Annotated in this window: 57 protein-coding genes and 3 tRNA genes (2 of these 60 running past the window's edge); 23 read left to right on the top strand and 37 right to left on the bottom strand. The window is 66.5% G+C overall.

Annotated elements, in window-relative coordinates; translation table 11 throughout:
- From rpsG to BN2156_RS15070, 5 genes are all read right to left on the bottom strand, one after another.
- On the bottom strand, positions 1-54 hold the 5' portion of the coding sequence (gene rpsG, locus BN2156_RS15050; protein ID WP_003881868.1) for a 30S ribosomal protein S7. 417 nt of this gene lie to the left of the window's left edge; only the first 54 of its 471 coding nucleotides appear in the window; it begins with the start codon at positions 52-54; its stop codon lies beyond the left edge, outside the window.
- Complete coding sequence (rpsL, locus tag BN2156_RS15055) at positions 54-428, bottom strand: 30S ribosomal protein S12 (RefSeq protein ID WP_003881867.1); 375 nt, start codon at positions 426-428, stop codon at positions 54-56. The genes rpsG and rpsL overlap by 1 nt, the downstream gene beginning before the upstream one ends.
- Positions 429-698: 270 nt before the next feature.
- Entirely contained in the window at positions 699-1322 is a 624-nt protein-coding gene (locus BN2156_RS15060; protein WP_090515089.1) for a TetR/AcrR family transcriptional regulator, read from the bottom strand.
- Positions 1323-1402: 80 nt separating this feature from the next.
- Positions 1403-1933 carry a DUF3558 domain-containing protein gene (locus BN2156_RS15065; RefSeq protein ID WP_090515091.1) on the bottom strand — a complete coding sequence of 177 codons (531 nt, stop codon included), beginning with the start codon at positions 1931-1933 and terminating at the stop codon, positions 1403-1405.
- Positions 1934-1935: 2 nt separating this feature from the next.
- Positions 1936-2520 carry a DUF3558 domain-containing protein gene (locus BN2156_RS15070; RefSeq protein ID WP_090515093.1) on the bottom strand — a complete coding sequence of 195 codons (585 nt, stop codon included), beginning with the start codon at positions 2518-2520 and terminating at the stop codon, positions 1936-1938.
- A 131-nt stretch (positions 2521-2651) separates the two neighbouring features.
- On the opposite strand from BN2156_RS15070, the gene BN2156_RS15075 reads away from it, so the two are divergent.
- Together BN2156_RS15075 and BN2156_RS15080 are read left to right on the top strand one after the other, a co-directional pair.
- The gene (locus BN2156_RS15075) at positions 2652-3041 is read left to right on the top strand and encodes a DUF3060 domain-containing protein (RefSeq protein ID WP_090515967.1); all 390 of its coding nucleotides are present in this window, start codon (positions 2652-2654) and stop codon (positions 3039-3041) included.
- Positions 3042-3071: 30 nt separating this feature from the next.
- Complete coding sequence (locus BN2156_RS15080; protein ID WP_407661705.1) at positions 3072-3488, top strand: DUF3060 domain-containing protein; 417 nt, start codon at positions 3072-3074, stop codon at positions 3486-3488.
- Here the strand turns inward: BN2156_RS15080 and BN2156_RS15085 are convergent.
- The 6 genes from BN2156_RS15085 to BN2156_RS15110 form a co-directional block, all read right to left on the bottom strand.
- A complete protein-coding gene (locus tag BN2156_RS15085) occupies positions 3485-4252 on the bottom strand; it encodes a crotonase/enoyl-CoA hydratase family protein (RefSeq protein WP_090515095.1) in 768 nt (255 codons plus the stop codon). The two genes, BN2156_RS15080 and BN2156_RS15085, sit on opposite strands and share 4 nt — an antisense overlap.
- Complete coding sequence (locus tag BN2156_RS15090; RefSeq protein WP_090515098.1) at positions 4249-4980, bottom strand: PaaX family transcriptional regulator C-terminal domain-containing protein; 732 nt, start codon at positions 4978-4980, stop codon at positions 4249-4251. The genes BN2156_RS15085 and BN2156_RS15090 overlap by 4 nt, the downstream gene beginning before the upstream one ends.
- A 1-nt stretch (position 4981) precedes the next feature.
- Positions 4982-5896 (bottom strand): crotonase/enoyl-CoA hydratase family protein, encoded by a 915-nt coding sequence (locus tag BN2156_RS15095; RefSeq protein ID WP_090515100.1) that lies wholly within the window; start codon positions 5894-5896, stop codon positions 4982-4984.
- On the bottom strand, positions 5893-7521 hold the full coding sequence (locus BN2156_RS15100; protein WP_090515102.1) for an acyl-CoA dehydrogenase family protein: 1629 nt from the start codon (positions 7519-7521) through the stop codon (positions 5893-5895). Before BN2156_RS15100 ends, BN2156_RS15095 begins: the two co-directional genes overlap by 4 nt.
- Before the next feature lie 88 nt (positions 7522-7609).
- Positions 7610-8734, bottom strand: a complete 1125-nt coding sequence (locus tag BN2156_RS15105; protein ID WP_090515104.1) for a phosphatase PAP2 family protein — start codon at positions 8732-8734, stop codon at positions 7610-7612.
- A 65-nt stretch (positions 8735-8799) separates the two neighbouring features.
- Positions 8800-9552 (bottom strand): deoxyribonuclease IV, encoded by a 753-nt coding sequence (locus BN2156_RS15110; RefSeq protein ID WP_090515106.1) that lies wholly within the window; start codon positions 9550-9552, stop codon positions 8800-8802.
- A gap of 141 nt (positions 9553-9693) precedes the next feature.
- On the opposite strand from BN2156_RS15110, the gene BN2156_RS15115 reads away from it, so the two are divergent.
- Positions 9694-10671 (top strand): TIR domain-containing protein, encoded by a 978-nt coding sequence (locus BN2156_RS15115; protein ID WP_090515108.1) that lies wholly within the window; start codon positions 9694-9696, stop codon positions 10669-10671.
- 87 nt (positions 10672-10758) lie between these two features.
- Here the strand turns inward: BN2156_RS15115 and BN2156_RS15120 are convergent, their stop codons facing one another.
- The 6 genes from BN2156_RS15120 to BN2156_RS15150 form a co-directional block, all read right to left on the bottom strand.
- Positions 10759-14712, bottom strand: coding sequence for a DNA-directed RNA polymerase subunit beta' (locus BN2156_RS15120; protein ID WP_090515110.1), 3954 nt, complete (start codon positions 14710-14712; stop codon positions 10759-10761).
- 45 nt (positions 14713-14757) lie between these two features.
- On the bottom strand, positions 14758-18270 hold the full coding sequence (gene rpoB, locus BN2156_RS15125; protein ID WP_090515112.1) for a DNA-directed RNA polymerase subunit beta: 3513 nt from the start codon (positions 18268-18270) through the stop codon (positions 14758-14760).
- Between the two features lie 660 nt (positions 18271-18930).
- A complete protein-coding gene (locus BN2156_RS15135) occupies positions 18931-20016 on the bottom strand; it encodes an ABC transporter ATP-binding protein (RefSeq protein WP_090515115.1) in 1086 nt (361 codons plus the stop codon).
- Positions 20017-20218: 202 nt separating this feature from the next.
- Positions 20219-20608: a 50S ribosomal protein L7/L12 gene (rplL, locus tag BN2156_RS15140; protein ID WP_090515116.1), complete on the bottom strand. Its 390-nt coding sequence runs from the start codon at positions 20606-20608 to the stop codon at positions 20219-20221.
- Positions 20609-20675: 67 nt separating this feature from the next.
- The gene (gene rplJ / locus BN2156_RS15145) at positions 20676-21203 is read right to left on the bottom strand and encodes a 50S ribosomal protein L10 (RefSeq protein ID WP_090515118.1); all 528 of its coding nucleotides are present in this window, start codon (positions 21201-21203) and stop codon (positions 20676-20678) included.
- Between the two features lie 252 nt (positions 21204-21455).
- A complete protein-coding gene (locus BN2156_RS15150; protein ID WP_090515120.1) occupies positions 21456-21899 on the bottom strand; it encodes an anthrone oxygenase family protein in 444 nt (147 codons plus the stop codon).
- A gap of 71 nt (positions 21900-21970) precedes the next feature.
- Between BN2156_RS15150 and BN2156_RS15155 the strand changes: the two genes are divergently transcribed.
- Complete coding sequence (locus tag BN2156_RS15155; protein ID WP_090515122.1) at positions 21971-22399, top strand: winged helix-turn-helix transcriptional regulator; 429 nt, start codon at positions 21971-21973, stop codon at positions 22397-22399.
- On the opposite strand, the gene BN2156_RS15160 is transcribed toward BN2156_RS15155, so the two are convergent.
- The 4 genes from BN2156_RS15160 to BN2156_RS15175 are packed head-to-tail and all read right to left on the bottom strand — an operon-like array spanning position 22300 to position 28710.
- Positions 22300-23196, bottom strand: a complete 897-nt coding sequence (locus BN2156_RS15160; RefSeq protein ID WP_090515124.1) for an ROK family protein — start codon at positions 23194-23196, stop codon at positions 22300-22302. The genes BN2156_RS15155 and BN2156_RS15160 overlap by 100 nt on opposite strands.
- 10 nt (positions 23197-23206) lie before the next feature.
- The gene (locus BN2156_RS15165; RefSeq protein WP_090515126.1) at positions 23207-23815 is read right to left on the bottom strand and encodes a DUF7158 domain-containing protein; all 609 of its coding nucleotides are present in this window, start codon (positions 23813-23815) and stop codon (positions 23207-23209) included.
- Positions 23812-27939: a glycoside hydrolase family 38 N-terminal domain-containing protein gene (locus BN2156_RS15170; RefSeq protein WP_090515128.1), complete on the bottom strand. Its 4128-nt coding sequence runs from the start codon at positions 27937-27939 to the stop codon at positions 23812-23814. Before BN2156_RS15170 ends, BN2156_RS15165 begins: the two co-directional genes overlap by 4 nt.
- Positions 27940-27957: 18 nt before the next feature.
- Positions 27958-28710, bottom strand: a complete 753-nt coding sequence (locus tag BN2156_RS15175) for an endonuclease/exonuclease/phosphatase family protein (RefSeq protein WP_162490804.1) — start codon at positions 28708-28710, stop codon at positions 27958-27960.
- A gap of 62 nt (positions 28711-28772) precedes the next feature.
- On the opposite strand from BN2156_RS15175, the gene BN2156_RS15180 reads away from it, so the two are divergent.
- Positions 28773-29321, top strand: coding sequence for a hypothetical protein (locus BN2156_RS15180; protein WP_090515130.1), 549 nt, complete (start codon positions 28773-28775; stop codon positions 29319-29321).
- On the opposite strand, the gene BN2156_RS15185 is transcribed toward BN2156_RS15180, so the two are convergent.
- Complete coding sequence (locus BN2156_RS15185; protein WP_090515132.1) at positions 29314-30279, bottom strand: helix-turn-helix transcriptional regulator; 966 nt, start codon at positions 30277-30279, stop codon at positions 29314-29316. The genes BN2156_RS15180 and BN2156_RS15185 overlap by 8 nt on opposite strands.
- 61 nt (positions 30280-30340) lie before the next feature.
- Here BN2156_RS15185 and BN2156_RS15190 point away from each other — a divergent pair, with 61 nt between their 5' ends.
- Together BN2156_RS15190 and BN2156_RS15195 are read left to right on the top strand one after the other, a co-directional pair.
- Positions 30341-30865 (top strand): DinB family protein, encoded by a 525-nt coding sequence (locus BN2156_RS15190; protein WP_090515133.1) that lies wholly within the window; start codon positions 30341-30343, stop codon positions 30863-30865.
- Between the two features lie 4 nt (positions 30866-30869).
- Positions 30870-31469: a DinB family protein gene (locus BN2156_RS15195; protein WP_090515135.1), complete on the top strand. Its 600-nt coding sequence runs from the start codon at positions 30870-30872 to the stop codon at positions 31467-31469.
- On the opposite strand, the gene BN2156_RS15200 is transcribed toward BN2156_RS15195, so the two are convergent.
- Complete coding sequence (locus tag BN2156_RS15200) at positions 31466-32077, bottom strand: TetR/AcrR family transcriptional regulator (protein ID WP_090515136.1); 612 nt, start codon at positions 32075-32077, stop codon at positions 31466-31468. The genes BN2156_RS15195 and BN2156_RS15200 overlap by 4 nt on opposite strands.
- Before the next feature lie 76 nt (positions 32078-32153).
- Here BN2156_RS15200 and BN2156_RS15205 point away from each other — a divergent pair, with 76 nt between their 5' ends.
- The 7 genes from BN2156_RS15205 to BN2156_RS15235 all read left to right on the top strand — a co-directional run bounded on the left by BN2156_RS15205 (position 32154) and on the right by BN2156_RS15235 (position 39644).
- Positions 32154-33149: an oxygenase MpaB family protein gene (locus BN2156_RS15205; protein ID WP_090515138.1), complete on the top strand. Its 996-nt coding sequence runs from the start codon at positions 32154-32156 to the stop codon at positions 33147-33149.
- Positions 33150-33201: 52 nt separating this feature from the next.
- Positions 33202-34581, top strand: coding sequence for an ABC1 kinase family protein (locus tag BN2156_RS15210; RefSeq protein WP_090515140.1), 1380 nt, complete (start codon positions 33202-33204; stop codon positions 34579-34581).
- Between the two features lie 9 nt (positions 34582-34590).
- Complete coding sequence (locus BN2156_RS15215) at positions 34591-35508, top strand: alpha/beta fold hydrolase (RefSeq protein WP_090515972.1); 918 nt, start codon at positions 34591-34593, stop codon at positions 35506-35508.
- Between the two features lie 172 nt (positions 35509-35680).
- Positions 35681-36559 carry a cyclopropane mycolic acid synthase family methyltransferase gene (locus BN2156_RS15220; protein ID WP_090515143.1) on the top strand — a complete coding sequence of 293 codons (879 nt, stop codon included), beginning with the start codon at positions 35681-35683 and terminating at the stop codon, positions 36557-36559.
- Positions 36560-36743: 184 nt separating this feature from the next.
- Positions 36744-37604 (top strand): cyclopropane mycolic acid synthase family methyltransferase, encoded by an 861-nt coding sequence (locus BN2156_RS15225; protein WP_090515145.1) that lies wholly within the window; start codon positions 36744-36746, stop codon positions 37602-37604.
- Positions 37605-37718: 114 nt separating this feature from the next.
- The gene (locus BN2156_RS15230) at positions 37719-38414 is read left to right on the top strand and encodes a YciI family protein (RefSeq protein WP_090515148.1); all 696 of its coding nucleotides are present in this window, start codon (positions 37719-37721) and stop codon (positions 38412-38414) included.
- Positions 38415-38420: 6 nt separating this feature from the next.
- The gene (locus BN2156_RS15235; RefSeq protein WP_090515150.1) at positions 38421-39644 is read left to right on the top strand and encodes an RNA polymerase sigma factor; all 1224 of its coding nucleotides are present in this window, start codon (positions 38421-38423) and stop codon (positions 39642-39644) included.
- A gap of 99 nt (positions 39645-39743) precedes the next feature.
- On the opposite strand, the gene rplA is transcribed toward BN2156_RS15235, so the two are convergent.
- The 13 genes from rplA to BN2156_RS15300 form a co-directional block, all read right to left on the bottom strand.
- Positions 39744-40451, bottom strand: coding sequence for a 50S ribosomal protein L1 (gene rplA / locus BN2156_RS15240; RefSeq protein ID WP_036389122.1), 708 nt, complete (start codon positions 40449-40451; stop codon positions 39744-39746).
- A 69-nt stretch (positions 40452-40520) separates the two neighbouring features.
- A complete protein-coding gene (gene rplK / locus BN2156_RS15245) occupies positions 40521-40949 on the bottom strand; it encodes a 50S ribosomal protein L11 (protein WP_003881829.1) in 429 nt (142 codons plus the stop codon).
- 70 nt (positions 40950-41019) lie between these two features.
- Positions 41020-41835, bottom strand: a complete 816-nt coding sequence (gene nusG, locus BN2156_RS15250; RefSeq protein WP_090515152.1) for a transcription termination/antitermination protein NusG — start codon at positions 41833-41835, stop codon at positions 41020-41022.
- A 27-nt stretch (positions 41836-41862) separates the two neighbouring features.
- Positions 41863-42327, bottom strand: a complete 465-nt coding sequence (gene secE, locus BN2156_RS15255; RefSeq protein WP_090515973.1) for a preprotein translocase subunit SecE — start codon at positions 42325-42327, stop codon at positions 41863-41865.
- Positions 42328-42397: 70 nt separating this feature from the next.
- Positions 42398-42470: transfer RNA gene (locus BN2156_RS15260), tRNA-Trp, on the bottom strand.
- 174 nt (positions 42471-42644) lie between these two features.
- The gene (gene hadC, locus BN2156_RS15265) at positions 42645-43154 is read right to left on the bottom strand and encodes a (3R)-hydroxyacyl-ACP dehydratase subunit HadC (RefSeq protein WP_090515153.1); all 510 of its coding nucleotides are present in this window, start codon (positions 43152-43154) and stop codon (positions 42645-42647) included.
- 13 nt (positions 43155-43167) lie between these two features.
- Positions 43168-43596, bottom strand: coding sequence for a (3R)-hydroxyacyl-ACP dehydratase subunit HadB (gene hadB / locus BN2156_RS15270; RefSeq protein ID WP_090515155.1), 429 nt, complete (start codon positions 43594-43596; stop codon positions 43168-43170).
- Entirely contained in the window at positions 43596-44060 is a 465-nt protein-coding gene (gene hadA / locus BN2156_RS15275) for a (3R)-hydroxyacyl-ACP dehydratase subunit HadA (protein WP_090515157.1), read from the bottom strand. Before hadA ends, hadB begins: the two co-directional genes overlap by 1 nt.
- 9 nt (positions 44061-44069) lie before the next feature.
- Positions 44070-44237 (bottom strand): 50S ribosomal protein L33, encoded by a 168-nt coding sequence (rpmG, locus tag BN2156_RS15280; RefSeq protein WP_003881823.1) that lies wholly within the window; start codon positions 44235-44237, stop codon positions 44070-44072.
- Positions 44238-44283: 46 nt separating this feature from the next.
- A tRNA-Met gene (locus BN2156_RS15285) sits at positions 44284-44357 on the bottom strand.
- A 39-nt stretch (positions 44358-44396) separates the two neighbouring features.
- Positions 44397-44469, bottom strand: a tRNA-Thr gene (locus tag BN2156_RS15290).
- Between the two features lie 110 nt (positions 44470-44579).
- Positions 44580-45815 (bottom strand): globin domain-containing protein, encoded by a 1236-nt coding sequence (locus BN2156_RS15295; protein WP_090515159.1) that lies wholly within the window; start codon positions 45813-45815, stop codon positions 44580-44582.
- Positions 45812-46261, bottom strand: a complete 450-nt coding sequence (locus BN2156_RS15300; protein ID WP_090515161.1) for an RrF2 family transcriptional regulator — start codon at positions 46259-46261, stop codon at positions 45812-45814. The genes BN2156_RS15295 and BN2156_RS15300 overlap by 4 nt, the downstream gene beginning before the upstream one ends.
- Before the next feature lie 124 nt (positions 46262-46385).
- Between BN2156_RS15300 and BN2156_RS15305 the strand changes: the two genes are divergently transcribed.
- From BN2156_RS15305 to BN2156_RS15320, 4 genes are all read left to right on the top strand, one after another.
- The gene (locus BN2156_RS15305) at positions 46386-47111 is read left to right on the top strand and encodes an MBL fold metallo-hydrolase (RefSeq protein ID WP_090515162.1); all 726 of its coding nucleotides are present in this window, start codon (positions 46386-46388) and stop codon (positions 47109-47111) included.
- 239 nt (positions 47112-47350) lie between these two features.
- Positions 47351-48340, top strand: coding sequence for a phospholipase effector Tle1 domain-containing protein (locus BN2156_RS15310; RefSeq protein ID WP_090515164.1), 990 nt, complete (start codon positions 47351-47353; stop codon positions 48338-48340).
- Positions 48341-48412: 72 nt separating this feature from the next.
- On the top strand, positions 48413-49264 hold the full coding sequence (locus BN2156_RS15315) for a DUF8453 domain-containing protein (RefSeq protein WP_090515166.1): 852 nt from the start codon (positions 48413-48415) through the stop codon (positions 49262-49264).
- A 23-nt stretch (positions 49265-49287) separates the two neighbouring features.
- Positions 49288-49998, top strand: a complete 711-nt coding sequence (locus BN2156_RS15320; RefSeq protein ID WP_090515168.1) for a crotonase/enoyl-CoA hydratase family protein — start codon at positions 49288-49290, stop codon at positions 49996-49998.
- Between the two features lie 66 nt (positions 49999-50064).
- On the opposite strand, the gene BN2156_RS15325 is transcribed toward BN2156_RS15320, so the two are convergent.
- On the bottom strand, positions 50065-50499 hold the full coding sequence (locus BN2156_RS15325) for a protease inhibitor I42 family protein (RefSeq protein WP_159402839.1): 435 nt from the start codon (positions 50497-50499) through the stop codon (positions 50065-50067).
- A 162-nt stretch (positions 50500-50661) separates the two neighbouring features.
- Between BN2156_RS15325 and BN2156_RS15330 the strand changes: the two genes are divergently transcribed.
- The 5 genes from BN2156_RS15330 to recB all read left to right on the top strand — a co-directional run.
- Positions 50662-51138 carry a MarR family winged helix-turn-helix transcriptional regulator gene (locus BN2156_RS15330; RefSeq protein WP_162839223.1) on the top strand — a complete coding sequence of 159 codons (477 nt, stop codon included), beginning with the start codon at positions 50662-50664 and terminating at the stop codon, positions 51136-51138.
- Positions 51135-52385, top strand: a complete 1251-nt coding sequence (locus tag BN2156_RS15335; protein WP_090515174.1) for an MFS transporter — start codon at positions 51135-51137, stop codon at positions 52383-52385. The genes BN2156_RS15330 and BN2156_RS15335 overlap by 4 nt, the downstream gene beginning before the upstream one ends.
- A 365-nt stretch (positions 52386-52750) precedes the next feature.
- On the top strand, positions 52751-53080 hold the full coding sequence (locus tag BN2156_RS15340) for a hypothetical protein (RefSeq protein ID WP_090515176.1): 330 nt from the start codon (positions 52751-52753) through the stop codon (positions 53078-53080).
- 102 nt (positions 53081-53182) lie between these two features.
- Positions 53183-56377: an exodeoxyribonuclease V subunit gamma gene (gene recC / locus BN2156_RS15345; protein ID WP_090515177.1), complete on the top strand. Its 3195-nt coding sequence runs from the start codon at positions 53183-53185 to the stop codon at positions 56375-56377.
- Positions 56374-56837 carry the beginning of an exodeoxyribonuclease V subunit beta gene (gene recB / locus BN2156_RS15350; protein ID WP_090515178.1) on the top strand. Its footprint extends 2776 nt past the window's final position, so 464 of the gene's 3240 nt are visible here — the first part of the coding sequence; its start codon is at positions 56374-56376; the stop codon falls past the right edge of the window. The genes recC and recB overlap by 4 nt, the downstream gene beginning before the upstream one ends.

Raw genomic sequence — 56837 nt, forward strand, 5'->3', positions numbered from 1 at the left:
GTAGACCGGATCGTTGACCAACGGACGCTTCGGCGCGGGACCCTTGCGCGGCATCAGCTCTTCTCCTTCTTGGCGCCGTAGCGGCTACGGGCCTGCTTGCGGTTCTTGACACCCTGGGTGTCGAGCGACCCGCGGATGATCTTGTAACGCACACCGGGGAGGTCCTTCACACGACCGCCACGCACCAGCACCATCGAGTGCTCCTGCAGGTTGTGACCCTCACCGGGGATGTATGCGGTGACCTCAACGCCGCTGGTCAGCTTCACGCGGGCGACCTTGCGAAGCGCCGAGTTCGGCTTCTTCGGGGTGGTGGTGTACACGCGGGTGCACACGCCGCGGCGCTGCGGGCTGCCCTTGAGAGCCGCCGTCTTCACCTTGGCGACCTTGTCGCGGCGACCCTTGCGGACCAGCTGGTTGATGGTTGGCATGTACCGGCTTTCTCTGTGTTGCTTCTTGCTGTTCTAAGTCTCTGTACTGCAGTTATCCCCCGGTCGCGTACCCCGCGCCCGGGCGTGTCGCACGTTCTTACACCGGTGGAATTCCGATGCGTGTTAGACATGCAAATTGGCCCGGCGTGCGGGCACGCTTGCGAAACACTCAGCCGCATGCGCCTTCCGGCCAGGCACGATCTACCACAATACCAGGGCTGGCCGCGCCGAACCAAACCCGCTCACGACGACCTAATCCCAGGTCAGACGCTACGACTCCAGTTGCCCCATACCGGCGGCCAGTCGTCGCAGCATATCGGTGAACACCGCATCGGTGTCGATGTCGTCCATCACACCGGTCATTTCGAGCAGGACGAAGCCGTGAAGAGCGGACCAGAACTGCAGTGCGGCGTAGAAGGCATCCTCGCCCTCAAGCCCGTAGGAAGTCAGCACCTCGATGACCGGTCCGGCCGCTGCCCGGGTGGCCGCCGAGTACTCGGGATCGTCACCGCCGAAGGGCATCCGGGTGAATGCCGAGTAGCGACCGGGATGGTGATGCGCATAGCTGCGGTACGCGCTGGCCATCACGGCCACCGCATCGTCACGGGTGCGGCCGGAACCGACCGTGTTGAGCATCTCGATGATGTCGTCGATCACGCGCATCCGAACCGTGCGGCGCAGGTCGTCGAGGCTGTGCACGTGGTTGTACAGCGACGGGCCCTTGGTGCCCAGCTGATTGGCCAACGCGTTGATGGTCAGCGCATCCCAGCCCTCACGGTCCAGGAACGTCAGCGCCGCATTGACGATGGCATCGCGGCTGAGCTTCGTGGTCCGCGCCGGCCGCGACTGGGAACGCCGAGTTCCAGCCGCCTGTGCTTCCGGCCGAGCTGACATTTACGCACTGCCTTCGAGTCGATGTGATTGACGCCGCCGTTGGGGTCGCCGTGAAACTGTAGCCCGTCAGACAGCGCAGATCAGTTCACCCGGCCCTGACTGAGCCGGGCGAGTTTCTCGGTGACCTGACACAGATCGGGCAGGGTGGCCGGGTTCATCGTCTGAATGGACCACGTGATCACATCCTGCCCCTTGGCCACATAGATACTGCACACGTTCGCGTCCGCGGCGCGGAACCCCTGATTTCCGTCGATTGACAGCTCGGTGAGAGTGCGCCCGGCCCGGGTCTCCAGGGTTCGCTCGGTGTCCATGTCACTGCCCCGGTACCACCAGGTGGAGATGCCCATCCCGGCGCCGAACGTGCCCAGCACCGAGTTCTCCTGCCAGAAACACCCGGTATCGCTGACCACTGCCTTGGTGAACATCGACGAGCCGACGGCCTCGGCGATGTCGGCATCGGTGATGCCGTTGCAGTCGGCGCCGTGAAATCCGCCGCCGGGCGCCGCCGTCTCCGGGGCCGACGGCGTGTCCTGGTGTCCGCACGCGGTCAGCAGCGCCACCGCGGCTGCGACGCCGGCCAGACACCTCACAAAGAGGTAGCGGTGCGCCACGATCAGAGTTCCGATTGCAGAGTGGCCGACAGCAGCTTCTTGGCGTCCACGCACGGATCGCCCTTGCCTGCCGGTCCGGCGCTGCCCGCACCGCGGAACTGCACCCACCAGCTGATCACGCCCGAGCCGGCCGCCGCCGTCGCCGAGCAGGCCGCGCCGGTCACATCACGACGCGCCACGAACGCCTGGTGCCGCTCGACCACGACGTCGGTGATCTCGGCATCCCGGCTGCGCGCCACCTCCCGCTCACGGTCCAGTGAGCCCTTCTCGAACCAGGAGAAGATCACGTCGAGCATCGCGAGCGAACCCGTGTTCGGCTCCGCTGAAGGCTGGGCCTTGCGTGACAGCACGTACTGACACACCGCGCCGCTGTACGGGCGCACTACGTTGTCGGCGACCAGGATCTCCTGGATCGTGCTGTCGACGAGCAGCCCGCACCGGTCGTCGACGTATCCGAAGCTGCGATCAGGGTCGGTGGTGTCGGATGACGCGCGCTCGGCAGCTCCGTCGATGGTGTGCGAACACCCCGCGACGGTCACCACGGCTGTGACTGCCACGGCAGCAGCCTGAACAACACACCGACGCATTGCTGAACACGGTACCCAGCACTGAGACCGCACGCGACCTGTCGGCGAACGGCCGTCAAACTGACCAACACTTGCCGCCGCGAGAAGTGCGCCACGTACTCTTCTCGCAGCGGATCGGAAGGGGATTCACCGTGAATTGGACAGCTGTGGGCCGGAGGATGGTTGTCGGGCTGGCTGCCGGCACGCTCGCGTTGCCGCTGGCGCTCACCGCCGGCGTACCCGGTGCGGCAGCCAAGAACGGTGACACCCACATCACCGGTCAGGGCGTCGAACAAACGCTGGACTGCAACAACGCCACGCTGTTCGTCAACGGAACCGGAATCCGGATCACCGCGTTGGGCACCTGCTGGGCGGTGACGGTGCAGGGATCGTCCAACGTGGTCGTCGCCGACAATGTCATCAACGACGTCACCGTGTACGGCTACGACCAGACCGTGTTCTTCAAGAACGGCGATCCGATACTCGTCGACCGCGGCCGCGAACTTGGGATGACCAACCAGATCAGCCGCGTCCCCGCCTGATCAAGACCGAGGCAGAAAGCAGAGAAGACCGTGCGCACCCGTTTCTCCCCCACCCGTCTGATCTTCGGGATCGGCGCCGCCGCCGCGGCGTTCACCCTGGCGGCCTGCGGTTCCGAAAGCTCGGACACCAACACCCCCAGCGCCACCGCGGGACAGTCCGGGGTCAACGTCGAGGTCGGCAACACCATCAACTACATGTCGGTGGGCACCACGACCGACATCGACTGCGCCGACGGCAAATCGCTCACGGTCGGCGGCACCAACAACACGCTGACCGTCAAGGGCACCTGCGCCAACGTGAACATCGGCGGATCCGACAACAAGATCACCTTCGAGCGGATCGACAAGGGCCTGACCATCATCGGGCTGAACAACACCGTCACCTACGCGGCAGGTGATCCGAAGGTCACCAACACCGGCAGCAACAACAAGGTCAACAAGGGCTAATCGGCGCGGGCCCCGTGCCGACCCGCGCCCCCGGCGAACCGTCCGGCGCCATGGGCGGCCTCCTCCGCGACCCGCTCGATGCTGGCGAACTCGAATTCCATTGCGGCCTGCTCGGACTCGCCCCACTGGTGCAGCGCCGAGAGCCGGTCGGCCCGCAGGCACTGCTGGGGAAGCCGCGACAGTTCGGCGGCCAGTTCCTCGGCCCGTTCGCGGGCCTGGCCTGTGGGCACCACCCGGTTGGCCAGGCCGATCGCATGGGCTTCGGCCGCGTCGACGGCGCGCCCGGTCAGGATCAGGTCCATGGCCCGGCTCTGGCCGATCAGCCGGGGCAACCGCACCGTGCCGCCGTCGATCAGCGGCACCCCCCACCGGCGGCAGAACACCCCCAGCACGGCGTCTTCCTCGACCACCCGCAGGTCACACCACAACGCCAGTTCCAGTCCCCCAGCCACCGCGTGACCGCTGATCGCGGCGATCACCGGCTTGGACAACACCATTCGGCTCGGGCCCATCGGCCCGGGCCCGGTGCGGTGCAATTGGTTCATCTGTGGGGTACCGAAGGCTTTGAGATCGGCACCGGCACAGAATGTTCCGTTCGCTCCGGTCAACACCGCGACCGCGGCGTCCTCATCGGCGTCGAACTGCTCGAACGCGGCGAACAGCGCCGCGGCGGTCGGGCCGTCGACGGCGTTGCGGGCGTGCGGCCGGTCGATGACGACCGTGGTCACCGGCCCGTTGCGTTCGACCCGCACAGCTTCGGTCACGTCGCCTCCATGAGTACATCGCGGTCACGCCGCTCGACGAGTTCGGCGGCGAAGTCGTTGTAAGCCTTACGCAATTCAGCACCCGGCCAGCTGTCCGGCAGCAATTCATCCGGCAGTACCGGATCCGCCAACAGGTGACGGACAATGCCCGCGGCCGCGACGAACCGCCCGGGTACATCGGTCGCGTCGGCCATCTCGTCCACCAGCTGCTCGCCTGCGCGTCGCCAGCCGGGCAGATCCCACAGCCTGGCGGCCAGCTCGGCCGGATCCTCGTCACGGGCACGCAGGATCCGCACCCGGCTGGTGATCTCCTGGGGCAACGCCTGGTCAAGGTTGTCCGGGCGCATCCAAACCCCCTCGCGCAGCTCACCGAATCGATACTGCTGCAATGTGTTCCGCAGTGAAGCACGGGTGCGGGCGTCGGTGCCGACACTGGTGATGACCAGCGTCAGCCACTGGCCGTCGTACTCCCGCAGCTTCGGGTCGATCGCGTCGTCCTGGCGGCGCTGGCGGGTCAGCAACCGGTCCGACAGCCGGTAGCCGTCCTCCGAACGGATCAGATCACCCGCGCTGACCATGCGGGTCAGCGCCACCCGCAGAGTCGGTTCCCTGATGTCGAAATCGGCTGTCAGCCGCACCAGGTCGGCGGCACTGGCCCAGGCCGGATGCGCACCGAGCAGCACGCTCAGTACCACCGACCGGGCCGTCATCCGTGTGAGTGCGGGCATGTCAGACCTCAGACGACCTGCGTCCGTAGTCGCCCATCGGCTCGTCGCGGTGGCGCACCGCTTCGCGGAAACCGTGTTCAACCGCGTCGGCGACGAATGCGTGTCCTTCGGGCGTGTGCCGGGCAATGCCGTCGAACACCGTGCTGACCATCCGACTGGTCGCCACCCCCTGCTGCAGCAGCGTGGCGTTGCAGGCCAGCTTGGCCATGATGAGCTGGTTGACGGGCATCGCGGCGATGCGTGCGACGAGGCGTTCGGTGCGCTCATCGAGGTCTTCCGGTTCAGGCGCCTCGACTGCCAGGCCCCATTCCGCCGCCTGTGCGCCGGTGATGCAATCTCCGGTGAACAGAAGGCGTTTGGCCCGTTGATCCCCCAGCCGGTGCGCCCAAAGCCCGGCGGCCGGAACGCCCCACACCCGCATGGGCGGGTAGCCGATCTTCGCATCGGCCGCGGCGATCACCTGGTCGGCATGCAGCGCGATGTCCGTGCCACCGGCCACACAGTAGCCGTGGATCTTGACCACGGTCGGCTTGTCGGCGTGCATCAGGCTGGAGAAGCCGCGTACGAACCGGCTCATCATCTGGTAGTCGATCATCGGATCCCACGGTTGATCCGGAAGATGGTTGACCGCCTGCGTTTTCCCCGACAGCACGGTCCCGTCGTAGCGGCCTCCCCCGGCCTCGCCGGTTCCTTCTGCGTAGGCGGACAGGTCGAATCCGGCACAGAAGCCCTCACCCCGGCCGGACACCAGGATCACGTGAACGTTGGGGTCCAGGTCCGCACGCTCAACCAGGGCCTGCAGCTCCAGCGGGGTGTCCGCGACGATCGAGTTGCCTTTTTCGGGACGGTTGAAGGTGATTCGGGCGATCCGATCGGTGACCTCGTAGGTCATCGTCTTCAGTTCGGCTGGACTCATCCCTTGACCAGGGCCCGCTCGAGGATCGGCGCCAGGTCCAGACCGGTCGGCAGGGTGCCGAACGCCTGACCCCACTGCCCGCCGAGCCGGCTGGCCAGGAAGGCTTCGGCCACCGCGGGATGGCCGTGGCGCACCAGCAGCGCGCCCTGCAGGGCCAGCGAGATGTCCTCGGCCACCTTGCGGCCGCGGTACTGGATGGTCTCCAGGTCCTGCAGGTCGGTCTGCAGCGTGGTGACGTGGCGATCCAGCCGTGGGTCCTGCCCGGCGGTCTTGGAGAGTTCGTCGAAGAGCACCTCGATGCTCTCGGGCCGGGTTGCCATGGCGCGCAAGGTATCCAGGGCGCTGACGTTGCCCGACCCTTCCCAGATGCCCATCAGCGGGGCCTCGCGGTACAGCCGCGGCATGCCCGAATCCTCGACGTAGCCGTTGCCGCCCAGGCATTCCATCGCCTCGCCGGCGTGCGGCGTGGCCCGCTTGCACACCCAGTACTTGCCTGCGGCCAGGCCGATGCGACGCAGCAGCGCCTCGCGATCGTCACCACGGACCGCCTTGTCGGTGGCGCCGGCCATCCGCATCGCCAACATGGTCGCCGCTTCGGCCTCGACGGCCAGGTCCGCGAGCACGTTACGCATCAACGGCTGATCGATGAGGTAGGCGCCGAACGCCTTCCGGTGCTGGGCGTGGTGCACGGCGCGAGCCAGGCCGCTGCGCATGCTCGTGGCGCTGCCCAGTGTGCAGTCCAGGCGGGTGAGGTTGACCATCTCGATGATGGTCGGCACGCCGCGGCCCTCCTCGCCGACCAGCCATGCGGTGGCGCCGTCGTACTCGACCTCGCTGGACGCGTTGGCGTGGTTGCCGAGCTTGTCCTTGAGCCGCTGCAGGAACATCCGGTTGCGGCTGCCGTCGGGCAGGACGCGCGGCAGGAAGAAACAGCTCAACCCGCCCGGCGCCTGCGCGAGAACCAGGAAGATGTCGCCCATCGGGGCCGACGTGAACCACTTGTGCCCACGCAGCGAATAGGTGCCGTCGCCATTCGGCGTGGCTTCGGTGGTGCCGGCGCGGACGTCGGAGCCGCCCTGCTTCTCGGTCATCGACATGCCCGCGGTGATGCCGGCTTTCGTCGTGGCGAGCTTGAGCTCGGGGTCATAGACCCGGCTGGTCAGCAGCGGCTCGTAGATCCCGGCCAGTTCCGCGTTGAACCGCAGGGCCGGCACGACGGCGTAGGTCATCGAGATCGGGCAGACATGTCCGGGTTCGACCGTCCACACCGACATCTTCGCGGCGCGCACCACGTGCGACCCATCACGCTCATCGGCCCACGGGGCGCCGTGCAGGCCGTGGGTGACGGCCACATTCATCAGCTCGTGGTAGGCCGGGTCGTACTCGACCTCGTCGATGCGGTGGCCGTAGCGATCGTGGGTGTGCAGCACCGGCCGGTTGCGGTCGGCCAGCTCACCCCAGCGCTGGGCCTGGGCGCTGCCGTTGATCGCGCCGAGTTCGTGCACCTCATCGATGCCCCACTCCCCACCTTCTCGGATGAGGGCCTCGGCGAGCACCGGTGAAGTCGCGGGGTTGTAGTCCTCGAGCGTGGGGACCTGATTGGTGACGACGTGTGTATCGACCATGCCCCCAGTGTTACAAATTCTCGACAACCGCACAATAGTTGTAATAGCTGCAACGCCGTCCCTTGCCGCGATGGACTGGCTCCAGGGCTCAAGCGGGGTCGAGTTCTCCGACTACGGTCGGTTGGGTCTCGCCGCCATGGGGCCGTTCGTCGCTGTGCGCCGACCGTGCCGACCTGCGCGCTTCGTAGCGGTTGAGCGCGAACAGCACCACAGCCGCCAGAGCCCAGCCGAGCAGGATGTCGATGACGTAGTGCTCCGCGGTGTACACCAACGTGAAGGCCATGATCAGCGGGTAGGCCACCAGCAGCGGCCGCCATCCGCGGTTCACCCTGCTCCACAGGAACACCGCGACCGCGGCGGTGAGCCCCGCGTGCAGGGACGGTATTGCCGCGACCAGGTTCACGCTGGCCTGTCCCTGATCGATCAACGCCGTCGCGGTATGCAGGTTGAGCTTGCCCCAGCCGCGGGTGACGATCCGCTCGATCCACTCATGCGCGCCGTTCTGACTGTCCTGCATGGCGCCGAGCAGTCCTCCGTCGACGGCTTCGCGCGCCGACCGGAACATGCATCGGGGGCCGGAGGGGCCGCCCTCGACGTCGTCGGCGCTGCACCGCGCCGCGGCCCACGGCGGCGCGGCAGGCAGCAGGGCGTAGATGGCCAGTGCGGCGAAGGACAACCCGACGAACAAGCGCACGAACCGCTTCCACTCCTCACGGTCACGCAGCCAGAGCACACCGGCGACGATGTAGGGAAGGATGAAAAACGACATGTAGACCGTGCTGATCACGACTTCCCACCACGGCGGGTGCAGCATTTTCAACCGTTCCTGCAACCACACCGTCGGCACGGTGCCGAAGAACATCCAGCGGTCCGCGTCGACCTGCCAGTGCCACATCGTTGGCCGGCCCACCAGCGTGGCCGCGCCGCGGCTCAGGTCGTAGGCCGCCAAAACGACGGCGAACGGCAGCCAGTCGCGAATCACGTAGAGCATCCGACGGCCCTGGCCGATGCTCGCGGCCAGCAAGCCGGTGGCGATATAGAGCAGCAAAAGCTCGCGGTTGAACGCGAAACCGTCGGTGACGGTGCGGTAGATGACCACGGCGGCCCACACCAGGATCGCGCCATACCGCAGAAGACGCAGTCGACGGGCACGGTTGTTGGCGCCCCATTTCGCTGGGGCTTCTTCGGTTACCGAGTCATCAACCGCGGTCACAGAGGTGACGTTAGTTCACCTTTGCGTCACCGTGCCGTTGAAAACGGTTCAGGTCATGAATGTGTTCAGCCGGCGTGCTCGCGCAGGAACGCGATGTCGTCCTTGCGCCCTTCCTCCGCGGTCTCACAGATCACCGGCGCATCGGCCGCCTTGACCACCGCCGCCAGCAACTGCGGATCGATCTGCCCGGCACCGAAATTCGCGTGACGGTCCGCACCGGAGCCGGCTGCGTCGCGCGAGTCGTTGCAGTGCACCAGGTCGATGCGCCCGGTGATGGCCTTGATGCGGTCCACCGCGTCGATCAACGCCTCCCCCGCAGCCCAGGCATGGCACGTGTCGAGACAGAAGCCGATTCCCTTGTCCCCGATGCGATCCCACAACCGGGAGATGGTGTCGAAATGCCGCGCCATCGCATGGTCGCCGCCCGCGGTGTTCTCCAGGTACACGGGCACATCGGAGTTCAGATAGTCCAGCGCCTTGGCCCAGCGCTCGAACCCGGCGTCCATGTCGTTGTCATCGGCATGGCCGCCGTGCACGATCACCGCGGTGGCGCCGATCTCGGCGGCCGCGTCGCACGTGTCCTGCAGGATCTTGCGAGACGGAATCCGCACCCGGTTGTTGGCCGAGGCCACGTTGATCAGGTACGGCGCATGCACGTACAGCGGCACCGTCGATGCCTTGAGCACCTCGGCATCCTCACGGGGCTTGGGCTTCTTCCAACTCTGCGGGTTGCCGAGGAAGAACTGCACCACGTCGGCGCCGTCTGCGGCGGCCGCGGCCAATGGATCGGTGTTGTCTACATGCGAGCCGATGAGCACGCCGCCAAGTCTAGGTGGGTCCGGTGACATGTCTGAGTCCCGTTATCCGCCGCGCTACAGCGGCGTGCCATTACGCTGTTGGGACAAACTCGCAGCTATTGGAGTTGACCGACGGCGCATTCATCCAGGGGGCGGTGTTGCATGCCGATAGCGACCACAAATAATGCACCGCAAGCTTTCCTTAGCTATACACGAATCGACGACGAAGCCTTCGGCGGAGCGATCACGTCGTTGAGGCGTCTGTTGGAGTTGCGAGTTCAAAGCGTTGCAGGCAGCCGCGAGTTCACGATTTTCCAGGACGTCGAGGGCATCGAACTGGGCCAGAAATGGCAGAAGCGGCTCGATGAAGCGGTCTCGTCGTCCATGTTTCTCATCCCGATCGTCACGCCTCTGTTCTTTACCAGCGAACCCTGCCGCGATGAGCTCTCGAAGTTCATCGCGCATGAGAAAACACTCGGCCGCGACGACCTCATTTTGCCCATCTATTTCGTTACAGCGCCGAATCTGGAGAAAGAAGAAGAACGAAAAGACGATTCGCTCGCCAAGGAGATCGCCAGCCGGCAACTTTACGATTGGCGTGACGCAGTGGACCTTCCCCTCGACGATCCGCAGATCCGCAAAGCAATCCGCAAACTGGCCGAAGGCGTCGCATCAGCGTTGGGCCGGTCGATCAGTCCCGTGCCGGTCGAGGACGGACGCGAGGAATTGTCGGAACTGGCGAAGACGCTGGAGTTGCAGCGTGCAGCACCGACGCGGCACCGACGTGTGCTTTGGGTTGACGACCGGCCCACAAACAACGTCCTCGAGCGCAAATCCATGGCGGCCTACAACATCGACTTCAGCTTGGCCAAGTCAACGGGCCAGGCTCTAGCCGAGCTCACCAATGGGAGTTTCGACGCGATAATCAGCGATATGGGCCGGCCCCCAGATGGTCGAGCGGGCTACACACTGCTGGAAGCACTCCGCGAAAGCGGCGACCGCACTCCATATTTCATCTACGCCGGATCGAATGCCGCAAAGCACAAAGAGGAAGCTCTGGACCGCGGTGCACAAGGCTCCACCAACAGGAGTGATGAGCTCATCCACATGGTCTTGCAGGCGCTCGAGCGACGACCGTAGCACCACGCGCCACCCTGATCCGGAGCCCCAAGACCTGCCCGGACCCACGAAAAAGCCCCCGCCGAAGCGGGGGCTTTTCCGTACTGGCTAGCGGTAGTCGCTGTATCCGTAATCGTCCAGCGGCACCGCGGCACCGGTGGCCTGGCCGAAGTCCGGGCTGTAGTACTGATCCTCGTAAGACGGGATCGTGTACGCCGCAGCGCGGGCTTCTTCGGTCGGCTGCACCTGGATGTCGCGGTAACGGGCGATGCCGGTACCGGCCGGGATCAACTTACCGATGATCACGTTCTCCTTCAGACCCTGCAGCTTGTCGCTGCGGCAGTTGATCGCCGCATCGGTCAGCACGCGAGTGGTCTCCTGGAACGACGCCGCCGACAGCCACGAATCCGTGGCCAGCGATGCCTTCGTGATACCCATCAGCACCGGGCGGCCGGCCGCGGGCTCGCCGCCCTCGGCCACGACGCGACGGTTCTCGGTCTCGAACTCGGCACGCTCGGTGAGCGAACCGGGCAGGAACTCCGTGGCACCCGAATCGATGATCGTGACGCGACGCAGCATCTGCCGGACGATGACCTCGATGTGCTTGTCGTGGATCGACACACCCTGGGCCCGGTAGACCTCCTGGACCTCCTTGACGAGGTGGATCTGCACCTCGCGGGGACCCTGGACACGCAGCACCTCGTGCGGATCCGCGGAGCCTTCCATCAGCTGGTCGCCGACCTCGACGTGGTCACCGTCGGACAGCACGCCTTCGGAGCCGTCCTCGTGGGTGATCACGCGCAGGCGCTGACGCTTGGAGAGCTTGTCGTAGACAACTTCCTCGCCGCCATCGTCGGGGACGATGGTGATCTTGAAGAACTTGTCGCTCTCCTCCAGCCGGACCCGGCCCGCGACGTCGGCGATGGGCGCCTTGTTCCGCGGGATACGAGCCTCGAACAGCTCCTGGACACGAGGCAGACCACCGACGATGTCGGCGCCACCGGTAACACCACCCTGGTGGAAGGTACGCATCGTCAGCTGGGTACCGGGCTCACCGATGGACTGGGCGGCGACGATGCCGACGGCCTCGCCGATGTCGACCAGCTTGCCGGTGGCCATCGAGCGGCCGTAGCACTTGGCACACACACCGGCGGCCGAGGCACAGGTCAGCACGGAGCGGACCTTCACCTGCGAGACACCGGCAGCCAGCAGCGCGTCGATGGCCGGGTCACCCAGGTCATGACCGCGCTCGATGATGACGTTGCCCTTGTCGTCGACCGCGTCGGTGGCCAGCGTGCGAGCGAACGCCGAGGTCTCGACGTGCGCATCGCGGATCAGCGAACCATCCGGGCCACGCTCGGCCAGCGTGACGATGATGCCGCGCTCGGTCTCACAGTCGGTCTCGCGAACGATGACGTCCTGCGACACGTCCACCAGACGACGGGTCAGGTAACCCGAGTCGGCGGTACGCAGAGCGGTGTCGGCCAGACCCTTACGAGCACCGTGGGTGTTGATGAAGTACTCCAACACCGTCAGGCCCTCGCGGAACGAGGACTTGATCGGGCGCGGGATGAACTCACCCTTCGGGTTGGTCACCAGACCCTTCATGCCTGCCAGGGTGCGGGTCTGGGTGAGGTTACCCGTGGCGCCGGACTTCACGATCGTGATGATCGGGTTGTCGGCCGGGTAGTACTCCTCCAGCGCCTTACCCACCTCTTCGGTGGCGTCCTGCCAGATCTTGACCAGGGACTCGTTGCGCTCGTTGTGGTTCAGCGCGCCGCGCTGGTACTTGCGCTCGATCGCCTCGGCCTCGGCCTCGTGCCGCTCCAGGATCTCCTGCTTCTGCGGCGGCACCAGAACGTCGGCCATCGAGACCGTGACACCCGAACGGGTGGCCCAGTGGAAACCGGCGTCCTTGAGCTTGTCGACGGTCTGCGCCACCACGATCATCGGGAAGCGCTCGGCCAGATCGTTGATGATCCGGGCCTGGACCTTCTTGTGCATCTGCTCGTTGACGAACGGGTAGCCCTTGGGCAGCAGCTCGTTGAAGAGCACCCGGCCCAGCGTGGTCTCCGCGGTCCAGGCGTCGCCCGGCTTCCAGCCGTTCTCGAACAGTTCGGCCTCGATGTTGGCCGGCGGACGGGCATCGGTCAGCCGCACCTTGATCTTGGCGCGCACCGACAGCGCACCGCGGTCGAGCGCCATGATGGCCTCGGCCGGGCTGCTGTACACACCCTGCTCCGGCGAATCCTTGCCGGCCGGCACGTACTCGCCCTTGTCACCCTCGACGAGAGTGGTCAGGAAGTACAGACCGGTCACCATGTCCAGACGCGGCATGGCCAGCGGCTTACCCGACGCGGGCGACAGGATGTTGTTCGAGGACAGCATCAGGATTCTGGCTTCAGCTTGCGCCTCGGCGCTCAATGGCAGGTGCACGGCCATCTGGTCACCGTCGAAGTCGGCGTTGAACGCCTCACACACCAGCGGGTGCAGCTGGATGGCCTTGCCTTCCACCAGCTGCGGCTCGAAGGCCTGGATACCCAGGCGGTGCAGCGTAGGTGCACGGTTCAGCAGCACCGGGTGCTCGGCGATGACCTCTTCGAGGACATCCCACACCTGGGGACGCTGACGCTCCACCATGCGCTTGGCGCTCTTGATGTTCTGCGCGTGGTTCAGGTCGACCAGACGCTTCATCACGAACGGCTTGAACAGCTCCAGAGCCATCAGCTTCGGCAGACCACACTGGTGCAGCTTGAGCTGCGGGCCGACCACGATGACCGAACGGCCCGAGTAGTCGACGCGCTTACCCAGCAGGTTCTGACGGAAGCGGCCCTGCTTGCCCTTGAGCAGATCGGACAGCGACTTGAGCGGACGGTTGCCCGGCCCGGTGACCGGACGACCACGACGGCCGTTGTCGAACAGCGCGTCCACCGACTCCTGAAGCATGCGCTTCTCGTTGTTGACGATGATCTCGGGCGCGCCGAGGTCGATCAGTCGCTTGAGCCGGTTGTTGCGGTTGATGACGCGGCGGTACAGGTCGTTCAGGTCGGACGTGGCGAAACGGCCACCGTCGAGCTGAACCATCGGACGCAGCTCCGGCGGGATCACCGGGACGGCGTCGAGCACCATGCCCAGCGGGGAGTTACCCGACTGCTGGAAGGCCGCGACGACCTTCAGGCGCTTGAGGGCGCGCAGCTTCTTCTGCCCCTTGCCGCTGCGGATGGTCTCACGCAGGTTCTCGGCCTCGGCCTCGATGTCGAAGTTCTCGATGAGCTTCTTGATCGACTCCGCGCCCATGGCACCGGTGAAGTACTCGCCGTAGCGGTCCTGCAGCTCGCGGTACAGCACCTCATCGACGATGAGCTGCTTGGGGGCCAGCTTGGTGAAGGTGGTCCAGATCTCGTCGAGCCGGTCCAGCTCACGCTGGGCCCGGTCGCGGAGCTGACGCATCTCACGCTCGCCGCCGTCACGCACCTTGCGGCGCACGTCGGACTTGGCACCCTCGGCTTCGAGCTCGGCCAGGTCGGCCTCGAGCTTCTGGGCCCGGGCCTCCAGGTCGGAGTCGCGCTGATCCTCGACGGCCTTGCGCTCGACGGCCATCTCGGCCTCGAGCGTGGACAGCTCGTTGTGGCGCATCTCGTCATCGACCGAGGTGATCACGTAGGCCGCGAAGTAGATGATCTTTTCCAGATCCTTCGGGGCCAGGTCGAGCAGGTAGCCCAACCGCGACGGCACACCCTTGAAGTACCAGATGTGCGTGACGGGTGCGGCCAGCTCGATGTGGCCCATCCGCTCACGGCGCACCTTGGCGCGAGTGACCTCGACGCCACAGCGCTCACAGATGATGCCCTTGAACCGGACGCGCTTGTACTTACCGCAGTAGCACTCCCAGTCGCGAGTCGGTCCGAAGATCTTCTCGCAGAACAGGCCGTCCTTCTCAGGCTTGAGCGTGCGGTAGTTGATGGTCTCCGGCTTCTTGACCTCGCCGAAGGACCAGTTACGGATGTCGTCCGCGGTGGCGAGGCCGATGCGGAGTTCATCGAAGAAGTTGACGTCTAGCACGTAACTCCCTTTCCCCTTTCGGGACTAGAAATTTTCGGACGAGATCTACGCAAGATCTTCAACAGAGGCGGACTCGTTGCGCGACAGGTTGATACCGAGGTTGGCAGCGGCACGCTCCAGGTCCTCGTCGTCACCGTCACGCATTTCGATCGCCGCGCCGTCGCTGGAGAGCACCTCGACGTTGAGGCACAGCGACTGCAGCTCCTTGAGAAGCACCTTGAACGACTCGGGGATACCGGGTTCAGGGATGTTCTCGCCCTTGACGATGGCCTCGTAGACCTTCACGCGGCCGACCGTGTCGTCGGACTTGATGGTCAGCAGCTCCTGCAGCGTGTAGGCAGCGCCGTACGCCTGCATGGCCCAACATTCCATCTCACCGAACCGCTGACCACCGAACTGCGCCTTACCACCGAGCGGCTGCTGGGTGATCATCGAGTACGGACCGGTGGAGCGGGCGTGGATCTTGTCGTCCACCAGGTGGTGCAGCTTGAGGATGTACATGTAGCCGACCGTCACCGGGTACGGGAACGGTTCGCCACTGCGGCCGTCGAACAACGTCGCCTTGCCGTCGGCATTCACCATGACGTCGCCGTCACGGTTGGGCAGCGTCGAGCCGAGCAGACCGGCCAGCTCCTCTTCGCGGGCGCCGTCGAACACCGGGGTGCTGACGATGCTGTCGACCGGGGCCGAGTACAGCTGCTCAGGCAGCCTGCTCGCCCATTCCGGCGTTCCAGCGGCGACGTCGATGTTCCAGCCGGCCTTGGCCACCCACCCGAGGTGGGTTTCCAGGATCTGGCCGATGTTCATACGACGCGGCACACCGTGGGTGTTCAGGATGATGTCCACCGGGGTGCCATCGGGCAGGAACGGCATGTCCTCGACCGGCAGGATCTTGCCGATGACGCCCTTGTTGCCGTGGCGTCCGGCGAGCTTGTCGCCGTCGGAGATCTTGCGCTTCTGGGCCACGTACACGCGGACCAGCTCGTTGACACCGGCGGGCAGCTCGTCGTCGTCCTCGCGGCTGAACACGCGGATGCCGATGACCTTGCCGGACTCACCGTGAGGCACCTTCAGCGACGTGTCGCGAACCTCGCGGGCCTTCTCACCGAAGATGGCGCGCAGCAGGCGCTCTTCGGGGGTCAGCTCGGTCTCACCCTTCGGGGTGACCTTGCCGACCAGGATGTCGCCGTCGCGGACCTCGGCGCCGATGCGGACGATGCCGCGCTCGTCGAGATCGGCCAGCACCTCATCGGAGACGTTCGGGATGTCCCGGGTGATCTCCTCGGCGCCCAGCTTGGTGTCGCGGGCATCGATCTCGTGCTCTTCGATGTGAATCGAGGTGAGCACGTCCTCTTCAACCAGGCGGTTGGACAGGATGATCGCGTCCTCGTAGTTGTGACCTTCCCACGGCATGATCGCCACGAGCAGGTTCTTGCCCAGGGCCATCTCACCGTTCTCGGTGCAGGGACCGTCGGCGACAACCTGGCCGGCCTCGACACGCTGCCCGGCGTCCACGATCGGACGCTGGTTGGCACAGGTGCCGTGGTTCGAACGCGCGAACTTGCGCATCCGGTAGGTGTGCCGGCTGCCGTCGTCGGCCATCACGGTGATGTAGTCGGCCGAGACCTCCTCGACGACACCCGCCTTCTCCGAGACGATGACATCGCCCGCGTCGATCGCGGCACGCAGCTCCATACCGGTGCCGACCAGCGGGGCCTCGCTGCGCACCAGCGGAACCGCCTGGCGCTGCATGTTGGCACCCATCAGGGCACGGTTGGCGTCGTCGTGCTCGAGGAACGGGATCATCGCGGTCGCGACAGAAACCATCTGGCGCGGCGAGACGTCCATGTAGTCGACGTCCGACGGGGCCACGTTCTCGACCTCGCCACCCTTACGACGCACCATGACGCGGTCTTCGGTGAAGCGACCGTCGGCGTCGATCGGCGAGTTGGCCTGCGCCACGACGTGGCGGTCCTCCTCGTCGGCGGTCAGGTAGTCGATCTGGTCGGAGACCACACCGTCGACGACCTTGCGGTACGGCGTCTCGATGAAGCCGAACGGGTTGACCCGGGCGTACACCGACAACGAGCCGATCAGACCGATGTTCGGACCCTCAGGGGTCTCGATCGGGCACATGCGGCCGTAGTGCGACGAGTGCACGTCGCGGACCTCAAGGCCGGCGCGCTCACGGGACAGACCGCCGGGGCCCAGCGCCGACAGACGACGCTTGTGGGTCAGACCCGACAGCGGGTTGTTCTGGTCCATGAACTGCGACAGCTGGCTGGTGCCGAAGAACTCCTTGATCGCCGCCACGACGGGACGGATGTTGATCAGGGTCTGCGGCGTGATCGCCTCGACGTCCTGGGTGGTCATGCGCTCACGCACGACGCGCTCCATGCGGGACAGGCCGACCCGGATCTGGTTCTGGATCAGCTCACCCACGGTGCGCAGACGACGGTTGCCGAAGTGGTCGATGTCGTCCACCTCGACCGGGACCTCGACGCCGCCGGGGACGGTCATCGTGGTCTGGCCCTCGTGCAGGCGCACCAGGTACTCGATGGTGGCGACGACGTCTTCCTCGGTCAGAGTCGACGACGTGATCGGCTGGCCGGCGTTCAGCCCCAGCTTCTTGTTGACCTTGTAGCGGCCGACGCGGGCCAGGTCGTAGCGCTTCTCCTTGAAGAACAGGTTCTCCAGCAGGGTCTGCGCGGACTCCTTGGTCGGCGGCTCGCCCGGACGCAGCTTCCGGTAGATGTCCAGCAGCGCCTCGTCGGGACCAGCGGTGCTGTCCTTCTCGAGGGTGCCCATCATGATCTCGGAGAAGCCGAAGCGCTCGGTGATCTGCTCGTTGGTCCAGCCCAGCGCCTTGAGCAGCACGGTGACCGGCTGACGACGCTTGCGGTCGATACGCACACCGACGGTGTCGCGCTTGTCGACGTCGAACTCCAGCCACGCACCGCGGCCGGGGATCACCTTGACGCTGTGCAGCGTCTTCTCGGTGGACTTGTCGATGCTCTCGTCGAAGTACACACCGGGAGAGCGCACGAGCTGGCTCACCACGACACGCTCGGTGCCGTTGATGATGAAGGTGCCCTTCTCGGTCATCATCGGGAAGTCACCCATGAAGACCGTCTGGCTCTTGATCTCACCGGTGTTGTTGTTGATGAACTCGGCCGTGACGAACAGCGGAGCCGCGTACGTCATGTCCTTGTCTTTGCACTCGTCGACCGGCGCCTTGACTTCGTCGAAGCGCGGATCGGAGAAGCTCAGCGACATCGAGCCCGAGAAATCCTCGATCGGCGAGAGCTCTTCGAGCACCTCTTCGAGGCCGCCCTTGGGGTCGGTCTCGCCGCGATCGACAGCCTTCTGGCGCCAGCCGTCCGCTCCGACGAGCCAGTCGAAGGAATCGGTCTGAACGTCCAGTAGCCCCGGAACCTCAAGCGGCTCGCGGAGCTTGGCAAATGAAACTCGGTTCGGTGCTCCTGGGACGGAGTTATTGGTGATAGCGTTCGCTGACTTGCTCTGGCTAGAGACTGCCAAGATGCATCCTTCCAGCACCTCATGCGACTGCGCGGAAGGCCTTCGAAGAGATCCGAGTGCCGGCCCGATCGTCGCTTTTTCTGCGTCGGTTCGGCTGGCTTTGACCTGTCCAGGACCCCATACGCACGGCACAGGACTAGATGCTGAGCAACGCTCAGGCTAGAACATTATGTGCAGATCAGGTGAGGGTGGGCAGGGTGCAGCCAGCGCAACGTCCAACAATAGCGCAAGACCGCCACTTATTCAACGAGCATTCCTCGACCACCACACGACCGCCGCATGAATCGGGTCACCCGGCGCTGGCTGGCGTCCCTCAACCCTTCACACATGCTGCCCAACAGATTGGCCTGTCCATGGCCGTCCGTCAAGAGGTGACGCGCGGTTTGGCCCGGCGAGCTCTCCCCGACAGTGCAGCTTCGGCAAACACCCTGGTGAGCGCCACCCGATGCGGTGGGGTGTGCCCAGCTGTGGGGCATCGCCAGGAACAGCAGGGCGACGGCTAACAGTGCGGAGGATGCCGGCCCGAAGATCAATGAGATCGCCAGCACCACAAGGAGATACGTCGAAGGCAGGTCAGCGATGACGAGAACCGCGACCGTGGGGGCCATGGCGACCGCTCCTACGGTCTGCGAAAACAAGTCAGGCCGGGCCCTCGGGCCCGGCCTGACTTGTTCTGGCTCAGCTCTGGTGCGGCACCTCGATGGCGCCGGTCGGGGCGTCGTCCTCGACCTGGCGGTGGTGGCGCGTGGTGGGCTCGTCGCCGAACTGGTGCACCGGCAATTTGTGCGTGCCCTCCAGGTCGTCGAGGATGGCGGCCTGCGCGGCGGGCGGCAGGGTGTGCAGGATCTCGCGCACCCGGGCCTGGCGCCGCAGGACGCCCTGACGCTCGGGCATACCCGGGGTCGCGGTGAGCTGCGGGGGCACGCCCTCGATCTCCTCGACACCGCCGTCGTGCTGACCGGCATCCAGCATGGCCTGCTCGGCGGCCGCGGTTGCCTCGTCCTTCTCCTCGGACATACCGATCGGACCGATACGACGACCGTTGAGGAACTGCTTGACGACGGGCTCCTCGCTGGTCAGCAGCACCTCGCGGGGGCCGAACATGACCAGCTGCTTGCGGAACAGCATGCCGATGTTGTCGGGCACGGTCCGGGCGATGTTGATGTTGTGCGTCACGATCAGCACCGTCGCGTCGATCTGCGCGTTGATGTCGATCAGCAGCTGCGACAGATAGGCGGTACGGACCGGGTCCAGACCGGAGTCCGGCTCGTCGCAGAGGATGATCTGCGGGTCGAGCACGAGGGCGCGGGCCAGGCCGGCGCGCTTGCGCATACCGCCGGAGATCTCGCCCGGGAACTTGTGGCCGTCATTGGGCATACCGACCAGGTCGAGCTTCTCCATGACGATGTTGCGGATTTCGCTCTCGCTCTTCTTCGTGTGCTCGCGCAACGGGAAGGCGGTGTTGTCATAGATGTTCATCGAGCCGAACAGCGCGCCGTCCTGGAACAGCACACCGAAGAGGGTCCGGATCTCGTAGAGCTCCTTGGCCGAGCACTCCAGGATGTTGGTGCCGTCGATGACGATCGAGCCGCGCTCCGGGCGCAGCAGGCCGATCAGCGACTTCAGGAAGACGGATTTACCGGTACCTGACGGGCCCAGCAGCACGCTGACCTCGCCAGCGGGAATCGACATCGTGACGTCTTCCCAAATCTTTGACGATCCGAAAGATTTGCTCAGCCCCGTCACATCGATCTGGACGCCCATAAAGATCCTTCCGCCTACGGCTCACCCCGCCACCTGCTGCGGCCTGTGGCTTGAGTCACCATAGCGCACGGGACACCGCCCACACATGGATGTCTCCCAATATTCGGGAGTACCCGGGCCCCGATCAGACCAATCCCGCCCATACAAGCAAAGAACCCCCGAATCCGTGGGGATTCGGGGGTTCTTGCGGTCCAGTTCTGGACTACTTGACGGTGACGCTGGCGCCGGCAGCCTCGAGCTTGCCCTTGGCGTCCTCGGCGGCCTCCTTGGAGACCTTCTCCAGCAGCGGCTTGGGAGCGCCGTCAACCAGATCCTTGGCTTCCTTCAGGCCCAGGCCCGAGACGATCTCGCGGACAACCTTGATCACGCCGATCTTCTTGTCGCCGGCACCCTCGAGGATGACGTCGAACTCCGACTGCTCCTCGCCGGCCTCGGCGGCAGCGCCACCGGCGGCGGGGGCGGCCGCGACGGCGACCGGAGCGGCGGCGGTGACCTCGAAGACCTCTTCGAACTGCTTCACGAACTCAGAGAGCTCCAGCAGGGTCATTTCCTTGAAAGCGTCGAGCAGTTCGTCGGTGGACAGCTTGGCCATGTTTATGGTCCTTCCTGATTTTTCTTACAGATGTTGGGGGGTTTGTGCGGTTGCGGTTAAGCAGCTACTAGGCAGCGTCGCTGGCAGCCTTCTTCTCCTGCAGCGCCGCGGCGAGGCGGGCAACCTGAGAAGCGGGTGCGTTGAACAGGCCGGCGGCCTTGGACAGGTTGCCCTTCATGGCACCTGCCAGCTTGGCGAGCAGAACCTCGCGCGACTCGAGGTCGGCGATCTTCTCGACCTCGGCCACGGACAGCGCCTTGCCGTCCATGTAGCCGCCCTTGATGATGAGCGCCTTGTTGTCCTTGGCGAACTTCTTGATCGCCTTGGCGGCGTCAACCGGCTCGCCCTTGACGAACGCGATCGCCGTGGGACCGGCGAACAGCTCGTCGAGGCCTTCAATGCCGGCTTCGGACGCGGCGCGCTTCACCAGAGTGTTCTTGGCGACGGTGTACGAGGCGGAGTCGCCGAGGGAACGACGCAGCTCAGCCAGGTTCGCCACAGTCAGCCCGCGGTACTCGGTGACGACGGTGGCCGTCGACGCCTTGAACTGCTCAGCAATGTCGGCAACCGCCGTGGCCTTGTCAGCCTTGGCCATGCATGCCTCCTTGTGGTGGGTATCGGGCGCTCCACCAACTTTGGGGCCGTGAAATGACGAACGCCCCGACGCAGACAGGTCGGGGCGCAGAGATATCCAGCATGAAACTGGTCTAGCCTCGTCCTCCTGCGTGGGCCGCCGGGACATTTCCCGGACCTTCAACCGATTGCTCGGTGACCGACGGTCTTCGGTGGAACCCGACCAGAGTAGCCGAACACCGACCAATCAGCCAAAACGAGCAAGCCGAGCGCCTCAGCGGGCGCCGGCCAGCACCGCCAACACGAACGCCGCCGCGAGCAGCCCCACGCGCAACCAGTGCAGACGATCCCAGCGCCGGGTCAGCTCGTGGAACTGATCGGGGTCGCCGTCACCATCACCGAATCCCGCTGCGACGCGGTTGTTGATCGGCACCAGCGTGGTCACGGACAACAGCATGACCAGCCCCATCAGCACGACTGCCGTGACGGGCAATGGCCCGGGGCCGAACACGGTGGCACCGAGCAGCAACGCGATGGCCGCCAGGTACCAGAACGGCATCACCGTCCCGAGGATCCGGCTGCCGGTGCCACGCGCCTGCCGGTAGGCGGCCTCGGGCAGTCGCTGCAGGATCGGATTGGTGAACGCGGCGACGCCGAACTCGACGCCCAGCAGCGGTCCGGTAACGATCACGGCGAGAATCTCGACGACTTCCTTCACACCATCGAGCCTGGTCAGTACGCTGCCAAAAAACAAGGTACTGACAAATTAGTCAGTACGGGGAGGTCGGCATGGCGGTTTCGAAGAAAGAGGTCGGCGAGTGCCCGATCGACGCGACGCTGTCGGTCATCGACGGGCGCTGGAAGGGCACGATTCTGTGGCGGTTGGCCGACGGGCCGATGCGCACCGCCGAACTGCGCCGCAGCATCCCCGACATCACCGAGCGCATGCTCATCCGGCACCTGCACGACCTGGTCGACGCGGGGATCATCGAGCGCCACGACGCGGGCACGGTGCCGCCGTGCGTGCACTATTCGATCTCCGACTACGGCAAGACCCTGGAGCCGGTGCTGCACGCCTTGTGCGACTGGGGCCGCACCCACATGGAGATTCAGCGCACTCAGCTGCGGGCCAGGGCCGCCGCACCGACCAGGCCGGCGTCCCCGCCGAGCTCGGCCGGCACCACCCGCAGCCCGCGCAGGAACTCCAGCCCGGCGTAGTCCGACAGCGCCGCGCGCAGCGGGTCGAACAGCAATGCCCCGGATTTGGCCACTCCCCCGCCGATCACCACGAGGTCCAGGTCGCAGACCGCGGCCACCGAGGCGATCATCGCCGCCACCGCGCGGGCGCCACGGCCGAAGGCGTTGAGCGCCAACTCTTCTCCATGATTGGCCGCGTCGCCCAGCGCCTTGGCGTCGGTACCGTCCCATCCCTGGCGCCGGGCCCATCGCACCATGCTCGGTCCCGACGCGATGGTCTCGACGCAGCCGTGCCCGCCGCAGGTACACAGGTCGCCGCCGTCGGGGGCGACGATGACGTGGCCGACGTGCCCGGCGTTGCCGGTGCGCCCGTCGTACGGTGCGCCGTCGAGCACCAGGCCGCCACCGATGCCGGTCGACACCACCATGCCGAGCAGGAACTGCGCCCCCCGGCCCGCACCACACCACTGCTCGCCCAGCGCCATACAGAGCCCGTCGCCGCCGAGCCGCACCGGCAATCCAGTGGCGCCGGCTACCCGGTCGACGATCGGAAAGTGTTGCCACTCAGTGATGTTGATCGGGCTGACGGTACCGTTCGGCAGGTCGATCGGCCCGGCCGAGGCCACGCCGACACCGGTCGCGGCCCCGTCCGCGGTCTGCATGGTGTCGCCCAGCAGCTTCTCGACGACAGCCCACACCGTCTCGGCATCACCGTCCGGGGTCGGCAGCTGGGCGCGGTGGACCAGCGCTCCGTCGGGATCGACGAGGCCGACGGCGATCTTGGTGCCGCCGATGTCGAGCGCCAGGGTCAGGGTCACGTCGGCGCTCCTAGTGCTTGTGCGTGTTGTCCGGCTGACGGGGATCGCCGGGATGTTCATATCCGGGCGCGAGTTCCACCAGGGCCGCGCACCGCGCATCGAGCCACTGCCGGAACGCCTGCCTGCGGGCCGCCGCGCGCAGATGGGCGACGATCCGGTCGTGCACCTGGTCGAGGGACGGCGCCACCGGACGGGTACGCCATCCGTGTGGCCCGGGCTGTGCGTCGGCGAAGCGCAGCGGATTACGTGTGTGATAGGCGGCCACCTCGGCATCCGAAACATCCACCGCCGCAGTGACATCGGCGAAAACCGCACGGGCCCGCGGCGTGCCCAGCACGGCGGCGGCCACACTGCCGATGTCCAGCCGGGCCGCGGTATCGGGCAGCACCTCATCGAGGGTGGGCACACCCCGCTCGGACAGTCCATGCGCGGCCGCCTCGTCATCGATCACCCGTTCGGCCACCACCAGTTGAGTGAGCCACCGACGCAGCTGCCGCCCTTCGCTGGTTCCGGGGCGCGGCAGGGCCGAGGCCCGGTTGCCCGCCCGCAGTGCTGCCTCTCGCTCGTCGATCTGCTTGACCGACACCGGTTTTCCGGCCACCTGTGCGGCGATCTTCATCGGACCGTCACCTTCACCGCGGGTGAGTAGATCAACCGCCCGGCACAACCCACCCGGATCAATGCCCACCATTGCCCAGGCTCGACCCACGACGGTGGTGCGACGTCGAACCCGATCTCGGCGGTGCCGCCCGCGGGCAGCTCGACACCGGCCGCGCCCGGCCCCATCCAGCCCCAGGTTCCCCATGGGCTGATCAGGTGCGCCTCGGCGGCCAGGTCGGTCCGTGCGTCGGTGCCGATCGTCATCGACAGTCGCGCGGTCTCACCGGCCTTGACGTCGACGGCCTCCGGCTCGGAGACCAGCTTGAGCACGTGTGCCGCGGGTTCACCGATCGTGACCACGCAGACGTCCTCGACCACCTGGCGCCACGACGGCGGCAGCGCCGACCCACCTCCGGTCACCGCGAGTTCGGCGCGCAACGGGTACAGCCCGGGCTCGGCTCCGGCCGGGATGCTCAGCACCACATCGGTTTCCAGATGCTCGCCGGGCGGCAGCACATAGGGCAGCTCCGCGGGCTGTACCTCCCATCCGGGCGGTCCGTACAGCCTGACCCGCCCGTGCAGGGCGTCGTCGGTGCAGTCGCTGGCCGCGGTCAGCCGCACGATCACCTCGGTACCAGGTTGCCCGGCAATGCTTTCCGGGTGCAGATACGCGACAGCGGGCAGGCCACCCAACGGCGCGGGGCCGCGATTGTGCAACCAGTACCGGGCGTAGAGCGGCTGTGCCGCCTCGGCCTCGGGCGCCAACCGCTGATGTTCGGCGCGCAGCATCTTGGGAAGGTTGAGCTGGGTGGACACAGTGGCGATCTGGTAGCCGTGCAGCCTCAGTTCCGAGGGCTGCTCCAGTTTTGGTTCCTCCAGCAGGTTCAGGCTCGCGGCGGCCGAGACCGCGCGCAGCCCGGAGCGGATGGTGACTTCGGCCGCGCTGCCGGTGATCTCGACAAGCCGCGCGGTGACCCCGGCGGCCGGATCGGTGGTGCGTACACTGCCCGACGCCAGCGGATTGCCTGCGGCCTTGAGTGCGCCGAGTTGTACGGCGCCGGCCGGCTCGATCTCCAGCAGCGAACCCCAGGCCGGCAGCCCGCCGGCGGAGTCTGAGTCGACGACCACCGGCAGCAGCGGCCGGTTGAATTCGGCGGCGCTCGGTGCGACCCCCACGGCGCGCCAGTCACCGGCGCCGGTCACCAGTGCGTAGTCGAAAGTGTGTGTCCAATGCTGCAATTGGAAGTTGGATCCGTCCGGCGCGGTGCGCCGTGGCGGGTCGATCCAGGTGCCCGACGGCCAGCCGGTGCAGGACCGCATCAGCGACGTGTGCAGGGTGCCGTCCGGGTCGACGGCGAAACTGGGCACACCACGGTTGAGCAGGGCGACCGTGCGGGCCTCGAACGGCTCGGCCGCTGCGGGGGCGTGTTGGGTGACGACGATTTCGGCGTCGCCGAGATCGTCGACCACGTCGTCGAAGTCGCCGGCCAGGATCAGCACCGGCAGGGTCCGCACGCCGCGCAGATCGGCACCGGGCACCCAGTGTTCGGTCAGCGGTGCGGCCGCGGGCACCCATACCCGGGCCGATCCGGTGGCGTCGATCTGGCGTTTGAGTTCGTCGGTGTAGGCGATGTCAGCCTCGGCGAGAACTGCTGCGGTGAAGGGATTTTCATCTGGGCCGCCCAGGGCGAAGCGGGTGTCGGGCAGGTTGGAGTCCACGCTGAGATCGCCGTAGCGGGGCTTGTCGGCGGCGCTGCAGGTGGCGGTGACGCCGGCCCGGACCAGGGCCACCATCAGCTCGCGGGGGTTCGCGCCGTCGGGGGCGACGACCTCGGCCACCGAGACCGCCCGCACCGCGGAGCCGATGCGCACCGTCACCGCCGAGGACAGCCCGAACCAGCCGTAGGCCGGGTTGTCCAGCGTCCACGGGTGTTGCGCGGCATCTACCGCCTGAGCTGACGAACCGTCGTGCAGCAGCCCGAATCCACGGCCGATCACCGCGTCGCCGACCTCGCTGACGGGCAACGCACCGGGCACCGGACAGGGCCAGCGCAGCCGCACCAGGCGGTCCGACCCGACGAATTCGTCGATGACGGTGCGGCAGTCGACGCGGTCCACGCCGGACCACAGCGTGATGATCTGGGTGTAGCGCAGCAGATCTCCGATGCGTCCCCGCACGATCACCCGTTGCCCCAGCGGGCTCTGGTAGCACTGCACGTTCTCGGCGGGGCCGGCCGAGGAGCACACCACCGGCCCCCTGGGCAGCAGGTGCCAGGGACCTTCGCCGGCCTCGGGGTGGGCCGGATACTCCTCGTAGACGGCCAGTTCGTTGCCGACGCCGCCGTCGGCGATGAGCTCCCGTCCGTCGTCCGCCAGCGAGCACACCCCGCCGCCGCGGGCCGCGTCGACGCGCAGCCGGTACCGGCCGTTGGCAATCTCGTCCCCGGCCAGCGGTTCCCAGCCCGGCGCCGTCCCGGAGACGAACTGGTAGGACCGCCAGCCCAGCGACGGCACGTCGCGGGCCAGCCAGCTCACCGTGGCCCCGTCGTGCTCGACGAGCACCGGCACCTCGTTGCCGTCGCTGTCGACCAACGCACCCGGGAAGGGTTCGTCCAGGTGCACGGTGACGATGTCGGTCCGGTTGTGCGCCACGGCGTTCCACACCACTACTGATCCGTCGACCGCCTCGGACAACAAGCCCAACGCATTGTCGCGGGCGGTGACGCCCAGTTCCCAGGCGTCGCGCCAGCCGGTCAGCAGGTCCAGGTAGACCTGGTCGGATTCCGAGCCGGTGATGGCGTCGTGGTGCGCTCCGTAGGCCAGCTGCACCCAGGCCTTGGCCATCGCGGCCTGCGGGTAGTCCGCGCCGCCGAGCAGCCCGGCGAACACCGCGAACCGCTCGGCGTCGAGCACCGCGTCCTCGGCGGCCCGGTTGGCCTGTTTGGTGTCGATGTAGGAGACGTCCTTGCCGGTGTAGATCGGGTTCATGTCGCGGGTCTGCGGGGACGGCGTGATCCCGCGCTCGTCGACCTCGGCCCGCACCGCGCTGAAGAACTCGGACGGTAGCGCGCACACGAACTTCGGCCAGACGTAGCGCGAGTTCCAGTCGCGGTGGATCTGGGTGACCCATTTGTTGGGCGGGGTGTAGTCGGTGCCGACCGGCAGAAGCACGTTGCGGGTCAACGCGACTCGCTTCAGCTTGGTGAACAGCGTGTAGGTGGATTCTTCCGCTTCGGCCAGGGAGGCCGACGAGTCCATCCACCAGCCGGCCGAATAGTGGGCGGGCATGTAGTGGGTGAGCAGTCCCCGGCCAGACGGCGCGATCCACTCGAACTCGCTGGCGAACTGCATGCGCTCGGGGTCGCCGTCGTTCTGCATGGGCCCCCACTGGTGATGCGGTCCGCGCGCCCACGAACTGGAGGTCAGGCCGACGTCGGCCGCCATCCCGGGGAACTGCGGGTCGTGCCCGAACACGTCGAGCTGCCAGGCGGTGGCCGGGTCGGCGCCCAGCACGTCACGCTGGAAACCCATGCCCGACACGAAGTTCCGGATCGCGGTCTCCGGGCTGGTGAGGTTGGTGTTGGGCTCGTTGTAGGTGCCGCCCATGATCTCGACGCGGCCCTCGGCGATGAACCGGCGCAGGTCGGCCCGGTCTTCGGGACGAGCGTCCCAGTAGGGCTTGAGATAGTCCACCTCGGCCAGCACGAACTTGTATTCCGGTTCGCGACGCGCCATTTCCAGGTGCGCGTGTACCAGATCGAATCCGTTGGTCTGGCGGCACTGGCCGGGCGGATCCTCGGTCCACACGCTGGTGTAGGCGGCCTGGGTGTTCCACCACACGGGGTCGTAGTGGAAGTGGCTGATCATGTACATGGTCCAGCCCGGCTCGGCGACGGTGAACTCGAAGTCGGTCGAGCCCGCCCGTGCGCGCCGGATCTCGCCGGGCACACCCGCCTCGACGTCGACGGGCACCTCGACGGTGCCGCCGCCGACCGGGGCGATGGCCTCACCGCAGAGCCCGTCCCCGCTGACCCGAACGGGTGTTGGCGAGGCGCAGTCCTCGTATCGCACCCGAACCAGCTGCCGAGGGGCCTCCTCCGGCCCGGCAAACAGCTCCGTCGTCTCCACTGACGTGACGTGCATCTGGAAAACCCTACGACTTCAAGGCGTCGAAATGTCGACGACGAGCGCCCGGTGATCCGAAATCGGCAGGTGCGGTGCGTCGCATGCGCTGACGGTCAGCGCGGGATCGTCGGTGAGGATGTGGTCGAGTTGCGTCGTCGGCTCATGCGCAGGAAACGTCGGCGCGGCCCCGAGCGGGCGCCAGTGCTCGGGCGCGCCGGAGTTCAGATCTCCCATGAGCAGCCGCGGTCCCGGGAACGCACTCAGATCCCGCACCAGATGCCGCAGTTGCAGCCGGTTCCACCCGGGCACGAACGTCAGATGGGTGTTGGCCACCGTGATCGGGCCGAGCGGGGTGTCGACGCGGGCCACCATCGCCGCCCGGGGCTCCTCGTGCACGATCCGGAATCGGCGGATCCCCGACACGTACATCGGGAACCGGAACGGTATCCGCGGAAGCCGCAGCACCTGCCAGTTCTCGACCGGGTAGCGGGTGAGCAGGGCGATGCCATAGGCGGCCGTTCCGGGTTGTTCTCGCCCGGTCGCGGCCATCCAGGTGGCACCGGGTGTTCCGGAGATCGCGGCGACGAACCGGTGGTGCACGGCGTTCATCGCGCGGGCGGCCACGGCGGTCAGGTCGGCCTTGCCCGAGCGGGGCTGATCGAGGTCGACTTCCTGCAGCGCGAGGATGTCGGCGTCGAGTTCGGACACCGCCTCCGCGAGTCTGCCCAGGTCGACGTCGCCGTGGTGGACACTGCGTCCGTGCAGGATGTTGAAAGTGGCCAGCCGCATGGGTACTCAGTACCCACTACCGCGTCGGCTCCATCATCGACGCCCGAGAACCGGGATGGCACATGCTCGACCGCAACGACGATCTGCGTGACGGGCTGAAGCGCGCCGCATCGGCGTTCAAGGTGTACGGGCCGCAGTTCGCGCTGGCCGGCAGTTATGCGCTGTGGGTCTACGGCGCGCCCGAACCCGTCCACGACGTCGATTTCGTGGTCGCCGAGGCTGACGCCGAGGCCGCCGAGGTGACGTTGCGAAAGGCCGGTTTTCAGATCGTGCACGTTCCCGAGGACTGGTTGTTCAAGGCCTATCCCGACGAGGGTGTCCTGGTGGACGTGCTCTACCAGCTCAACGGGGTGTCGGTGGGCGCGGCCATGCTGGGATCGGCCGAGGTGCACGATGTGCTGGCGATCCGGATGCCGGTGCTACCGCCGACGCTGGTGGTGTCGGAGAAGCTGCGCTCGCTCAACGAACACCACTGCGACTTCGCCGCACTGCTGCCGGCCGCCCGGGCGGTGCGCGAGCAGGTCGACTGGGATGCGGTCCGGCTCGCGACCGCCGACAACGATTTCGCCGCCGCGTTCCTGATGCTCATCGACCGCCTCGGCATCACCTGATTTCTCTGCCGAGCAGACGCGCGGCGACGGCTCCGACGGCGGCAACCACCTCGGGTGGTTCGAGTACCTCGAACTCGTGACCCACGGTGGCGAAGTAGAGCACCATGCGTTCGGGGTCGTCGGCGCCGGCGGTGACGATGCAGGCATCGGGGCCGTCCGCCTCGACGGTGGCCGAGGTCGGTGGAAACTTCTGTGCCACAACCGTTTGCGGCGCGTGGTAACGCACCCGGGCGATGTAGCGGTAGGGCGAGGAGCTGATCGAGCGACGCACGTACTCGGCGGCATCGGGTGCCTCTCGCGGCGCGAAGGTGCTGCCGCGGGCCGCCACCGCCGACATCCGGTCGAGCCGCAGACTGCGCCAGTCGTCGCGGTCGCGGTCGTAGGCCATCAGGTACCAGCGCCGGCCGGTGGTCACCAGCTGATAGGGCTCCAACCGCCGCTGGGTGTGGTTGCCGCGGATGTCGGTGTAGTCGGCGCTGACGTGTTCGTGGTCGCGGCAAGCCCGGGCCAGGGTCATCAGCACGTCGGGTTCCACCGGCGCGTCCGACGAGTTGGGGGCCAGCGTGACGGTGGCGTCGTGCACCGCCGAGACTTGTGAACGCAACCGCGCGGGCATGACCTGGTCGAGTTTGGACAGCGCCCGCAGAGCGGACTCGCCGACGCCGGCGACGCTTCCGCCGGCGGCCAGCCGCAGGCAGACGGCCATCGCGACGGCTTCATCGGGGTCGAGCAGCAGCGGCGGCAGCGCGGCACCGGCTCCGAGCTGGTATCCGCCGCCCTGGCCCTTGCTGGCCTGGACGGGATAGCCGAGCTCACGCAGCCGCTCGATGTCACGGCGGACGCTGCGGGTGGTGACGTCGAGCCGTTCGGCCAACTCTTCACCCGTCCAGACCCGGCGCGACTGCAGCAGTCCGAGGAGTTGCAGCACGCGGCCGGTGGTTTCACTGCTCACGGCCATGCAACCAGTTTGCCGCACTTTTAGGACCGAATCTGTCCTATATGCGTGAGACGGTATTCCCATGTGGACAAACGCCCTAGCCGACCAACTGGACTTCCACTGGACCCATCAGCTCCGCCCGCGCCTGGACGGCCTGACCGACGCCGAGTACTTCTGGCAGCCCGTGCCCGACTGCTGGACGGTTCATCCCGACGGCGCCATCGATTTCAGTTATCCACCGCCGCAACCGGAACCGTTCACGACCATCGCGTGGCGGCTGGCGCACGTGATCGTCGGGGTGTTCGCGATGCGCAACCACTCGCACTTCGGCGGGCCACCGGCCGACTACGAGTCCTGGCCGTACGCCACCGATGCCGCCACGGCCCTGAAACAACTCGACGAGGCCTACCGAAATTGGATCGACGGGGTCCGGAGCCTCGACGAGAATGACCTGGCCAAGCCCGTCGGTCCGGCCGAGGGACCGTGGGCCGAGCATTCGATGGCCGTGCTGATCCTGCACATCAACCGGGAGGTCATCCACCACGGCGCCGAGATCGCCTGCATTCGCGACCTTTACGTACACACCACCAACAACAAGGAGAACTAGAACGATGCCCGGTATGCCCGCACCCGCCGCCGACGAACGCCAGACGCTGATCGAGTTCGTCGCCTTCCAGCAGAACGCCTTCTTCGCCGTGGCCCACGGCCTGACCGACGAGCAGGCCCGCTCCACCCCGTCGGTGAGCGCACTGTCGATCGGCGGGCTGATCAAACATGTCACCGGCATGCAGCAGGGCTGGACGGACCGCGCCGCGCATGCGCCTGGGTTCCCGCCGCCGGATCCCCGGCCGATGGAAGAGCAGATGGCCGACTACGCCGACCAGTACGTCATGCGCGACGACGAGACCCTGGCCGGGCTGCTCGACGCGCTCAAGGCCCAGAATGCCGAGACGTTGCGGGTCCTGGCCAAGACAGAACTCGACACCCCCGTGCCGGTCCCCCACCATGTGCCGTGGTTCCCGCAGGACGTCGACAACTGGTCGGTCCGGTGGGTGGCCATGCACCTGATCGAGGAGCTCAGCCGCCACGCCGGGCACGCCGACATCATCCGCGAATCCATCGACCGCGCAACGATGTACGAGTTGATGGCGGCCGAGGAGCAGTGGCCCGAGACCGATTGGATCAAGCGCTGGCGGCCCGCCGGGGCCTAGCCGGCGGCACCACTGCCGAGCACCAGCCGCAGCGCGTAATCCACCACGGCCTCAAGATCGTCGCCCAGGTTCCCGCCCAGCCACTGCTGGGCGAGCTCGGCCATCGCACCGGTGTACATGGCCGCGCCGACCTGGGCGGCGACGGGGTCCGAGCCCGGATTGAGCCGGCCGCCTTCGGACAGCACGGCCTCGCGCAACAGGTCCTGGGTCGCCGCGCGCCGGGCGGCCAGCACGGGATTGGCCCTGGCGTCGGTGAACAGCACCCGGCCACGCCGCGGATCGGCCGAGCTGAAACCCAGCACCGCGGCGATCCCGGCGCGGGTCCGGGCCGGGAGGGAGTCGTCGGCGCCGGCCATCGCCGCCTCCACGTCGACGGCCAGCGCCGCGCTCACCTGGTCGTACACCGCCCCCAGGAGGTCGTCGACGTCGGCGAAACTCTCGTAGAAGTAGCGGGTGTTCAGGCCGCACTCGCGGCAGACCGAACGCACCGACGTCGCGGCTTCGCCACCGTCTCCGAACAGCCGGAACGCGGCGTCGACCAGCAGCGCGCGGCGTTCGGCGCGGCGGTCCGTCAACGGCACACCGGCCCATCGAGTCGGGCTGGACATTCCCACAGCCTAAGTCTGGTCACGCCCGTACCCAAAATGTATTCTGGCTACAGACGTAACCAGAAGGGGGTCCACGGTGGACATGCCACACCAGGTGCTCGAGCAGATGCTGCAGCGGAAATTCGACAAGGACATTCGCCAGCACTACTTCCGTGGCATGGAGTTCGCCGGTCCGGCCGGCGACCCGGGATGGTTCGGCCCGGGCAGCGCCGTCTGGCACGTCCACTCCCACACCGAGGCCCTGATTTTCGGTCTGCAGTGCGCGGCCTACATGGAACGCCTCGACCCGTCGATCTACTGGATGGGCATGCACCACTCGCGTCTGGTGAAGCGCGACAAGAACGGGACCGCGATCCCCGTCATCGATCCGCAGGGCGCGGCGGTGCGACTGGGCCACTCGATCGCGTTCTTCATCGGCACCGCCTACGGCAACACCGAAACCGCCGAGCGCGTGGCCAAGACCGTCCGCGCCATGCACCACACCATCAAGGGCACCCGCCCCGACGGCGCGGTCTATGACGCCGACGATCCGGACTGGCTGCGCTGGAACTACGCGACCGTGGTGTGGGGGCTGGCCACCGCGCACGAGATCTACCACCCGAATCCGTTGCGCGGCAAGAAACTCGACCGCTACTACGGAGAGTTCATCCGGGTCGGGCATGCGCTGGGCGGCACCGACCTGCCGACCACCAAGGCCGAGACGCTGGACTGCCTGCAGTCCTACCTGCCCAAGCTGGCGCTGACCCACGGCGCGGCCATGGCCACCGGCTCCAACCTGCCGATGCCGCAGAGCGCGGTGGACTGGGCGATCCGCGACACCATGCCCAAGTGGGCCAAACAACTGATCGGGCACACCGATCCGAACCCGATCGAGCGCGCCGCCCGGCGGGCGATGGTGTGGTCGATCATCAACGGACTGCACACCGCCGCGGGCCCCACATTGGAGTTTCGGGCGGCGCGGAAACGCGTCGCCGGCGGAACCACGGTGCCGCACACCGAGCCCACGTATGTGCCCGGAAGCGACCCGGTTCTGAGCCGCGAACAGGTCGAAGAGAGTTTCGCCCCGGTGTGATGCACGGCACAGATGTTTTTGGCCGCACCGTGGCCTTTGAGACACTGCAGCTATGAGCACTACGCCGCCCAAAACCAAGCACCGCGAGGTCGCCAGGTTGAGCCGGGTGCCGTTGCCCGTGGAGGCCGCCCGTATCGGCGCCACCGGATGGCAGATCACCCGCACCGGGGTCCGTGTCGCCGCCAACATGTTCGGCCGCGGATCCCTGCAGCAGAAGATCATCAAGCAGGTGCCCCAGACCTTCTCCGATCTGGGTCCCACCTACGTCAAGTTCGGCCAGATCATCGCGTCCAGTCCCGGCGCGTTCGGTGAGCCGCTGAGCCGCGAATTCCGCAGCCTGCTCGACCGGGTGCCGCCGGCCGACACCGACGAGGTCCACAAGCTCTTCGTCGAGGAACTCGGCGACGAACCGTCGAACCTGTTCAAGAGCTTCGACGAGAAGCCGTTCGCCTCCGCCTCGATCGCGCAGGTGCACTTCGCCACGCTGCACAGCGGCGAGGAGGTCGTGGTCAAGATCCAGCGGCCGGGGATCCGTCGCCGCGTCGCCGCCGACCTGCAGATCCTCAAGCGCGGCGCACAGCTGGTCGAGCTCGCCAAGCTGGGCCGGAGGCTGTCGGCCCAGGACGTGGTGGCCGACTTCGCCGACAATCTCGCCGAGGAGCTCGACTTCCGGCTCGAGGCCCAGTCGATGGACGCCTGGGTCTCCCACATGCATGCCTCCCCGCTCGGCGAGAACATCCGGGTGCCGCAGGTGTACTGGGACCTGACCAGTCAGCGGGTGCTGACGATGGAGCGGGTCACCGGGGTGCGTATCGACGATGTGGCCGCCATCCGCAAGAAGGGCTTCGACGGCACCGAGCTGGTCAAGGCCCTGTTGTTCAGCGTGTTCGAGGGCGGCCTGAAGCACGGCCTGTTCCACGGCGACCTGCACGCGGGCAACCTCTATGTCGATGACAACGGCAAGATCGTGTTCTTCGACTTCGGCATCATGGGCCGCATCGACCCGCGCACCCGCTGGTTGTTGCGCGAGCTCGTCTATGCCCTGCTGGTCAAGAAGGACCATGCGGCGGCGGGCAAGATCGTGGTGCTGATGGGGGCGGTGGGGACGGTGAAGCCCGAAGCGCAGGCCGCCAAGGACCTGGAGAAGTTCGCTACCCCCCTGACGATGAAGTCGCTCGGCGATATGTCGTACGCCGAAATCGGCCGGCAACTCTCCGCGCTGGCCGATGCCTACGACGTCAAACTCCCGCGCGAACTCGTGTTGATCGGCAAGCAGTTCCTCTACGTCGAGCGCTACATGAAGCTGCTGGCGCCCAAGTGGGAGATGATGAACGACCCCCAGCTCACCGGGTACTTCGCCAACTTCATGGTGGATATCAGCCGTGAGCACAAGGATTCGGCCATCGACCCGGACAGTGGGATCGAGGCCTGAGTGGCCAACATGAAAGTGCGTACCGGCTTCGCCAAGTCGTCCGCGGAACCCGGCGATGTCGACATCTACTACGAGGACATGGGCGATCCGAACGATCCGGCGGTGCTGCTGATCATGGGCCTGGGCGCACAGATGTTGCTGTGGCGCACCGGGTTCTGCGAGAAGCTCGTCAGCCAGGGTTTGCGGGTGATCCGGTACGACAACCGCGACGTGGGTCTGTCGACGAAGTTGTCGGGCAAGCGGGTGGACACGCCGCTGCCGCTGCGCATGGCCCGGTCGTTCGTGGGCCTGCGCAGCCCGTCGGTCTACACGCTCGAAGATGTCGCCGATGACGCTGCCGCCCTGCTCGATCACCTCAGGATCGACACCGCCCACATCGTCGGCGGATCGATGGGCGGGATGATCGCGCAGGTGTTCGCATCGCGGTATGCGCAGCGCACCAGGTCCCTTGGGGTGATCTTCTCCAGCAACAACCAGCCGTTGCTACCGCCGCCCGGCATCAAACAGCTGCTGTCGGTGATCACCGGCCCGCCCGCCAATTCGTCGCGAGAAGCCATCATCGACAACGCAGTTCGGATCAGCCGGATCAACGGCAGCCCCGGTTATCCCACGCCCGAGGACGAGATCCGCGCCCAGGCCGCCGAACTGTACGACCGCGCCTATTACCCGGCCGGGATCGCCCGGCATTTCGACGCGATCCTGGGCAGCGGCAGCCTGCGCCACCATGACAAGCGGATCAGCGCTCCCACCGTGGTGATCCACGGCCGCTCGGACCGGCTGATGCGCCCGTTCGGGGGCCGGGCGGTGGCCCGGGCGATCGACGGCGCCCGCCTCGTCCTGATCGACGGGATGGGCCACGAGCTACCCGAACCGGTCTGGGACGAGATCGTCGGCGAGCTCAAGACGAACTTCGCGAGCGCCGAATAGTCTGTGCGTCGGCAACGTTAGTTTTCCGATTGGCCGTTTGCCAGGGCCGAAAAGCTCGGTAGCTGGCTGAAGTGGCCCTACAGTGGCTGACAGCAGTCTGGGGGGGCGGCTAGGTCAAGACGTGGCCTAGTGCGGCTCTGCCCGGTCGGTATCTGCCCCAAGAGGTGCCTCCGTGGCCAAACATCCGGTAAAGCTCAAACCCCACTTCGACGACGTACAGGCCCACTACGACCTGTCCGACGATTTCTTCGCCCTGTTCCTGGATCCGTCCAGGACCTACAGCTGCGCGTACTTCGAACGTGATGACCTGACGCTCGAAGAAGCCCAGCTCGCGAAGATCGACCTGGCACTGGGCAAGCTGGGGTTGCAACCGGGAATGACCCTGCTCGATGTCGGGTGCGGTTGGGGGGCAACGATGTTGCGCGCCCTTGAGCGTCACGATGTCAATGTCGTCGGCTTGACGCTGAGCCGTAACCAGGCCGCTCACGTCCAGCAGCTGCTCGACCGTTCGGCAAGCCACCGTTCAAAACGGGTGCTGCTGGCCGGCTGGGAGGAGTTCGACGAGCCGGTGGATCGGATCGTGTCGATCGGGGCGTTCGAGCATTTCGGCCCCGACCGCTACGACGACTTCTTCCGCTTCGCCCACCGCGTCCTGCCGGACGACGGCGTGATGCTGCTGCACACCATCACCGCGATGCACCCCCGATATGCCCATGAACGCGGCATCCCGCTCACCTTCGAGCTGGCCAAGTTCATCAAGTTCATCGTCACCGAGATCTTCCCGGGCGGGCGGTTGCCCACCGTCGAGATGGTCGAGGAACGTTCGCAGCAGGCCGGTTTCACGCTGACCCGCCGGCAGTCCCTGCAGCTGCACTACGCCCGCACGCTCGACCTGTGGGCGGCCAATCTGGAAGCCAACCACGACGAGGCCGTGCGGACCCAGTCGCAGGAGGTCTACGACCGCTACATGCGCTACCTCACCGGCTGCGCGAACCTGTTCCGAGTCGGCTACACCGACGTCAACCAGTTCACCCTGCATGTCGCGGGTTGATTTCCTTCGCCAGCGCAGTACCGCGTCGAGATATCCGCAGGCACCGATAAACATTTGACGGTGCACGATGACAAATTTGTTTGCCCGCGAAATTCATTGACGGTAGCGGCAGCGGGCCGGTGGCAGTCGCCTGCTGTACCCTGAGGTTCGCGGGAGGAACTCTACAGCTTGGAGCATTTCGAATATGTCCAAATTGACACCGAAATACGAAGAACTGCAGTCGATCTACGACATTTCCAACGAATTCTACGAACTGTTTCTCGGGCCCACAATGGGCTATACGTGCGGCTATTTCGAGCGCGAGGACATGACCGGCGACGAGGCTCAGATCGCCAAGTTCGATCTGGCCTTGGGCAAGCTGGGCCTCGAACCGGGGATGACGCTGCTGGACATCGGCTGCGGCTGGGGCGCCTGCATGGCTCGGGCGATCGAGAAGTACGACGTCAACGTCATCGGTCTGACCCTCAGTGGCGAGCAGCGTGAATACGCGATCGAAAAGCTCGCCAAGGTACCGACCGACCGTAATGTCGAGGTTCGGCTGCAAGGCTGGGAAGAATTCAACGACAAGGTCGACCGCATCGTGTCGATCGGCGCCTTCGAACATTTCGGATTCGAACGTTATCCGGCGTTTTTCGAGACGGCCTACAACGCGCTGCCCGACGACGGCGTCATGCTGCTGCACAACATCACGGGGTTCGACCTGCGCGAAGGCCAGAAGCTCGGCCTGCACATGACATTCGAAGACGCCCGCTTTGCCCGGTTCATCATGACCGAGATCTTCCCGGGCGGCCGTCTGCCCTCGGTGACGATGGAGCAGGAAAAAGCGACCGAAGCCGGATTCAAGCTCACCCAGCTGCAGGAGATCGGCCCGCACTACGTCCGGACACTCAAGATCTGGGCTGACGCGCTCGAGGCCCACAAGGACGAGGCGATCGCCATCCAGGGCCAGGAGGTCTACGACCGGTACGACAAGTACCTCAACGGCTGCCAGAAGTACTTCGCCTCGGGCCACATCAGCGTGCATCAGTTCACGCTGCAGAAGTAGCGAGAAGTAGTCAGAAGCAATCTCGCGCGGCCTGTCGGATCCCGGCACCGTCGTTCGTCGGATAGGTAGAGAGTGGAACAGACGGTTCTCACTCGCTGACGCCGGGAGACGACGATGCACTACTTCGCACTACTGATCAGTCAAGACGTGGAACTCGCGCCCGAGCAGCAGGCCGAAGGCATGGCTGCCTTCCAGGCATTTCATGCCAAGGCACAGTCGGCGATCCGGGCCGGCGACGCGCTGGGCAGGGCCGCTGCGGCCACCCGCATCACCGGAGGTGCGGAAAACCCGACCATCACCGACGGCCCGTTCCCCGAGGGCGCCGAGGTGGCCTGCGGCTACTACGTGTTCGAGGCCGACAATCTAGATGAAGCGCTGGCCCTGGCCCGCGACATCCCGGTGGCACAGTTCGGCGCGGTCGAGGTGTGGCCGATGGTCCACTGGCAGGCGCCCGAGCAGCCGCTGGGCAATGACTGGCTGGCGCTCCTGCTGGAGCCGCCGGGGGAGGTCAACACTCCCGGCTCCGACGAGTGGAACCGGCAGGCGGCCAAGCACGGCGAACTCGCCAAGACCATCGGTGACAAGACCCTGGCGGGCGCGCCCCTGCATCCGCCGTCCACCGCGACCACCGTGCGTGTGCGCGACGGCAAGGTGACGCTCACCGACGGTCCCTACGCCGAGGGTGCCGAGGTGGCCAACGGCTTCTACGTGTTGCGGGCGTCCGATCGCGATGAGGCGGTCAAACTGGCGTCGATGATTCCGGCCTCGGCCATCGAGGTCCGCCAGTTGGCCGGGGTTTCAGGCCTGTAATCGTCGATGACCCAACTGGACGGCGTCTTTCGGCGCGAGTGGGGCCCGGCGGTTGCCGCGCTCGCGCGATGGTCGGGCGATCTCACCGTGGCCGAGGACGCCGTCCAGGAGGCCTGTACGCAGGCCCTGCAGATCTGGCCGGCCGAGGGTATGCCGGCCAATCCCGGTGCGTGGCTGACCACGGTGGCACGCAATCGGGCCCTGGACCGGTTGCGGCGCGAATCTGCCCGGCCCGGAAAGGAACTGGCAGCGGTGTACGAGCAGGTGAACGCGTCGGGCGAGGGTGCCGAGCTGCACCCGGTGCGCGACGACGAGCTGCGGATGATGTTCACCTGCGCCCACCCCGCACTGGACCCCGCCTCACAGCTGGCCCTGACACTGCGACTGATCTCGGGGTTGACGGTCACCGAGATCGCCCGCGCCCTGCTGCAGTCCGACGCCGCGGTCGGGCAGCGAATCACCCGGGCCAAGAACAAGATTCGCAAGGCCAACATCCCGCTGCGGGTGCCGCCGCCGGAGCTTTTGGCCGAGCGCACGCCGCACGTATTGGGCTGTATCTATTCGGTGTTCACCGAGGGGTATTGGTCGACCGGCGGGCCGTCGGCCATCCGCGACGAACTGTGCGACGAGGGCGTCCGGCTCGCGGGTGAGTTGTGCTCGCTGATGCCGGGCAACCGTGACGCGCATGCGCTCGCGGCCCTTGTGCTGCTGCATGATTCGCGCCGCCGCACCCGGGTCGACGAGACGGGTGCGCTGATCCCGCTGGACGAGCAGGACCGCAGTCACTGGGACCGTGGCCGCATCGCCCGGGGCCTGGAGCAGTTGCGGCTGGCCGAGGGCGCACCCGGCACGTACCTACCGCAAGCGGTGATCGCGGCACTGCATGCGACGGCACCGTCGTGGCAGCACACCGACTGGGCCACCATCTGCCTGGCGTACGACCGGCTGGCCGAGGCGACGGACTCCCCCGTGGTGCGCGCCAATCGTGCACTCGCCGTTGGCTTTCGCGACGGCTTCCCGGCCGGGTTGGCCGCTCTGGACGAGGTGGCCGACGATCCGCGGCTGGCCCGGGCGAATGCCGTGGCGCCGATCCGCGCGGATCTGTTGCGCCGTGCCGGCCGGCTCGATGAGGCCGTGCGCTGGTACCGCGTCGCGCTCGAGGGCGACAACGTGTCCGAACCCGCCGCGGCCTTCCTGCGCCGTCGCCTTGCCGAATGCGTCACCTCTTGAGCAAACGCAAAAGTCCTCCAAATCCGTAGATTTGGAGGACTTTCACGTCTGCTCGCGCAGAAACGACTACGCCTCGGTGCCGATGGTCGGCTCCGCGAGCTACGCCTCGGTGAAGTTCCGGGTCACCGCCGGGTCAACCGGGATACCCGGACCGGTGGTGGTGGAGACGGTCACCTTCTTGAGGTAACGACCCTTCGAGGACGACGGCTTGGCCCGCAGCACTTCGTCGAGCGCGGCGCCGTAGTTCTCGGCCAGCTTGGCCTCGTCGAAGGACGCCTTGCCGATCACGAAGTGCAGGTTGGCCTGCTTGTCGACGCGGAAGTTGATCTTGCCGCCCTTGATGTCGGCCACAGCCTTGGTGACATCGGGGGTGACGGTGCCGGTCTTGGGGTTCGGCATCAGACCGCGCGGGCCCAGCACGCGGGCGATCCGACCGACCTTGGCCATCTGATCCGGGGTGGCGATCGCGGCGTCGAAGTCCAGGAAACCGCCCTGGATCTTCTCGATCAGGTCGTCGGAGCCGACGACGTCGGCACCGGCGGCCAGCGCCTGCTCTGCCTTCTCACCGACGGCGAACACGGCGACGCGAGCGGTCTTACCGGTGCCGTGCGGGAGGTTGACGGTGCCGCGGACCATCTGGTCAGCCTTGCGCGGGTCCACACCGAGGCGGATGGCGACCTCGACAGTGGCGTCCTGCTTCTTGGAGGAGGTCTCCTTGGCCAGCTTCGCCGCCTCAAGCGGCGTGTAGAGCTTGGTCCGGTCGACCTTCTCCGCGGCTTCGCGGTATGCCTTGCTGTTCTTGCTCATTGAAAATCCAATCCTGTCTGTTGGAGTCGTGGTCCTGCGGGCCGATGCCAGCCCTGCCACGCGTTCCGATTATTCGACGGTGATGCCCATCGACCGGGCGGTGCCGGCGATGATCTTCGACGCAGCGTCGATGTCGTTGGCGTTGAGATCGGCCTTCTTGGTCTCAGCGATCTCGCGCACCTGATCCCAGGTCACCTTGGCGACCTTGGTCTTGTGCGGCTCGCCCGAACCCTTCTGCACACCGGCTGCCTTGAGCAGCAGCTTGGCGGCGGGCGGGGTCTTCAGTGCGAAAGTGAAGCTGCGGTCCTCGTAGACAGTGATCTCCACGGGGATGACGTTTCCGCGCTGCGACTCGGTCGCGGCGTTGTACGCCTTGCAGAACTCCATGATGTTGACGCCGTGCTGGCCAAGCGCAGGACCGACCGGCGGGGCGGGGTTGGCCTGCCCGGCCTGGATCTGCAGCTTGATGAGCCCGGCGACCTTCTTCTTCGGGGCCATGCTTCTGGTGTTCCTTTACTTGCTCATCCAAGGGCGCGTAAACGCCCGTTGTTTCTAGCCGCTGTGGCGACTAAATCTTGGAGACCTGGTTGAAGGTCAGTTCGACCGGAGTCTCGCGGCCGAAGATCGAGACCAGCACCTTGAGCTTCTGCTGCTCGGCATTGACCTCGCTGATCGAGGCGGGCAGCGTCGCGAACGGGCCGTCCATGACGGTGACGGACTCGCCGACCTCGAAATCGACCAGGATCTCGGGACGTTCCAGGGTGGCCTCGGTGCTGGCACCGGCCGCGGCGGCGGCGGTGGCCTTGGCGGGCTTCTTGGCGGCGCCCTGCGGCAGCAGGAACTTCACCACGTCGTTCAGCGACAACGGCGACGGGCGCGAGGTGGCGCCGACGAAACCGGTGACGCCGGGGGTGTTGCGCACCGCGCCCCACGACTCGTCGTTGAGTTCCATGCGCACCAGGATGTAGCCCGGCAGGACCTTGCGGTTGACCTGCTTGCGCTGGCCGTTCTTGATCTCGGTGACCTCTTCGGTGGGCACCTCGACCTGGAAGATGTAGTCACCGACGTCCAGGTTCTGCACGCGGGTCTCGAGATTGGCTTTCACCTTGTTCTCGTAGCCGGCGTAGGAGTGGATGACGTACCAGTCGCCGGGCTTGAGCCGCAGCTCCTTCTTGAGCGCGACTGCCGGGTCCTCGTCCTCGTCGGCGGCGGGTGCCTCTGCCGCCTCTTCCGAGCTCTCGGCTACCGCCGCTTCGGTCTCGTCGACCGTGTCGGTCGCCTCGACGGCATCCTGGCCTTCGGCCGATTCATCGGTCTGCGACTCGACGCCGTCGACGTTAACGGTCTCGTCGGCAACGGTCTCGTCGCCGTCGAACGTGGTCACGTTGTCAGTCCTCTCTCAAATTCCAGATCAGGTGCCGAACACCAGCGACACCAGCCGCGCCAGTCCAAGGTCGGCGCCGGAGATCAGCGCGACCATGAACACCAGGAAGACCAGCACCACCGTGGTGTAGCTGACCATCTGCTTGCGGTTCGGCCAGATCACCTTGCGGAGCTCGGCAACGACCTGCCGCAGGTAGTTGACGACGAACATGATCGGGTTCCGCGACGGGCCGGTCTTCTTGGCCTTCGCGTTCTTCTTGGCCTTCGACTTACCGGTTTCGGCCGTGGCATCGTCGCTCGACGCGTCGCCCTCGGCGGCCTCGTCACTGTCGGCCTCAGCAGCCACGCCACGACGGGTCCGCTTGCCGGTCGGGCGCAGCGGCCGGGTCACCACCGCGGTCTGACCGTGGGTGGTGTCCGTTGCCCCGGTATCGGTGCCAGCGTCGGTTCCAGTGTCGTCTGCGGAGCCGGCACCTTCGCGCTCGTCGCTCACCGCATGCCTTTCATCCTGGTTTGTGTGGTCACCTTCCAGTGTCCACACGTTGTCGAGTATTCAGTTTGAGCAGGGGCGACAGGACTTGAACCTGCAACCTGCGGTTTTGGAGACCGCTGCTCTGCCAGTTGAGCTACGCCCCTCTGTTGGTGACTGCTGGCGCTTTCGTCACCGTACTGCGCGAGGCTTACACAATTCGCGCGCTCCCCGATCGCTCATGGTCAAGCCGACGGACAGCGCGCTGAAATGGGAAAAACCCCGAGTGCCGAGTGTACCCCGGCGTGGGTGCCAGACACTAATCGCACCCACTTTGACAGCTACTCCCCGGCTGCCTTCCGCACGACCTTGCCGGTTTCGGGATCCCACTTCACCTGGATGGAATCGTCGGCGTCGTGTCCCATCATCGTGGTGATGGCTTCCAGGACCACCTCACCGTTGTCGTCGGTGCAGACGTTGTGGGTGACGACGATGTCGGCGCCGAAACGCTCCTCGACCGAAGTGATCTCCATGACCGCGTGCAGCTGATCGCCGGCCTTGAGCGGCTTGCGGTAGAGGAATTTCTGGTCGACCTGAACGATCTGCTTGGTCTCCATGCCGACGTCGACGTTCTGGAAGAAGTGCTCCTGCACCAGCAGCGCCAAGGTGGAAGCGAAGGTGAGCGGGGCGACCAGGGTGTCGTGACCGAGCTCCGCGGCGGCAGCCTCGTCGTGGCTGGCCGGGTCCATCGCCTTGACGGCCTTGGCGTACTGACGGATCTGCTCGCGGCCGATCAGGAAAGGGTGCGGATACTTCCAGACCATTCCGCGGATATCAGCCTTGAGTGCCATGGCCCAGAACTCCTTATGCCAGTTTTGCGGTCGCGATGGCGCGCCCGAAGATCTTCTTTCCGCCTGCGGTCGCCGAGATGGCGATGGTGACCAGGTTCTCTTCGGGATCGACGGACTTGACGCGCCCGTTGAAGACGATCTCAGCTCCGACACCGTCATTGGGGACGGGCACGACGGCGGTGAACCGGACGTTGTACTCGGTCACGGCGGCCGGATCGCCGACCCATTCGGTGACGTAGCCGCCACCGAGGCCCATGGTGAGCATGCCGTGAGCGATCGCGGTGTCGAGGCCGACCTGCTTGGCGATCTCGTCGTCCCAGTGGATCGGGTTGAGGTCACCGGACACACCGGCGTAGTTGACCAGATCTCCACGGGTCAGCGGGATCACCCGCTCCGGGAGCGTGTCGCCGACCTTGACCGAACTGAACTCGCGCAGCGCCATCAGTTAAAACCCTCTTCTCCGTCACCCGCACGCCCGGCCAGGGTCGTGTAGGCCTCCTGGACCACCTCACCTTTGTCGTTGGTGATGATGTTCTTGGTCACGATGATGTCGGTGCCGTGCGCCTTGCGCACGGAATGCACGTAGACGTCGCAGTACAGCTTGTCCCCGGCCTTGACCGGTTTGAGAAACTTCAGCTCCTGGTCGACCTGGACGATCTGAGCGTCCTGAATGCCGATCTCGGCCCACTCGAAGAAGGCCCACTGCGCCTGGTAACCGAAAATGCAGATAAAGGTCAGCGGCGCCAGCACCGAGTCGTATCCGAGCTCAGCGGCGGCAGCCTCGTCGTGGTAGAACGCGCCGTCGTTCTTGACCGCGATCGCATGCTCGCGGATCTTCTCGCGCCCGACCTCGTAGTGCTCAGGATGCCGGTAGTGCATCCCGACGATGCTGGTCGAAAGAGCCACAGCGAATGGCTATCGCGACTCTTTGTGCGGCTGGTGGGTGCCGCAGTTGGGGCAGAACTTCTTGATCTCGAGCCGGTCGGGATCGTTGCGGCGGTTCTTCTTGGTGATGTAGTTGCGGTGCTTGCACACCTCGCACGCCAAAGTGATCTTCGGCCGTACGTCGGTACTCGACGCCACGTCAGTTCTCCCTGCTCAAAATCACGCTCTGCTTTTGATGTTCCTGTAGCGGTGGGGAGGCTCGATCTCCCGACCTCACGATTATGAGTCGTGCGCTCTAACCAGCTGAGCTACACCGCCCCGATCGACGCGGGCGGGGCTCCGCCCGGGCGTCCACCGAGCCCCCTAACGGAATCGAACCGTTGACCTTTTCCTTACCATGGAAACGCTCTGCCGACTGAGCTAAGGGGGCTTGTCCCGCGGCGTTGCGGCTGCGGGGCCTTAAAGAGGGTACAACCTCCCCGGCAGCCGCACCAAACCGCAGGTCAATGCGGCCGCCGGGGAGCTGTTTTGCCTGTTCGGCTAGTCCAGGAGCCAATCGTTGGGTGCGAACAGCTCGCAGTGCACCCGCTCGTGGGCGATTCCGCGGTCACTCAGTTGGGCGCGGACCGCCTCGATGAATCCGGCCCCACCGCACAGGTAGTACGCGGCGTCAGCGGGCAGTTCGATGCCGTCGAGCTTGAGCAGCCCGGCATGCACGCCCGGAGCGCCCGCGGTCACGCCGTCCTCGTACCAGAGGTCGAGGCTCGCGTTGGGCAATGCGTCGATCAGCTCGTGCTGACGCTCGCGCAGCGGATGGACGCTGTCGCCGCGGTCGGCATGCAGGACTCGGACGTGAGCGTCGGGCGCCTCGGCGGCCAGGAATTCCAGGATCCCGACCATCGGGGTGATCCCGATACCTGCCGACACCAGCACCAGCGGACCGTCGGGCCGGCCGCCGTTGTACAGGTCGCCGAAGGGCACCGTGACATCGAGCAGGTCGCCGACGCACAGATTGGCGCGGATCCAGGAGGACACCTCGCCGGCGGGCTGGTCGGCTACGGCGTCGACGGGCTTGACCGCAAACGTCAGATCGGTGGATCCCGGTGCGCCGACGAGGCTGTACTGCCGTAGCTGACGGGCACCGTCGGGCAGCGTCACGCCGACCGAGACATATTGTCCGGCAGCGAATTTGACGGGCTCGGCGGCGCGGACGGTGACCAGCACGGCACCGGACGGGTCGTCGACCCGGGAGACGACGCGCAGCCGGCGGAACACGTCACCGGGCTCGACGCCGGCACCCGCGTACAGGTCGCGCTCCAGCGCGATCAGGGTGTCGGCCATGATCCAGTAGACCCGGTCCCAGGCCTGCGCCACCTCGGCGGTCACGGTCTCTGCGCCCAGCACCTCGACGATCGCGGCGAAGAGGTTGTCGTGAACGATCGGGTACTGGTCGGCGGTGATGCCGAGCGAGGCGTGCTTGTGACCGATGCGGGCCAGCAGGGCCGACGGGTGCGGCAGGTCGGGGTTGACCAGATGGGTGGCGAACGTGGCGATCGAGGCCGCCAGTGCGCGCTGCTGGGCGCCCTGGGCCTGGTTGCCGCGGTTGAACAGGTTGCGCAGCAACTCGGGGTGGTTGGCAAACAGCCGCCGATAGAACTCCGAAGTGATCTCGTCGATGTGCGCACCGATGAGAGGCAATGTCGCCGAGACGATTTCGGCGTGGTGCGGCTCGAGTTCGTCGCGTACCGCGGACGGCTCGGGGCTGGTGACGGTCATCGGAGATTCCCTTCAGTTGTGAGTTGTAAAACAATCGGCAGGCGGGTGTCTGCCGTCAGGTCTGTCACGGTGTAGCGGTCGAGCTCGCGGTAGAACGCCTCCTTGGCGTCGGCCAGGACACGGCGCAGGCGACAGGCCGCGATCAGCGGGCACGGGGATTCCCCGCCGCATTCGATGACCTCGCGGTCGCCTTCGAGTTCGCGCACCAGCCAGCCGATCGAGGCGGTGCGTCCGGCTTCGGTGAGCACCAATCCCCCGACCCGGCCCCGCCGGGCGTGCACCATGCCGAGCTCGGAGAGCTTGGACACCGCCTTGGCGACGTGATGCTCGGACGCGTTGGCTCCCGAGGCGATGGTGCGGGTGGTGATGCGCCGGTCCTCGGATTCACCCGAGGACAGCAGCATCAGCGTGCGCAGTCCTAGGTCGGTGAACCGGGTGAGGTGCATACCGCTGACGCTAGTAATTCCGCATTTCAGATGCGAGTTTTATGGATGTGGGTTCAAACACGTCATGACGTGCGGTTTTTGGACCTGCGCGGATACCCGGACTGAGCCGCAATAGTCTTGACGCATGTCCGAGCCCAAGGCCCAAGACCGCTTGTACTTCCGGCAGTTGCTGTCCGGTCGCGACTATGCGGCCGGAGACGTGATCGCCCAGCAGATGCGCAACTTCTCCTACCTCATCGGCGACCGGGAGACCGGCGACGCCGTGGTGGTCGACCCTGCGTACGCGGCCAACGACCTCGTCGACGTGATCGAGAACGACGGCATGCGCCTGGCGGGTGTGCTGGTCACCCATCACCACCCCGACCACGTCGGCGGCACGATGGCGGGCTTCTCCCTCAAGGGCCTCGCCGAGCTGCTGGAACGTCAGAGCGTGCCGGTCCACGTCAACACCCATGAGGCCAACTGGGTCTCCCAGGTCACCGGGATTGCGCAGAGCGAGCTGACCGAGCACCAGCACGGCGACACGGTGACCGTCGGCGACGTGCAGATCGAGCTACTGCATACGCCCGGCCACACCCCGGGCAGCCAGTGCTTCCTGGTGGGCGGCCGGCTGGTCGCCGGGGACACGTTGTTCCTCGACGGATGCGGGCGCACCGACTTTCCCGGCGGCAATGTCGACGACATGTTCCGCAGCCTGCAGGCGCTGGCGCAACTACCCGGAGACCCGACCGTCTTCCCGGGGCACTGGTACTCCGAGGAACCGAGCGCTCCGCTCGACGAAGTCAAACGCAGCAACTACGTGTATCGGGCGTCGAACCTCGACCAATGGCGCATGTTGATGGGCGGCTGATGAATCGTTCCAGCCGGACCGAGTACGGAATCCACTGAATTAACGGCGCCGCAACGGGGCAATTGCACCCTGTAGTGGGCCATCTGCCACGGATTTCGTTGACCAAACCGTTGCAATAGGAACTATGCGGCATTTTCCGCAATTCGAGTAGTGCAATACTCAGGACACCGCGCCCCCGACCCGGCAAAGTAACTGTCAGCAATATCGAGCAGTAGTTGACAGTCCCGCCGGGGGTCACCGTGAAGAACATCGTGCTGTGCTTCGACCACACTGATGAACATCCCGGACTACGCGACGCATCGAATACCGAGATGCTGTTTCGGTTGCTGGACGGCACCGATCAGCTGAACTGGTATCACAGCGGCGCGGCAATGCGGCACGGCAGAAGAATCACGCCGGGCCGCCGTGGTGACGCCGCCAGCGAAGCGCGGGCGGCCATCGTCGAGGCATACCGATTCCTCGGAGAGTCGTGGGATCCCGGCGACCGGATCTTCGTGTTCGGCGGCGGCGAGGGCGGGCATCGAGCCGGGGAGCTGGCCACCCTGCTCGGCACGGTCGGTCTGCTGCCGGCCCACTCCGAAGACGTTCTGGAGTACGCGCTGGCCACCTACGTCCTGCCCCGCACGCCGCGCACGCCGCAGGACTGGCGGCAGATCAGGGTGCTGGCGGCCCAACTCGTCGGCGACCGTGACCCTGCCGTTCCGGTGCGGTTCGTCGGGCTGTGGAACGCGACGGCCACTCCCGGCACCAAGCAGCGGATGGGTCCGCTGCCGACCGTGCAAGCGGGCCGGCACGCGGTGGCGGTGGACGGCGGGCGCCGGACCATGCGGTACTGCGAACACCTCGACGAAGTCTGGTTCCGAGGAGGCCGCTGCGACGTCACCGGCGGCACCGGCGCGTGCTGGTCGCTGGCCGATATCGCGATGGACTGGATCTTGGACGGGGCGATCTCCGCGGGTCTTCAGGTGGTCGACCACGGCGCCTGCCCCACTGATCTCGATGCGCTGGCCGGGTCCGCCCCGGCGATCGGCCGGTGCCGGCCGCCGCTGGATGCCAGGGTGCACGCCAGCGTCGAGGTGTATCTGCGTTCGCATCCGCACTATTGGCGGCGACTGCCCGCGCGTATCGAATGGGCCGATGCCGAATGGCTGGCCCGCGGTGAGCGCCTGGTGCACAGGCCGGTGACTCCGACGGTTCAGCACGACGTCCTCACCGCCGTCGCCTCATAGTTCCCTGCTTTTGGCTGAAGTTTGCTGAGCCGGACCGCTGCCCCCGCTGAAAGTCCGTGATATACCCACTTGGTGGGGATCATCGATTCAGTCACGGAGCGGGGGCGTGAGTTGGCTAGTTTCGAACCGGGTGCATGGACTGCGCTCGCAGCATGGGTGGCGATCATCGTCGTCGTCATCGCGTTGATCTATGCCTGGCGGCAGTATCTGAAGGCCAAGGAGCGGCAGGCCGAGCTGACCCAGCCCAACGTGTCGATGTTCATGGAACCCAGCAGTGCCGATTGGCATCTGATCGAACTGGTCGTCCGTAATTACGGACAGCGGCCCGCGTACGGATTGCGGTTCGAATTCGCGAACCCGCCGACGGTCGGCAAGTACGAAAGCTCTTACGACGACAACTTCGTCGACATCGTGCCGCTGAATCTGCCCGCCGAGATTCCATATCTGGCGCCGTCGCAGGAGTGGCGCATCGTGTGGGATTCGGCGCTGGACCGCAAGCAACTGGGTGAGGCGATCGCGTCCCGGTTCGACGGAGCGGTCACCTATTACGACGAGCCCGGCTCCCCGGGAAAGCCCAGTGGCCGCAAGCTGCGCAACACCGCGGTGCTGGATTGGGCGACGCTGCCTCCGGTGGACCGCATGGAGCTGCTGACCACTCATGATCAGGCCCGGCGAGAGAAGCAGAAGCTGGAGTTGTTGCGCGGCGTGCTGACGTATTTCCAGTACGCGGCCAAAGAGACCGACGAGCAGAAGCTGCGGAACGAGATCAACCGCATCAACGCATTAGGTGCCGAGGCGCGGGCCCGCTGGCGTGACCGCTACGAGGCCAGTCACGACGATGACGACGACGATTACGACGATGACGATCCCGAGACCGATCTGATCAAGCCGGCAACAACCTCCGGCAGGCGTCATCGGGCCTGAGGCCACTCGCTAGCATCGGTGCGATGAGCAGCCTGGTGAGCTACGAGCTCAACGATGCCGTGGCCACGATCACGATGGACGACGGCAAAGTCAACGCACTGTCGCCTGCGATGCAGGCCGAGATCAACGCGGCGCTGGATCAGGCCGCAGGCAGCGCGGCGGCCGGCGAGGTGAAGGCCGTAGTGCTGGCCGGCAATGCGAAGGTGTTCAGCGGCGGGTTCGACCTCAGCGTGTTCTCCTCCGGTGACGCCGCGGCCACCCTCGGCATGCTCGCCGGCGGCTTCGAGTTGTCCGTGCGGTGTTTGAGCTTCCCGGTGCCGGTGATCATGGCCGCAACCGGGCACGCCATCGCCATGGGCTCGTTCCTGCTGCTGTCCGGTGATCACCGGGTCGGTTCGGTGACCTCGAAATGCCAGGCCAACGAGGTGAAGATCGGGATGACGCTGCCGATCGCGGCCATCGAGATCATGCGGATGCGCTTGACCCGGGCGGCTTTTCAGCGCGGGATCGCCATGGCGGCGACGTTCACCGGTGATGCGGCGATCGCCGGCGGCTGGCTCGATGAGGTGGTCGAGGCCGACGCGGTGCTGGGCCGCGCCCAGGAGGTGGCCGCCGAGGCCGCGGCGACGCTGCACACCGGGGCGCACGTGGCAAGCAAGCTCAAGGCCCGCGCCGAGGCGTTGACCGCAATTCGCGCTGGGATCGATGGTCTGGCAAAGGAATTCGCGGGCTAGACGCCCTCGCGCTCACGCACGCCGACGTCGTACCAGCAGGTACGTGCCCCACCAACCCGAACACTGTCACCACGACCACCACCTGGTCGGAGAGCCCACCGTGACAGTCACCGCATAGCGCCGGCACACCCGACCGCCGTTGTCGGACTCAACCAGACCGATCTGCGCAGTTCCCGTCTGCTGGGCCCGGTATCGCATTGTGTTGGTGCCATTTGCGGTTCCCGCCGGCGGCTTGCGAGCAGGCTCGTAACGCTGACCCAGGTACTCCACGACGGAGGGGGCGGAGTTCCGGTCTTTACGCCACTGGCAACCGGTTTGGTCGTAATCGTCAGCGAGCACGATGTCGAAGAGCTGACCGCTGCGGACTTGGACGCGACCGCCGTTGTCGTTGTCGGTTGCGATGACGTCCGGCTGCGGCGCACACCCACCCGCCATCAGCACCGGCCAGCACAGAAGTAAAGAGGTCAGCCAACGCACGGGCCGGACCATCCCCTCCGACATCCAGTAATCGTATGGGCCGGCCGGCACTGCGGTTGACGGCAAACTCGCCCGAGGCCAGGCGATGCGCTCACGTTCGTAACGCCACGGCGGTGAATCGCGCATTTCTTCGCCCTGGCGTTACGAACGCGGAGCAGGAACGAGCATTCGCTCCCAGATATATCTATGTGCTATGCACATATAGTGCCTCGCTACAACCAACTCGATGAGCTCCTGGTGCGCATCCACACCGTGCGGCAGCGGCCGGGTTGGCGGCGCCGGCTGATCGGCGCATCGGGCAGCGTCCCGTCGCTGTCGACGTTGCGGGTGTTGCGGGCCGTCGAGCAGCGGGAGAAGGCCGGGCAGAGCGCGTCGGTCGGCGAGGTGGCCGAGTACATGGCCGTCGAGCACTCCACCGCCAGCCGCACCGTCGCCAATGTCGTCACCGCCGGCCTGCTGACCAAAACCCAGGACGTCGAGGATCAGCGCCGGTGCGTGCTCACCCTTACCGAGGCGGGGCGCCAGGCGCTGGCCGATGTCACCGAACGGCGCCGCGAGATGGTCGCCGAGACCGTGGCCGGCTGGCCCGAGGCCGACGTCGACAAACTCGTCGACCTGTTGGAGCAGCTGGTCTCCGATTTCGAGCGGGGGATCAGTTCGTGACGGCCCAGACCACTGCCCGCCCGCAGCCGCGCGGCGCGCTGCGGCTCATGTTCGACCCGGTCTTCGGCGCCTTGTTCTGGGGCAAGATGTTCTCCGTCGTCGCGGTGTGGACGCACGGCATCGTGGCGGCCATCGTCATCTTCGAGGCCACCGGCTCGGCCGTGATGGTGGGCATGGTCGGCGTCGCACAGTTCCTCCCCCAGCTGATCCTGAGCCCGACCAGCGGCAAGTGGGCCGATGTCGGTAACCCGGCGCGGCAGATCCTGTGGGGCCGGGTGTTGTGCATCATCGGCTCCGGCTCGACCGCGCTCTGGCTGACCCTGTCCCCCGACCTGCAGGGCACCGCCGCGGCTATACCGGTCCTGGTCGGCTCGACACTCGTGGGCTTCGGGTTCGTCATCGGCGGTCCGGCCATGCAGTCGGTGGTGCCGAGCTTGATCCGTGACGGCGAACTGCCAACGGCGATGGCGCTCAACAGCATTCCGATGACCATCGGCCGCATCCTGGGCCCGGCGATCGGTGCGTTTCTGGCCGCTCGTCTCGGAGCGGCACCGGGCTTCGCGATCAGCGCGGGCCTACACATGGTGTTCGCGATCTTCCTGCTGCTGGTCACCTTCCCGGCCCGGCCCGAGCGCAGCCCCGACGGCGATTACCGGGTGCGCGCGGCGCTGGCCTACGTCTGGCGGGACCGTCCGCTGCTGCTGGCGCTGCTGGCGGTGACCACGGTCGGGTTCGCTTCCGATCCCTCGATCACGCTCACCCCGTCGATGGCCGAGGACCTCGGCGGCGGTGCCCACCTGGTGGGAGCGTTGTCGGCGGCGTTCGGCATCGGCGCGGCACTCGGCATGGTGGTACTAGCCACGATGCGGGGACGGATGCCCGCTGCCCAGGTGTCGACGATCGGGCTCTGGCTGTTGGTGTCCGGGTCCGGCCTGCTGGCGCTGGGCACCGTGACGGCCGTGGCCCTGGCCGGTTTCGCCATCGCGGGGCTGGGGTTCGGCTGGGCGATGACGGGTCTGAGCACGGTCGTGCAGGAGCGGGCCCCGGAGGAACTGCGCGGCCGGATCATGGCGTTGTGGCTCGTCGGCTTCCTCGGCTCGCGCCCGTTTGCCGCGGCCCTGTTGGGCGGTGCGGCCGACGTGTTCAACGTGCGGGTGGCGTTCGTCATCGCGGGTGCGGTCACGCTGCTGGTCGCCTTGGCCGCCCGGCCCGCCGCGCTTTCGGCACCAAATCCGGTGACGGCCTGACTCGAGCATCGCAGCAAGTCAGCAAATCACTTGCAGCGATTCCGGCGAACGATCATCGGCTGCAGGCACACCGCTCAAAACTTTGCTCTCGTCGCTCCAGAAGCTGAACCGAACTGGACAGCAAATTCGCTCACTGCCCGGCGTGTCAAATATAAATGCATGTAGTAACCGTGTTGACAGGCTATTCATCATTGCTTACGGTTTGCTCCATCGCGCACCCAGCGCGATCACAACATTGCTAGACGGGGGCAACAATGGCAAACATTGACCGTGGAACACCTGCCGGTACGCAACACAGCCGACGGTCCAGCAACTTCTCTAGGCACATTGGCGCCAACCGCAAGATGGCAGTAAGGCTCCTCAACGTGGCCGGAGCGATAGTCCTCTTGAGTCTGGCCCACCCCGGCATTGCCGCCGCCGACCCGATCCAGCTGCCCGACCTGCCCAACGTCGACGAATCACTCGCCTACACGTACGCGATGGACCATCAACGCGAGATCTGCAGCATCCTCGACTATCGGTTCGCTCAGACCACGCCCGCGGTCGAACCGATCGACGCGATCATGGCCGAAGTGGCCGCGCGCAGTGGCTTCAACTTGGACACAGCCGGTTTCGCGGTCGGTGTGGCGATGGGCACGTCGTGCCCTCAGTACGTCGATCGATTCGAGGCCGCCGCCGGCCAGGAGTTGGCCTGACGGTTCCGGTCGGGGACTGCAGACATCACAACCCGATCTTGAATCCGGGGGACGCCCTCGATTCTTCGCTCGCCGTCGTCTTGTCTCATATCGTGTGTGTCGATGGCACTGCACCTGCACCGGGCCGAGCGCACCGATCTGCTCGCCGACGGGCTGGCAGGTCTGCTGGCGCAACCCCCGTCTGACCCGTTCGCCCAGGAGCTGGTGCTGGTCCCGGCCAAGGGAGTGGAGCGGTGGCTGAGTCAGCGCCTGTCGAACCGGCTGGGAGTGTGCGCGGCAGTTGAGTTCCGCAATCCGCGGTCACTGATCGCCGAGCTGACCGGGACCGCCGAGGAGGATCCGTGGTCGGCCGATGCGATGGCGTGGCCGTTGCTGGCGGTCATCGACGAGAACTTGGATCAGCCGTGGTGTGCGCCGGTGGCCGCTCACCTCGGCCATTTCGAGACGGGTGACGAGTACGAGCTGCGTCAGGGCCGGCGCTATGCGGTGGCCCGCCGGCTGGCCGGACTGTTCGCCTCCTATGCGCGGCAGCGCCCCCAACTGCTGCTCGACTGGGACGGCCTGCCCGACGACCTGTCCTGGCAGGCGCCGCTGTGGCGGGCATTGACCGAGCGCATCGAGGCCGACCCGCCGCACATCCGTCATGCGAAAACCCTTGCCCGGCTGACCGAATCACGAACTGACCTACCTGAGCGGCTGTCGCTGTTCGGGCACACCCGGCTACCGGTCACCGAGATCGAGCTGCTGACCGCGCTGGCCACCCATCACGATCTGCATCTGTGGCTGCCGCACCCCAGCGACGACCTGTGGCAGTCACTGGCCGGCCACACCGGCCCGCTCCCCCGCCGTGAAGACAGCAGCCACCGCGATGTCGGCCACCCGTTGCTGGCCACCCTCGGCCGCGATCTGCGCGAGTTGCAGCGGGGCCTGCCGGTTCCCGACACCGACGAATACCTGAGTAGAACCGGCGGCACTGCCGAGCCCGACACGGTGCTGGGCTGGCTGCAGTCCGACATCGCCGCGAATGCGGTGCGCCCGGCCGGGCGGGTGCCGCGGCCGGAGGACCGTTCGGTGCAGGTGCACAGCTGTCACGGCCCGGCCCGGCAGATCGAGGTGCTGCGTGAGGTGCTGCTGGGTCTGCTCGCCGACGACCCGACGCTGGAGCCGCGCGACATCCTGGTGATGTGCCCTGACATCGAGACGTATGCACCGCTGATCACGGCCGGGTTCGGCCTGGGTGATGTGGTGCGCGGTGCGCATCCGGCGCACAAGCTGCGGGTGCGGCTGGCCGATCGGGCTCTGGTGCAGACGAATCCGTTGCTGTCGGTGGCGGCGTCGGTGCTGGCCCTGGCCAGTGGCCGGGCCACCGCCAGCGAGGTGCTCAATCTCGCCGAGTCGGCACCGGTGCGGGCGCGGTTCGGGTTCACCGACGACGATCTGGAGGCCATCACCGCCTGGGTGCGTGAGGCCAACATCCGATGGGGTTTCGATCAGGAGCACCGCAGCCCCTATGGCGTCGAATTCCTGCACAACACCTGGCGTTTCGGGATCGACCGGGTGCTGGCCGGGGTGGCGATGTCCGACGACTCGCACGCCTGGCTGGGCACCACGCTGCCGCTGGACGATGTCAGCAGCAACCGGGTCGAGTTGGCCGGCCGGTTCGCCGATTTCGTGGAGAAGCTCAGGGTGACTGTCGGCCGACTCAGCGGGGTGCGCCCGCTCGGCGACTGGTTGACCGCGCTGAGTGACGGCATCGACGCGCTCGCGTACTCCGATGAGGAATGGCCGGCCGCGCAGGTGCAACGCGAGTTCGCCGAGATCGCCGAGTCCGCGGGTGCGGCCGCTACGCCCATGCGGCTCAGTGATATTCGTGCCCTGCTGGATCGGCACCTGGCCGGCCGACCGACCCGGGCCAACTTCCGCACCGGCACGCTGACGGTGTGCACCATGGTGCCGATGCGCTCGGTTCCGCACCGGGTGGTGTGTCTGGTCGGGTTGGACGACGGCGTCTTTCCCCGGCTGGGTGCCGTCGACGGCGACGACGTGCTGGCCCGCGATCCGCGCACCGGCGAGCGCGACATCCGTTCCGAAGATCGCCAGTTGCTGCTCGACGCGATCGGCGCGGCCACCCAGACGCTCGTCATCACCTATACCGGCGCCAACGAGTACTCCGGTCAGGCCCGTCCCCCGGCAGTGCCGTTGGCCGAGCTACTCGACACGCTGAAGGTCACCGCCGAGCAACCCGTGGCTGTGGTGACCACACATCCGTTGCAGCCCTTCGACATTCGCAACGTCACCCCCGGCGCGCTGCTGCCGGAGGGACCGTTCACGTTCGACCCCACGGCGCTCACCGCCGCGCAGGCCAGCGCCGGGCAGCGGGCCGAGCGTCCGCCGTTCTTCGACCATCCACTACCGGCACCGGCCACCGGGGATGTCGCGCTGGCGGATCTGGTCACGTTCTTCAAGGATCCGGTGAAGGGATTCTTCCGGGCGCTGGAGTACACGCTGCCCTGGGATGTGGACGGGGTGTCCGATGAGATGCCGGTCGACATCGACGCGCTGGAAGAGTGGACCGTCGGCGATCGCATGCTCAACGACATCCTGCGCGGGATGACCCCGGCCGACGCCCAGCAGGCGGAGTGGCGCCGCGGCACGCTACCGCCGGGACAGCTGGGCTGGCGGCGGGCGATCGCGCTGCGCGATCAGTGCGCGCTGCTGGCCGCCGAGGCACTGCGGCACCGGAGCACCGACCCGCAGGCCTATGACGTCGACATCGACCTGGGCACCGGGCGGCGGCTCGCGGGTACGGTGTCCCCGGTGTTCGGTGACCGGCTGGTATCGGTGACCTATTCGAAGCTCGACGGCAAGCACCTGCTGCAGTCCTGGATCCCGTTGTTGGCGTTGGACGCCGGGCATCCCGGCCGGGACTGGTCGGCGGTATGCATCGGACGGCCCCGGCGCGGCGACACCCCGCGGGTCGCAGGGCTGGGCCGCCCGGATGATCCGGTCGCGCTGCTGGCCGATCTGGTCGCCATCTACGACGCGGGCCGGCGGGAGCCGTTGCCGTTGCCGATCAAGACGTCCTATGCATGGGCGGTGGCGCGGCACGCCGGTGATGACCCGCAGCGGGAAGCCGGATTCCGGTGGCGCAGCTCCCGATTCCCCGGTGAGGATGAGGCGCCCGCGCATGTGCGGGCGTGGGGCCGCGGCGCGCCGTTGAGCCGCCTGGCGGGGCTGGGTGAGTATTCCGAGCGGTTGTGGCTGCCGCTGCTGGAGGCCGAAAGGTCGCCGTCGTGAAGGTATTCGACCTCCTCGGCCCGCTGCCGCAGCCCAACAGCACCACGGTGCTGGAGGCCAGCGCGGGCACCGGCAAGACGTTCGCGCTGGCGGGTCTGGTGACCCGGCTGGTGGCCGAGGGCACCGCGACGCTGGATCAGATGCTGCTCATCACGTTCGGTCGCGCCGCCAGCCAGGAATTGCGGGAGCGGGTGCGGGCCCAGATCGTCGGTGCGCTGGTGGCGTTGGCGGATCCGTCGCGGGCCGACAATGATCTGCTGCGGTATCTGGTCGCCGCGGATCAGCAGGCCCGCGCGCAGCGGCTGCGGGATGCGCTGGCCGGCTTCGATGCCGCGACCATCGCCACCACGCATCAGTTCTGCCAGATCGTGCTGAAGTCCCTCGGCGTCGCCGGGGACAGCGATTCCGGTGTGACGCTGGTCGAGAGTCTTGACGACCTGGTGTGCGAGATCGTGGACGA

Source organism: Mycolicibacterium neworleansense, from assembly GCF_001245615.1.
GTDB lineage: Bacteria > Actinomycetota > Actinomycetes > Mycobacteriales > Mycobacteriaceae > Mycobacterium > Mycobacterium neworleansense.

Bases quoted from the DNA above. Each gene is read 5' to 3' on its own strand.
- rplA (WP_036389122.1), bottom strand. From the start codon at position 40,451: ATGAGCAAGAACAGCAAGGCATACCGCGAAGCCGCGGAGAAGGTCGAC.
- BN2156_RS15090 (WP_090515098.1), bottom strand. From the start codon at position 4,980: ATGCCCGCACTCACACGGATGACGGCCCGGTCGGTGGTACTGAGCGTG.
- BN2156_RS15095 (WP_090515100.1), bottom strand. From the start codon at position 5,896: ATGAGTCCAGCCGAACTGAAGACGATGACCTACGAGGTCACCGATCGG.
- hadB (WP_090515155.1), bottom strand. From the start codon at position 43,596: ATGGCGCTGCGCGAGTTCAGTTCGGTCAAGGTCGGCGACACGCTCCCG.
- hadC (WP_090515153.1), bottom strand. From the start codon at position 43,154: ATGGCACTCAAGGCTGATATCCGCGGAATGGTCTGGAAGTATCCGCAC.
- BN2156_RS15170 (WP_090515128.1), bottom strand. From the start codon at position 27,939: ATGCACGTCACGTCAGTGGAGACGACGGAGCTGTTTGCCGGGCCGGAG.
- BN2156_RS15325 (WP_159402839.1), bottom strand. From the start codon at position 50,499: ATGTCGGAGGGGATGGTCCGGCCCGTGCGTTGGCTGACCTCTTTACTT.
- BN2156_RS15060 (WP_090515089.1), bottom strand. From the start codon at position 1,322: ATGTCAGCTCGGCCGGAAGCACAGGCGGCTGGAACTCGGCGTTCCCAG.
- BN2156_RS15210 (WP_090515140.1), top strand. From the start codon at position 33,202: ATGAGCACTACGCCGCCCAAAACCAAGCACCGCGAGGTCGCCAGGTTG.
- rplK (WP_003881829.1), bottom strand. From the start codon at position 40,949: ATGGCCCCGAAGAAGAAGGTCGCCGGGCTCATCAAGCTGCAGATCCAG.
- BN2156_RS15295 (WP_090515159.1), bottom strand. From the start codon at position 45,815: ATGACCGTCACCAGCCCCGAGCCGTCCGCGGTACGCGACGAACTCGAG.
- BN2156_RS15100 (WP_090515102.1), bottom strand. From the start codon at position 7,521: ATGGTCGATACACACGTCGTCACCAATCAGGTCCCCACGCTCGAGGAC.
- BN2156_RS15135 (WP_090515115.1), bottom strand. From the start codon at position 20,016: ATGGGCGTCCAGATCGATGTGACGGGGCTGAGCAAATCTTTCGGATCG.
- BN2156_RS15320 (WP_090515168.1), top strand. From the start codon at position 49,288: ATGAGCAGCCTGGTGAGCTACGAGCTCAACGATGCCGTGGCCACGATC.
- BN2156_RS15200 (WP_090515136.1), bottom strand. From the start codon at position 32,077: ATGTCCAGCCCGACTCGATGGGCCGGTGTGCCGTTGACGGACCGCCGC.
- BN2156_RS15115 (WP_090515108.1), top strand. From the start codon at position 9,694: ATGCCGATAGCGACCACAAATAATGCACCGCAAGCTTTCCTTAGCTAT.
- BN2156_RS15235 (WP_090515150.1), top strand. From the start codon at position 38,421: ATGACCCAACTGGACGGCGTCTTTCGGCGCGAGTGGGGCCCGGCGGTT.
- rpsL (WP_003881867.1), bottom strand. From the start codon at position 428: ATGCCAACCATCAACCAGCTGGTCCGCAAGGGTCGCCGCGACAAGGTC.
- BN2156_RS15070 (WP_090515093.1), bottom strand. From the start codon at position 2,520: ATGCGTCGGTGTGTTGTTCAGGCTGCTGCCGTGGCAGTCACAGCCGTG.
- BN2156_RS15195 (WP_090515135.1), top strand. From the start codon at position 30,870: ATGCCCGGTATGCCCGCACCCGCCGCCGACGAACGCCAGACGCTGATC.
- BN2156_RS15155 (WP_090515122.1), top strand. From the start codon at position 21,971: ATGGCGGTTTCGAAGAAAGAGGTCGGCGAGTGCCCGATCGACGCGACG.
- recC (WP_090515177.1), top strand. From the start codon at position 53,183: ATGGCACTGCACCTGCACCGGGCCGAGCGCACCGATCTGCTCGCCGAC.
- BN2156_RS15330 (WP_162839223.1), top strand. From the start codon at position 50,662: ATGTGCTATGCACATATAGTGCCTCGCTACAACCAACTCGATGAGCTC.
- rplJ (WP_090515118.1), bottom strand. From the start codon at position 21,203: ATGGCCAAGGCTGACAAGGCCACGGCGGTTGCCGACATTGCTGAGCAG.
- BN2156_RS15180 (WP_090515130.1), top strand. From the start codon at position 28,773: ATGCTCGACCGCAACGACGATCTGCGTGACGGGCTGAAGCGCGCCGCA.
- BN2156_RS15230 (WP_090515148.1), top strand. From the start codon at position 37,719: ATGCACTACTTCGCACTACTGATCAGTCAAGACGTGGAACTCGCGCCC.
- BN2156_RS15190 (WP_090515133.1), top strand. From the start codon at position 30,341: ATGTGGACAAACGCCCTAGCCGACCAACTGGACTTCCACTGGACCCAT.
- BN2156_RS15225 (WP_090515145.1), top strand. From the start codon at position 36,744: ATGTCCAAATTGACACCGAAATACGAAGAACTGCAGTCGATCTACGAC.
- BN2156_RS15305 (WP_090515162.1), top strand. From the start codon at position 46,386: ATGTCCGAGCCCAAGGCCCAAGACCGCTTGTACTTCCGGCAGTTGCTG.
- BN2156_RS15165 (WP_090515126.1), bottom strand. From the start codon at position 23,815: ATGAAGATCGCCGCACAGGTGGCCGGAAAACCGGTGTCGGTCAAGCAG.
- BN2156_RS15300 (WP_090515161.1), bottom strand. From the start codon at position 46,261: ATGCACCTCACCCGGTTCACCGACCTAGGACTGCGCACGCTGATGCTG.
- BN2156_RS15175 (WP_162490804.1), bottom strand. From the start codon at position 28,710: ATGCGGCTGGCCACTTTCAACATCCTGCACGGACGCAGTGTCCACCAC.
- BN2156_RS15185 (WP_090515132.1), bottom strand. From the start codon at position 30,279: ATGGCCGTGAGCAGTGAAACCACCGGCCGCGTGCTGCAACTCCTCGGA.
- BN2156_RS15215 (WP_090515972.1), top strand. From the start codon at position 34,591: ATGAAAGTGCGTACCGGCTTCGCCAAGTCGTCCGCGGAACCCGGCGAT.
- rplL (WP_090515116.1), bottom strand. From the start codon at position 20,608: ATGGCCAAGCTGTCCACCGACGAACTGCTCGACGCTTTCAAGGAAATG.